We start from the raw sequence: 56,035 nt of genomic DNA on the forward strand, positions 1-56,035 counted from the left end.
GCCCCTGCTCCCTCTTCCCGCGCACTTCCCGCCTGCCCGCCCTTCAGCCTGATCGAGAATCACGAACTTCGGTTTAGCCCGAGGTCGAAGGCGCCCCTGACCAGACGAAGCGCCCTTCTTGCGCCTGGTCATTGAATGGACAAACCAAGGATTGCCGTCGAGCGCCGCGAACCACTCACACAGTCGTCTGTCAATGACTCCTCACGGGGCGCCCTCTGGCACACCCTCTTTTCACCTCAAATGCAAACATCCACCCCGACAGGGAGCGTCACGCCAGACCCAGCTTCATGATTGCGATTGCCGCGCCGGCGCAAATCCTCACAAGCGCGTCGAGCCCGCGATGACCACAGGGTCGAGGTCCATGTCCGCTTCCTCATCCTCGGGTGCGGCCGCCCCCAGCCACTACCCCGTCCCCTGTCAGAGGCTGTAAGCACGCCCCATGAGAAACCACGCCAGCCTCCTGCTCCTCCCGCTCCTCTCGCTGTTCGCCTGCGCTCCGACGGAGGGCCCGCCGGACGGTGAACCCCAGACGGGCGAGGCGCCCCAGGCCGCCGTGACGCCGCTGCGCGCGAAGGCGCTCGGGCGCATGCGCAACGCGGCGAAGTACTTCCACGACAACGTCGCGCGGCACGGCGGCTACGCGTGGCACCACAACGCCAGCAACCTGAGCGAGCGCTGGGGGGACATCCAGCTCGACGAAGAGCAGATCATGATTCAGTCCCCCGGCACGTCCGACGTCGCCATCGCCTTCGTCGAGGCCGCCCTCGCGGACCCCGCCACCCCCGCGCTCAAGACCTACGCGCTGGACACGGCGATGGCGCTGCGTCACGGACAGGTGAAGTCGGGAGGCTGGCGCCTCTACGCGGACTTCAAGCCGACGCCGACGCTGCGGGCATGCTACCTCAACACCACGGCGAGCTGTGGCTGCGGCGGCTGCTCCACCACGGCCTACGACGACCAGGTCACCCAGAACGCCCTCATCGCGATGATGCGCGTGGACCAGCTGCTCGGGTTCGCCAACGCGGACATCTCCAGCGCCTCGGCGTACGCCCGCGCGCGGATGGAGACCTCGCAGTACCCCACCCACGGCGGCTTTCCCCAGGGGTTCTCCGCCCCCGTCGCCGCCCGGCCCGCGCTGGTGGCGAGCTACCCTCCGTCCATCGGGACCTCCTGCGGCCTGGCCCAGTGCCACGCGAATGCGTACACCACCGAGTACTGGGATGACCCGACGCTGAACGACAACCTCGCGACCGCCTTCGTCGAGATGCTGTACTGGGCCCAGGAGGTCTACCCGGCCCGGGCCGCGACGTATCAGTCCATGCGCGCCGCCTTCGGCGACTTCCTGCGCCGGGCGCAGATGCCCCCGCCCCAGCCCGCGTGGGCACAGCAGTACGACGGCCAGATGCAGCCCCGCTGGGCGCGCAGCTGGGAGGCCCCCGCCATCGCCGGCCAGGAGAGCCAGGACGTCATGTGGGCCCTGCTCCGCCTCTACCAGCTCGACCCCAGCGTCCCCGCGAACCGCGATGCCGTCGCCACCGCCCTCGCCTACCTGGAGACGGTCGACTTCGCCAACGACACGCTCATCCACCGCTACATCGAGCTCGATGACACGGCCCCGTCGAACATCGGCTTCTACACCGTGAAGGCCGGTGGCTATCCGGTCCGCTTCTCCTCGGCGGCGCCCACCTACCAGAACTACGCCTGGGAGGTCCCCTCGCAGCTGGCCGCCCTCCGCGCCGAGTACACCCGGCTGGCGACCGACACCACCGTGATGAAGCGCACGTGCCAGCAGCTGCGCTACGACACGGCGCAGGCCGTCGACGCCGCCGTCAACAACGAGAAGTGGCTCACGACCTACAGCCCGGGTGGACCTCGCAGCGGCGCCACCCCCGGCGACTACCTCGACACGAGCACCTTCGTCCGGAACCTGCGCACCCTCGCCGAGTTCGTCACGCGCACCACGACCGACTGCACGGCATGGAATTACTGATGCATCCCTGATACCACTCGGCGGACCCGGACTCCGGGCCCTGCCCGGAATATCTCCGGCCCTGGAATCTTCATGGGACGTCGTCGTTCGGAGGCAGGCACCAGGCCGACGAATGGACCCGCATCGTCGGCGAACCGCGGGACCGGGGCGCTCGGGTCCCCGAGGACAGCCGCTACGTCTTCCCCGTCAAGCTCATCCCTCGCTGACGCGCACCACGAGCTTGCCGACGTTCTTCCCCTGGAGCATCCCGATGAACGCCCCCGGGGCGTTCTCCAACCCGTCCACGGTGTCCTCGAGCAGCTTCACGCGGCCCTCGGCCACCCACGCGTCCATGTCCCGGCGGAAGGCGTCGTAGCGGGCGCCATAGTGGTCGAGGATGATGAAGCCCTGCGCGCGGACGCGCTTCGTCTGGAAGACGGACATCACCTTCGGCAGCAGGTTCGGACCGGGTGGCGGCGCGTCCTCGTTGTAGCTGGCGATGGTCCCGCACAACGGCACGCGCGCGTGGTGGTTGAGCAGCGGCACCACCGCCTCGAACACCTCACCGCCCACGTTCTCGAAGTAGACGTCGATGCCGCGCGGGCAGGCGGCGGCCAGACGCTCGGCCAGCTTCGGCTCGCGCCGGTCCAGGCACACGTCGAAGCCCAGCACCTCCACGGCGTAGCGGCACTTGTCCGCCCCGCCCGCGATGCCCACCACCCGCGCGCCCTTCAGCTTCGCGACCTGCCCCACCACCGCGCCCACCGCCCCCGTCGCCGCGGCCACCACCACCGTCTCCCCCGCCTTCGGCTCCCCGATGTCGAGCAGCCCCACATGCGCGGTGAACCCGGGCATGCCGAGCACCCCGAGCGCCAGCGACGGCTGCTGCATCTCACCGAGCGCCACCAGGTCCTGCCCATCCGACAGCGCGTAGTCCTGCCAGCCCGCGTTGCCGAGCACCAGGTCCCCGACGCGGAAGCTGGGATTGCGCGAGGCGACGACGCGATTGACGGTGCCGCCCACCATGGGCGCCCCCACCGCGACCGAAGCATCGGCATACGCCGGAGGGACTTCATTCATCATCGGGCGCATGTACGGGTCGAGCGACAGGGACAGGGTGCGCAGCAGCACCTGCCCTTCGCCCGGCGTCGGCACGGCTGTCTCCTCGATGCGGAAGTGGGTGGACGTCGGAAGCCCACGCGGACGCGCGGCGAGGACGACTCGACGGTTGCGGACATCGCTCTGACGCATGGCTGCGGACTCCTGGGGTGTAGGGACCTACGAGATGCCCAACCGACGCCGCGTGTCGGCCATCGCCGTGTCCAGCGGGGCGCGGTCGCGGGAAATCTTCGCGAGCAGCCCGGCGCCGAGCCACGTCTGGTACAGCGCGAGCGCCAACGCCCGCGAGTGCTCCGTCGTCGTCAGCGAGCCGTCCTCGCGGCCCGCATCGAGACAGCGCTCCAACCGGTCGATGATGCCCTGCGTGCCGCGCTCCAACGCCGCGCGCATGCTCTCCGACAAATCACAGACCTCCGCGCCGAGCTTCACGACGAGACAGCGGCTCACCGCCGATTCGTCCGTCTGCGACGCGAACCAGTCCTGGAAGTACGCCATCAGCCGCTGTACGGAAGAGCCCGGCGCCGCCAGCAGCGCATCCATCCGCGACTGGTAGTCGGCGAAGTACGCGTCCAGCACCGCCTGGCCGAACGCCTCCTTGGAGCCGAAGTAGTAATAGAACGAGCCCTTGGGCACCTTCGCCGCCGCCAGCACCTCGGCCAGCCCCACCGCCGTGAAGCCCTTGCTCACCAGCAGCGGATGCGCCGCCTCGAGGATGTGTCGCCGGACGTCCTGGGAGGCCCCGCTCGCGCTCATGCGCCCATGGCTAACGACCAGTAGACCGGTCGTCTAGTCGTTCTTTCGTAGAGCAGGCGACCGCCAGGACATGAGCCCAGGACTTGCGCTGACTGAATGACCGGATTGCAAATCCAGTCAATGAGTTCCGACCCACGCACCGCCATCCTCAACGCCGCCGGAGAGGTCTTCGGCCGCTACGGCTTCAAGAAGGCCTCGGTCGAGGACATCGCCAAACGCGCCGGGGTGGGCAAGGGCAGCATCTACCTGCACTTCGAGAACAAGGAAGCCCTCTTCGAGGCCTGCGCCCAGCAGGAGTTCGCGCGGAGCCTGGCCGAGCTGCGGAGCAGGCTGCGCGACGCGAGGACGCCCGTGGAACAGGTCCGCGCCTACATCCACTGTCGCATGGAGCAGAACGGCCGGTCGCCCGCGGGGCAGCGCATCGACATGGCGACCCTGCTCGACCTCGGCGAGGCGGCGACCCACCTGATTCCCAAGATGGTGGACGACGAGACGGGCGTCCTGGCGGCCATCATCGAGAACGACGAACACGGCGGGCCTCACGGGACAGACGACCACGTGGACCGCGGGCCTGGCCCTGTCCTGGAACCTGTTCGACGGCGGGCTGCGCGAGGCCAACCTGCGCGAGTCCTCGGGCAAGATTGCCGAGGCCAACGCCGACCTGCGGGGCGCGGAGGAGCAGATTCGCGACCAGGTGCGCAAGGCGCGCGGCGAGCTGGAGACCGCCGAGGTCAACCTCGCCACGGCCGAGGAGCGGGTGAAGCTGGCCGTGGAGAGCGCGCGCCTGGCGAAGGAGAGCTTCGATGCCGGCGCCTCGACGTACCTCCAGGTGACGGACGTCAACGCGACACTCGCCAGCGCGCAGCTCTCCTCCGTGGCCGAGGCGCTCAACGTGCAGCTGTCACGGCTGGCCCTGGCGCGGGCGATGGGCCTGTTCGACCCCACCGGCCACTCGCTGGCGAAGCCGTAGAGTACCTGGGAGGCGCCGCGAGTGCCCGGGCCTGCCCCGCGTGCGGTGTCCCGTTCGTCGCGCCTCCGGGAGGCGACCTCTGAGTCCGTCACCCTGACCTCACGCCGCGCGCTGCAGGCGGCGCTTGTACCGGTCTCCCCAATCGCGCAGGCCCAGGAGCACCGGCTCCAGCGAGCGGCCGAACGGGGTGAGCTCGTACTCCACGCGGGGCGGCACCTCCGGGTAGACGGTGCGCTTGACGAGCCCGTCCTCCTCCAGCTCGCGAAGCTGGAGCGTGAGCATGCGCTGGCTGCAGTTCGGCAGCCGCTTGCGCAGCTCCCCGAAGCGATGCGTGCCCTTGAGCAACCAGTACAGCACCACGCCCTTCCAGCGCCCACCGATGACGCCGAGGGCGGCCTCCACCGCGCAGTTCGTCTTCGAATCATCGTCGCGCTTGCGAGCCATGGTTCCCTTTTTGTGCGTACTGGCCAAACTTGTGCGTACTTGCGGAGAAATAACCCGAAACGTACGTCTGCACCATGAAGACATGGGAACTGCAGCCGAGGCCGGGGGTCGATGCACTCACGCGGGCCGAGCGCCCGTCGCAGAGCGTGGGCTCGCACGAGGTGAAGGTCCGCGTCAGGGCGGTGTCGCTCAACTACCGCGACCTGCTCATCACCCGGGGGGCGGAGAAGAACCTCTCCTCCCCTCGCGTGCCCGTCTCCGACGGCGCCGGCGAAGTGCTGGAGGTGGGCTCGGCCGTCACCCGCTGGAAGGTGGGCGACCCGGTGATCGCCAACTTCTTCCCCCACTGGGTGGACGGCGAGCTGAGCGACGCGCACCACGCCAGCGCGCTCGGCGGCTCTCTCGCCGACGGCATGCTGCGCGAGGAGGTGGTGCTCCCCGAGCACGCCTGGGTGCGCATCCCGAAGGGGTACTCGTTCGAGGAGGCGGCCACCCTCCCCTGCGCCGGGCTCACCGCGTGGCAGGCGCTGTTCGAGGTCACCTCGCTCCGGCCGGGTGAGACGGTGCTGCTCCAGGGCTCGGGCGGCGTGTCCGTGTTCGCGCTGCAGCTGGCGAAGGCCGCGGGCGCGCGGGTGCTGATGACGTCGAGCAGCGCGGACAAGGCGGTGCGGCTGCGCGAATTGGGCGCGGAGGAGGTCATCGACTACCGCGCCGACGCGAAGTGGGGCGAGCGGGCCAAGGCGCTCACCGGCGGCCGGGGCGTGGACCTGGTGGTCGACGTGGGCGGACAGGCCACCTTCGACCAGTCCTCCGCGGCGCTGCGCTACGGCGGCTCCATGAGCATGCTCGGCGTGCTCACCGGAGCCCGGGGCGAGGTCAACCTGGGCGCGGTGTTCCAGCGGCGGCAGACGGTGCACGGCGTCTACGTGGGCTCGGTCTCCATGTTCGAGCGCTTCGTCGCGGCCCTGGAGCACAACCGCATCAAGCCCGTCATCGACCGCGTGTTCTCCTTCGAGGATGCCCGCGCCGCCTGGGAGCACCTGGCCAGCGCACAGCACCTGGGCAAGGTCGTGGTGAGCCTCCCATGAACGTCCTCATCGTCTACGCACACCCCGAGCCCCGCTCGCTCAACGGCGCGCTGAAGAACCTGGCGGTGAGCCACCTCACCGGGCTCGGGCACACGGTGCGGGTCTCGGACCTGTACGCGATGGACTGGAAGGCCACCGCCGACGCGGGCGACTTCCTGGCGCACCCCGAGGGAGAGCGGCTGGCCTATGCCCGGGCCTCGAAGGCCGCCTTCGCGGGCGGCACGCAGCGCGCGGACGTGGTGGCCGAGCAGCAGAAGCTGCTCTGGGCCCAGGCCATCATCTTCCAGTTCCCGCTGTGGTGGTTCTCGATGCCGGCCATCCTGAAGGGCTGGGTCGACCGGGTCTTCGCCTACGGCTTCGCCTATGGCGTGGGCGTCCACGGCGGCGAGCGCTGGGGAGACCGCTACGGAGAGGGCACCCTCACCGGACGCCGCGCGATGCTCTCCGTCACGATTGGCGGACGGGCCCCGCACTACACGGAGCGCGGCGTGAATGGCGCGCTCGATGACCTGCTCTTCCCCATCCAGCACGGCGTCATCTACTACCCCGGCATGGAGGCGCTCCCGCCGTTCAGCCTCTACATGTCCGACCGCCTCACGCCCGAGGAATGGCCGTCCGTGGAGGAGGCCTACAAGGCTCGGCTGGACGGATTGTTCACGGACGCGCCCATTCCGTTCCGCAGGCAGAACGGCGGGCACTACGACACCCAGCAGGTGTTGAAGCCGGGCCTCGGGCTCGGCGCGGGGGGCACGCGCATCCACCTGCTCCAGCCGGGTGAGCCGGAGCAGCACCGACTCACCTCGACGACGTCCGGATGAACCGCCCGGTCAGTTCACGAGGAAGTCGGCCAGCGACGACACGTCCGATGCGCAGTGGCCACCATAGAGCGGGTGCCACTCGGTCTTGACGCCGCGCTGGCGGGCGAGCTGGGCCAGGCGCTCGGTGCCTTCGTAGTTGCCGTAGGCATCGTAGAGACCGCAGGAGAGATAGAGCTCCGGCGTGCCGGGCCCCGCCTGGGAGATCAACTCCAGGGGCGAGACGCGGCGCCACTCGGCTTCGTCGGCCACGTACCTGCGCGCCAGCAGCCAGACGCCGAAGACGATCTTCGGATTGGCCCCGGTGCGCTCCATCGAGGCCCGGAGGGTTCCGAGGGAGGAGAACGGCGAGTCGAGATAGACGCCCGGGCAGAGCGCCGCGACCTTCGCGAACCGCGTCGGATGCGAGAGGCCCGCGACGAGGACATTGAGGCCGCCCATCGACTCTCCCAGCAGCATCCGCCGCCGGGGGCGCCCCACCTTGGCTTCGAGCGCGGGCAGCCGTGACATGAAGTCCTCGAGCAGCCCGCTGTCCTCCTGCTTTCCCTTCGGCGTCAGCAGCCACGTCGGACCGTAGGAGACGGTGACGACGGTGGGCGGCAGGACTCCCGCGGCGTGCCAGCGCGCCTGCAGCATGCCGGTGAAGTAGGTGTCGTCGTTCCAGAGCGTCTCATCGAGCTTGCGTCCGTGGTGATGGTAGACGACGTCACCATTGGTGCCCGCCGCGGCGGTGTTGATGCAGTAACGAAGTGGACCTTCCGAATCGCACACCTGACTCGCGGGCGGGAACGAGGCCTTCTGGTCGCCGCGGCTGCGCGTGAGTTCCGTCCACGCGAACCAGGACACGATGGAGAGCAAGACGACGGGCAGCAGGTATCGAACCCGCCGTCCAGGGCGAGGCATGGGCATGGTTGAGGTATCCGATGGGAGAGGTGCCGTGACGACCGACGCGTGCGGCCCCGCCGAGCCCGGCTAGGCCAGCGCGACCTTCGAGTGGAGGTCGCGCGGCGTCGGCGGCTCCCCGGGCGAGCCGCTCGTCGAGATGTCCCCCTGCCTCAGGGGCCCGGGCAGGAGCCAGAGGCTCAGGAGGTAACCGAGGATCGCGCTGCCGCCATAGCCCACGACCGGAGTCGGATGGTTGCCGAGCGCGGCGGCGAGCATCACCGCGAGCCAGGCGGCCCCGAAGGTGAGGCAGGCCGGGCGGAGGTGCGGCTCACACGCCCTGAGGCGCAGCGCTGGGACGAGCAACAGGGCCAGGCCAGCCACGACAGCGCCCCCGGCGAGGGCATGGGCCGCGAAGGAGGAATGGAGGACCTGGTCGACGAAGGGGGTGGCGGGGAGCGTATCGGGGCGCAGCAGCGTCACCACGAACGCCAGGAGGCTGGCCGCGAAGGCCAGGCACGTCAGCCGGGACGCGCGCGTCGCCGTGACGGCCACCATCGCCGTGGCCATCATGGCCGCCATCGCGCGGTCCGGCTGGAGCGCCATGGCCAGCGCGGCGACGACGATTCCCATCGTCCCGAGCGGAGTGCGCGTCCGGGAGTAGCCGACGAGCATGAGCGGCAGGAGCACGAGGCTCGGCTGGACGACCACACCGCCGAGCCCGACCCAGCGACAGGCCCCCTCGACCCGGAGGCCGAGGAGCGAGGTCGCGAGCAACAGTGCCGAGAGACAGAGAATCAGCGCTCCGGCCCCGCGCTCGACCGACTCCGGGATGCGGCGGAGGAGGGACAGCAGGACCCACCCGATGACGAGCGCGCCCACGTTGCTGCCGAGGTAGCGGACAGGCGCCCCCGCGAGCGTCATGTAGACGAGCCCCAGGGTGACCGCGCCGACCGCGCAGAGCACGCCCACGGGCCCCGGACCGCGCGCCACGCCGAAGCCGCGGTCCGCGCGCGACGCACGCACCTCCGCGCTCATCAAGGAGAGGAAGGGTTGCAGCAGGAGCAGGCCGAGGGCTCGCGGCGCCAGCCCGCGGAAGCTCTCCAGCGCGAACCTCAGCGCCTGGGTGTCATCGGGAATCTCCGCGAGCTCCGCCTGGATGGCCCACGCCCAGTCGCGCTGGTGCGGCGGCAGCAGGAACCGCAGGGCCCGGCACAGCAGCTCCGCCACGCGTCGCTGGAACCGGATGCTCATGACGTCGCCTCGCGGAGGCCACGGCGAGCCACCTTGCCTTCCGGCGGATTGTCGCGCGCGAGCTGGCCCCCACTCCGGGTCAGCCGATAGGCGTGCCTCGGAGGCCGTCCGCCCTCCGCCGGCTGCTGCCACTCGGCCTCCAGGTACCCCTGGGCCTCGAGGCGAATCAGCAGCGGATAGAGCGTGCCCGACTTCACGTCCGCGAGACGGCACAGCTCATACCCGTGCGACCAGCGCTCGCCGGCCTCCAACAGCGCGGCGAGCACGACGCGGGCGTGATTCGACAGGGCGCGGGTTCGGGGCATGCCCCTTAAATCTACCTATATAGATTTAAAGTCAAGGGCCCGAGATGAACGCCGAGAGCCTGTCGACCACCCGGGCATCCACGTGCCCCGGCGTCTGGTATTCGGCGGGGCCAGGCTTGCCGGTGCCCTGGATGAACAGGTGGTTGCTCCCAGGAATCGTCACCACCTCGGCCTGGGGCAGCCCCTTCTTCCAGACGGCGAGGTCCTCCTCGGTGACCTGGTAGTCGCGCTCGCCGCGAAGGATGAGCGGGGGCCGCGCGAGCTTCCGGGCCATCGCGACACCGTCCCGTGAGGCCCAGTCCCGCCAGTAGGCGGCGGGAGCGCCCAGCAGCTTCTTGTCGCCGAGCGTCCCCGCCTTCAGCAGCTCCACGTCCTTCTCGATGCCGGCGATGAGCTCCGGGGGCTGCTCGAGGTAGCGCAGCTGCGCGAGGAGGATGTCCCACGGCGCGCGCCCCGGCGGCGCCAGCAGGACTGCGCCCGAGACGGGGGCCGCGCGGACCGCTATCTCCGGCGCCAGGAGCGCACCCAGGCTGTGCCCCACCACGAAGATGCGCCTCGGGTCGATGTCCGCGCGGGCCTTGAGGGCCTCCACGGCGGCGACGGCGTCCACGACGACCTCGTCATCCATCGAGATGCCCGCCGCGGACTGCCGCGCGTACACCTTCGTCCGCTTGTCGTAGCGCAGGACCGCGATGCCTCGCGAGGAGAGCCCCTCGGCCAGGTCCTTGAACGGCTTGTTGGGCCCCGCCGTCTCGTCCCGGTCATGGGGACCGGAGCCATGGACCAGGATGATGCCCGGGAAGGGCCCCTTGCCCGAGGGCACCGTCAGCGTCCCCATCAGCTCCCAGGGCGCCTTCCCCACCGACACCTCCTCGCTCCGGAAGGCCGAGGCCTCGACATACGGCGCGGCGGACACGGCGGTCGACGGCGCGGCCCGCACGGGGGCCTGGTCCCGCATGACAGGGGCCGCCGCCTGGGGCGCCTGGGACGACGACGAGCTCGCGCAGCCGCCAAACACCATCCAGGTGGTGAGAATCGAACCTCGAAGAACGCGACGCATGTTCCCTCCCCTCACAGAGGCCGCTGGGTGCCTTCGTCATCCGTCGAGCCGCGCTCGAGGCGGCGGGAGATGACGTACGAGTAGATGACTGGAATCACGACCACCACGCCCACGAGCACCATCACGAAGTCCGGCCCGTACCCCATCAACCCCGTGAGCACGAGCGCGAGGCCCGCGAGCACGAAGAGCTTCCCGCCCAACCGGTGCGTGCGCAGCCAGACCTCGTCGTTCGCGAGCGTCCAGGGCGTGCGGATGCCGAAGAAGAAGTTCTTGGTGACCTTCCCCATGAAGTTGCCCAGCGTCATGAAGAGCAGGCCCGTTCCCGCGTGGAGCGCGCGCGCCATGGGCACGTCCACGCCCAGCCCCGCGAGCAGCACCAGCCCGTTCACCATGAACAGGAACGCGAGCAGCATCGCCATGACGAACTCGTAGACGGACTGGAACCGCTCCATCCGATAGCCCCGGGGTGAGATGCGCGGCAGCGCGAGCATCACCAGGTACACGCCCGCCATCACCAGCGGCTGCATGAAGGGGCCCCAGGGCTTCGCCGTGTAGCCATCCGCCACGCCCTTCGCGTTCCAGTGCGTGGGGATGGAGTCCGGCAGTCGCTCGTAGAACACCACCGCCAGCGCGAACGACACGATGACGAGCCCCAGACCCACTGCGTTCGCGCGGCTGATTCGCATCACGGCTCCCCGTTCTTCTTCTCGACCTTGAAGAGGTCCATCAACAGCGCCGCCACGTCCTCGAACACCGTCGTGTTGAGGGAGTAGACGATCTGCTGTCCCCGTCGCTCGCTGCGCACCAGGTCCGCCGCCTTCAACACGTTGAAGTGATGCGAGAGCGAGCCCTTCGTGATGTCGAACGCCTCCGCGAGCTCGCCCGCGCTCTTCGAGCCCCCCTGCAGGAGCTTGAGCACCTTGCGCCGCGTCGGATCCGAAATCGCCTTGAAGACCTCCTGCGTCCGCATCAGGACCTTTCGATTGTTTGACGACTTTCAAAATAACGATTTCCGGAGGCCTGTCAAGCCACGGAGGCCCTGCGCTCAGGCGGCCGATTCGGCGGTGACGACGGCGACGAGCAGCTCGGACACCTCGCGCATGAACGAGGAATCCAGCGTGTCGGGCGTGTCCGTGGCGCGGTGGTAGTGGGGATTGCGGAAGTTCGCCGTATCGGTCCAGAGCACCGCCGGGCGGTCGGCCAGCCAGAACGGGACGTGGTCGCTGCGGGCCAGGTCGGGCAGCAACCGGTAGAGCGGTCCCCACGCCTTCGCGCCCATCAACCGCAGCCCCGCCGCCGCGTCCGAGCCGAGGGCCCGGTCCACCGCGCCATTGGAGCGCCCCTTCGCGAGCAGCCCGAGGAAGTCCGGGGACCGCAAGCCCTTGGGCACCCACGGCAGCGGCAGTTGCTGCGCCACGCCCGAGCGCTCGCGAAAGCCGACCATCTCCAACACGTGCGTCGTCCCCAGCCCGCACGGCAGCGCGGGGACGCCCTGGGTGACGAAGTCGCCGCTGCCCAGGAACCCGTCCTCCTCCGCGTTGAACGCGAGGAAGCCCACGCCCTCCCCCGCACCGCGGAGCGCCAGCGCCCTGGCGCACTCGAGCATCACCGCCAGCCCGCTCGCGTTGTCGTCCGCGCCGGGACAGTCCGGGACGCTGTCGTAGTGGGCCGCCACGAAGGTCACCGTGCGCCCCTTCGCGCTCCGGGGAAGCGCCACCACGTTCCCGTAGCGCCCCTGGAGGTGCACGTCGAGCCCCAGCCGCTCGAACGCCTCCGCCAGCACGTCCCGGACCCAGGCGTTGTTGCGCGCGTTCACGACGAAGTGACGAGGGATGGCCAGGCGCTCCACCCACCGGAGCAACCGCGCCTCGGCCTCCACGGCCGCCCTGTCGACAGATGCAACCACCGCCTCCGCTGCTCGCTCTCGAATGACCATGATTGACTTACTTAGTAAGCTTATGGTGTAAGTACGTCAAGCCGACATGAAGCAGACGCACAAACGAGAACCCCTTTCGAGGGAGCGGATCCTCAGCGCGGCGCTCGACATCGTCGACCGCGAGGGGCTGGAGGCCATCTCCATGCGTCGGCTGGGTCAGGCGCTGGGCGTGGAGGCGATGTCGCTCTACAACCACGTCCCCAACAAGGCGGCCATCCTCGACGGTCTCTTCGAGACGGTGCTCGCCGAGGTGCCCTCCGCCAAGCGCGGGGGGACCTGGCAGGTGGCGTTGAGGGAGCGGGCCCAGGCGCTGCGCAAGGCCCTGCGCACGCACCCGAACACGCTGCCGCTGTTCGCGACGCGCGCCGCCGTCACGCCCGGGGCCATCGCCCACGTGGAGGCGGTGCTCGACACGCTGCGCACCGCGGGCTTCAGTCCGGACGAGGCGCTCAGCGCGCTCCAGGTGTTGATGGCCTTCGTCGTGGGCCACTCGCTCTCCAGCTACGCGCCCCAGCCCGACGACGCGCAATCACATCCCGCCTATCAGCAGCTGAGCGAGAAGGACTTCCCCCGCGTCCACGAAATCGCGCGCGTGCTGGACAGCCACGACGTGGAGGAGGAGTTCGAGCTGGGCCTGGAGGCGATGATGACCGGGCTGGAGGCGGCCCCGGCGCGCCGCAAGCCCGCCCGGAAGTAGGCCCCGCCCTCAGGCGCCGATGAGCCCCTGGCCGCAGACGCGCACCGTGTTGCCCGTCACGCCGTGGGCGCCCGGGCTCGACAGGAAGGTGACGAGCTCCGCGACGTCGCGCGGCTGTCCGCCCTGGGAGAGGGAGTTGAGCCGGCGGCCCACCTCGCGCGTCATCAGCGGCATCTTCGCCACCATGGCGGTCTCGATGAAGCCCGGGGCCACGGCGTTGGCGCAGATGCCCCGCGCGGCGAGCCGGGGCGCGAGCGCGGCCACGTAGCCGATGAGCGCGGCCTTGCTCGTCGCGTAGTTGGTCTGGCCGAAGTTGCCGGACACCCCGCTGATGGAGGACAGGTACACCAGCCGTCCCTCGTCGCGCAGCGCGCCGGTGCCGAGCAGCGCCTCGTCGATCGCCACGATGGCCGCGAGGTTGACGGTGAGCACCTGCTCCCACTGCTCGGGCGTCATCTTCGCGAGCGTGCGGTCGCGGGTGATGCCCGCGTTGTGCACGACGATGTCCACCCCGCCCGAGCCCGCCCTCAGCGCGGCCACCAGCGTCACGGGCGCATCCGGAGAGGTGACATCCAACAGGAGCGCCTCACCGCCCACGCGCGCGGCGGTCTGCTTCAGCGCGTCCCCGAGCGCGGGCACATCCAGGCACACCACGCGCGCGCCCTCCTGGGCCAGCCGCTCCGCCGTCGCCGCGCCGATGCCACGCGCCGCGCCCGTCACGAGGGCCACCTTGCCGCTCAACGCCGCGTGCAGCGGCACGGCCGACGCCGCGCGCACGTCGCCGGAGAGGTGGAGCGCCTGGCCCGACACATAGGTGCTCCCCACGTCGCAGAAGAAGCGCACCGGGCCGGCCAGCCGCGCCTCGGCGCCGCGCGCCACGTAGGCGACGTTCGCGGTGACACCCTGGCGGCCCACCTCCTTGCCCAGGCTGCGCACAAAGCCCTCCACGCCACGCGCCGCCGCGGAGGCCGCGGGGCTCGGCGCCTCGTCCGGCACCGCCGCCAGCACCAGCACCCGCGCGTTGCGCGCGAGCCGGGGGAGCAGCGGGTGGAAGAAGTCGTAGAGGGCGCGCGTGTCCTGGGGCCCGCCCAGGCCCGTGGCGTCGAAGAGGACCGCGTCCACGCGCTGGGAGGCGTCCGAGGGAGGACCATCCAGCACCCGGGCGCCGCCGCTCGTGAACGCGGCCTGCGCGCCCTGTGCGGCGAAGCCACCCGGAGCCGCGCCCAGCACCACGACGCGGTTCGCGAAGGGCTGCGCCGCCCAGCCCCCTTCGGCCCGCGCCAGCCGCGTGGGCTGGGGCAGGCCCAGGGCCTTCACGAGCCCACGGGTGAACGGGTTGTGGGCCAGGGACATGAGCCGGTCGGTCATGGTGCGGTACTCCGGGGACTCGGGGAGGCGAGGCGCCGGGGACCGTAGCAGGAGTGCCCGGGCCTCGCGCTCAGCGCTTCGGCTTGTAGCGCAGCCAGAGCAAGTCCCCCGCGCGCTTCTCGACGGAGACCCGCTTCAGGTGCCGCGCGCGCCCCCGCTTCCCCTCCACGTCGAACAGCGAGGGCGTGCCCACGCCGCCATCCGCGATGGGCGCCACCAGGATGCTCAGCTCGTCGATGAGGTCCGCGGCCAGGAAGGTGCCGTTGATCTTCCCGCCCCCCTCCAGCAGGAGCTTGCGGATGCCGAACACCTTCCGGAGCTTCGCGAGCAGCTTCTTCAGGTCCAGCGAGTCCTTGCCGCCGAACAGGTACGAGACGCCCTTGGCCTGGAGGAACGCCAGGTAGTCGTCGGAGACCTGCTCGGTGAGGAGGGTGATGACGTGCTCCTCGTCGATGGAGCCCGACCTCCACGTGAGCTTCCCGGACGGGTCCAGCACGATGGCGTAGGACTCCGCGTCGCGCCGCGCGATGAAGTCCTCGCGGGGAATCGGCGCGCCCGCCTTGCGCACGGGCACCTTCGCCTTGCCGGCGTAGGGCTCCATGGAGATGCGGCCAATCATCCACGCGTCCGCGGCGTAGGTCTCCGCCGTGCGCTCGTACTCGGCCATCGCCCGGGGTGGCAGCTTCCACCCCTTCGTGACGATGCGCCCGTCGAGCGATGAGACCATGTGGCAGATGACATACGGCCGCTTCGCGTCCTTCATGGTCCGGCTCCTGTCAGAGCTTGGAGGCCACGAGCTGGGAGAGCTCGATCATCCGGTTCGAGAAGCCCCACTCGTTGTCGTACCAGGCGAAGACCTTGGCGAAGCGCTCGCCCAGCACCTGGGTGAGCGTGGCGTCGAAGATGGAGGAGCGCGCATCCCCCAGGTAGTCGCTGGAGACCAGCTGCTCCTCGGTGTAGCCGAGGATGTTCGCCATCGGCCCCTCGCTCGCCGCCTTCATCGCGGCGTGAATCGAGTCCTTGGTGAGCGGCCGGGTGCTCTCGAAGGTGAGGTCCACGAGCGAGACGTCCATCGTCGGCACGCGCATCGCCTGACCATCGAACTTGCCCTTGAGGGACGGGATGACCTCGCTCAGCGCCTTGGCGGCGCCGGAGGACGCGGGGATGATGTTCTGCGCGGCGGCGCGCGCCCGGCGCAGGTCGCCCTTGCGGTGCGGCACGTCGAGCAGCGCCTGGTCATTGGTGTACGAGTGCGTCGTCGTCATCAGGCCGCGCTCCAGCCCGAAGCCGTCCAGCAGCACCTTCGCCACCGGCGCCAGGCAGTTCGTCGTGCACGAGCCGCACGAGATGACGTGGTGCTTCGCGGCGTCGTAGTCCTGCGTGTTCACGCCCAGGACGATGGTCGCGTCGTGGCCCTTGGCCGGCGCGCCGATGATGACCTTGCGAGCCCCGGCGGACAGGTGCGCGACGGCCTTCTCCTTGTCGGTGAACAGGCCCGTGCACTCCAGCACGATGTCCACGCCCAGCTCCTTCCAGGGGAGCTTGCCCGGGTCCTTCTCCGCGACGACGCGAATCTCACGGCCCTCGATGACGAGCTTGCCGTCCCGCGCCTCGGCCCGGTGCGTGGCCCGACCATGGACGGTGTCGTAGTTGTACAGGTGCGCGAGCGTCGCGGCGTCCGTCAGGTCATTGAGCGCGACGAGCTCCAGGTCCTTGATGCCTCGCTCGAACATCGCGCGGACGATGCAGCGGCCGATGCGGCCGAAGCCGTTGATGGCGAGTTTCCGGGTCATTGCGTCAGGTCTCCATGGGAAGAAGGGATGGCGGGGGCTCCCCACGGATGGGGAGCCCGCCGCCGGGCTCATCAGGCGAACTCCACTACTCCGTGGCGCGGACCCAGTGCTGGGTGCGGCCCAGCAGGGACATGCCGATGTAGCCGCGCACCTTCAGCTTCTTGCCACCGTCCTCGACGGCGACCTTGCACTTGTAGGTCTTGCCGTTGGCCGGGTCGAGGATGGTGCCGCCCGTCCACTCGTCGTCGTCCTTCTTCAGGTTCTGGAGGATGGTCATCCCGATGATGGGCTGGTCCTTGAGCGAACCCTGGCACTTGTCGCAGACGGGGTTCTGGTCCTCGGTCGGCTCGCGGAAGAGCTTCTCAATCTTGCCGAACAGCTTGCCGTCCTGCTCGGTGATGACGATGACGGACTTGGGCTTCTTCGTCTCGTCATCGATGGTCGTCCACCGGCCCGTGGGACCGGTCGCCGGAGCGGCGGCGGGGGCCTTCGCGGCCGGCGCGGCGGCGGGAGCCTCGGCGGCAGGGGCCGCGGCGGGAGCCGCGTCCTGGGCCAGGGCGTTCGAGGCCATCATCAGACACAGGGAAGTGAGTCCGAACCACCGGGTTGCTTTCATGTCTTGAGGTCCTTGCGCGCGGGGCTCACGTCGGAGGGGGCTTGCGCTCGAGCGCCCCACCAGCCCGGTTGTACTCCAACGTCACACCAGGAGGCAGCCCCGCGTGACGCGCACGGATGCCGCTGTGCGGCATCGACACCATTCGCCAGGGGCCACCCGTCAAGCCCGGGGCCTACCCCCCAGGGGTGAGCGACAGCCCTCGGGCGCGCGCCTATTCAAGAAGCCAGGCGCAGCACGAACCCGAGGACGTTCACGGCGATGCACTTCACGTCGAAGGAACTCGAACTGAGGGAGAGAATCATCACCGCCCTCCACAGCTCCCTGTCCCTGCCGCTGGTCCTGGAAGCGACGCGGGCCCCGCTGCTCGAGCTCACCCCCGCGGACCACATGGGCCTGTGCGTGATGACGCCGGGGCCGCCCCTCGACTTCCAGTGGCTGGTCCCCGGCCACCGGCTGACGTTGCTGGACGAGTACCCCCGGTGGGCCGACTCGGACTTCGTGCGTGCGCCCATCTTCGCGCAGCCCAACGTGGTGCTCCGGGACACGCAGATGCTGCCGCGCAGGGCGCTGGAAGCCAGCGCGCTGTACCGGCGCAGCCAGGAGCTGGACCTCAGGCTGGAGCACGTCATGGCCGTGCTGCTGCCCGCCAAGGAGACCCTGCTCGGCGCCTTCACCCTGTACCGGGACCGCCGGGTGGAGTTCTCCGAGCACGAAGCCGCGCTCCTCACGAGCCTCACACCCCACCTCACCAACGCGATCCGCAACTGCCGCGACATGCAGGCGGCCCGGAGCGGCGCGCGGCTCCTGGAGGAGCTCTACAACCGGCCGGACGCGGGCTTCCTGGTGGTGCTCCCGCCGAGCCGCGAGCTCCTGCGCTCGGAGCGCGCCAGGGTGCTCCTGGACACGTGGTTCGCGCCCTCCGACCTCCACGCATCGGGCATCCCGGGCATGTTGCTGGAGCGACTGCAGGCCCTGACGCGCATGTCCCCGGACGAGCGGCTCAAGCACAACCCGCTCGTGTCGCTGCGCGGCGAGACGTACCTGGTCGTGCGCTTCATCGAACTGCCCCAGCCCGAGGGCCCCGCCCAGTGGGCCCTGTCCATGAACGAGGTCCCCATGTCGATTCCCCTCCCGCAGAACATGCGCCTGCAGCTCACGAACCGGCAGGTCGACATCGCCCAGGGCATCCTGCGCAACTGGTCCAACGAGCAGATCGCCGAGCACCTCGGGCTCTCCGAGGACACGGTGAAGACGCACGTGCGTGACATCTTCGGCCGGCTGAAGGTCGACAACCGCGCGGACTTCCTCTACCAGGCCTCCCACCTCAACCGGCCCCTCTGAGCCGCCCGTGCCTAGAAGCGCGGGAGCGCGAGCAGGTTGTCGGTGGAGATGCCGTTCGCCTTCGTGCGCAGGTACGGAGGCGTCGCCTCGACCACCTCCACCTTCACGTCCATGGGGCGGTTGCGCACCCGCGCATCCCCGCCCCTCTGGACCCACAGCACCAGCTCCGCGCGGCTGCACTCTCCCGCGTGGGTCGCCTCGACCCAGCGCAGGCGGGTGATGTGCTCGTGGAGCGTGCCCCCCTCGAGTCGTATCTGGGTGATGTAGCGCATGAAGTCGCCTCCGGTTCGAATGCCACGGTTGAGGGCGGAGGATCGCCGTCCAGGCGCAAGGTGTCTCTACCTCCCCGGAGGTAGAGGCCCGCTTCAGCCCTCCCGGAAGATGCCCGGGTAGATGCTGCGCGTGGCGCGCGCGGAGAGGACCACGGCGGCCTGCTCCTCGGGGTCCGTCAGTTCGCGCAGCACCGTGTTCATCTCCGCCACGTGGCCCTCGTCCAGCGCGCCGTGGCTGCGCAGGAACGTCACCGCCTTGCGGATATGGGGGATGGCGTCCACGGCGATGAGGCGCTCCACCGCGCCGCTCGCGCGCGTCTGGGAGAGGTACTCCAGGACGTACGCCGTCCCCAGCACCGCCGTCGGCACACCCGAGCGGGACGTGAAGAAGTTCCAGCCGGTGTACGCCTCCACCGCGGGCGTCCTCACCGCGCGCTCGACGCGCTCCGCCCCGACGCCCAGGTTCTTCAGGTCCGACAGGAGCCACTTCTCGTGGCCGCGCTCCTCGTCCGCCTTGCGCAGCAGCAGCTCCGCCAGCCAGGGGTGCGTGCCCAGCCGCCGCAGCCTGCGCCCGGCGTCGCCCAGCATCGGCGTGCTCCAGCGCGCGTAGTGGTACGTCTGGACGAGGTAGTGGATGTAGCCCGCCTCGTCGAGCGTGCCGTCGAAGAGCCGCCGCGCGTCCGGGTGCGCGTCCAGCGCCGCCACCAGCGCCCTCGCCTCCTGGTCCAGAAGCTCCACCCACCCCGTCGGGTCCTGCGTCCGCGTCTGCACGTGTGTCTCCTCTCCGGGCCACATCCGGCCGTCCATGTGACTCCCTTCGTCGCCGCGGCCCGGAGTGCGCCGCGGCGACGTTTGCGTGGGGAGACAGCGGGGAGAGGAGGCCCCTGTCCGAGGCCTGGGTGCCGCTACGCCGCGTCGTCCTGGTAGTGCCGCTCGTGCTGCTGACGGAGCACGAACTTCTGGGCCTTGCCGGTGGACGTCTGCGGCATGGCCTCCAGCAGGACGACGGACTTGGGCACCTCGAAGCCGCCGAGGTGCTGCTTGCAGTGGGTGATGAGGTCCGGCGCCGTGGCCGAGGCGCCGGGCTTGAGCACGACGAAGCCGGTGACGGCCTCCGCCCAGCGCGGGTGCGGCAGGCCCACCACCGCCACCTGCAGGACGGCGGGGTGGCGCAGGAGGACCTCCTCGACCTTGATGGACGGGACGTTCTCTCCACCGGTCTTGATCATGTCCTTCTTGCGGTCCACGAAGAGCAGCTGGCCGTCGGCGTCGAACATGCCGAGGTCGCCGGTGTGGTGCCAGCCGAACGCCCGCGCGCGCTCGGTGGCCTCCGGGTCCTTGTAGTAGCCGAGCATCACGTTCGGCCCGCGGTGGACGATTTCGCCCACCTCGCCGCGGCCGAGCAGCCGGCCCTCGTCATCCATGATGGCCGTCTCGTTCGTCACCACCGAGTCCCCCCAGTACGAGCCGAACCGCTTGAGCTGCTGCTCGGGCTTGAACATGGTGGTGGCCGGGTACATCTCCGTCTGCCCCGACGCGAGCGCGAACCCGCCCGGACAGAACTTCTCCAGGAGCTCCACGAGCAGCGTGCGCGCCATGGGCGCCATGACGTACAGACACATGCGCAGGCTGGACAGCTTCGTCGTCGGACGCGCCGGGTGCGCCAGCATGGCGCCGTACATGATGGGCAGGCCCAACAGGAAGGTGACGCCGCGCCGCTCGATGGTGGCGAGCATGGCGCCGGGCTCGAACACCCGCCGCACGATGACGGTGGCGCCCGCCATGAGGAACGACACGGAGACGGCGTGCTGCGCGCAGTGGAACATCGGCAGCACGCACACCGTCACGTCGCTGGGACGCAGCTCCAGCTCGAACAGGTTCCCGCTGAGCGCCGAGTGGATGGACGCGTGCGAGTGCATCACGCCCTTCTGCTGACCGGTGGTGCCGCTGGTGTACATGATCTGCGCCAGCTGCGTGCTCTCGATGTCCACCGCCGGCGGCGTGCCGTGCTGGCCCTTCAGCGTGTCGAGGAAGGCGACGGTGCCGCCTCCGGGCGCGGCCTGTCCCTCGGGGACACAGACGATGAGGCCCAGGCCCCGCGCGTCGAGCATCGCGCGCAGCTCCGGCTTCGCGAGCAGCTCCAGGTCGATGACCACCCGCGACACCTCGGCGTGCTCGAGGATGTAGCCGATGGCCTCCACGGAGAGGCCCGTGTTGATGGGCACCCAGACCAGGCCCGCCTTGTAGATTCCGAAGAAGGCGGTGACCATCTGCGCGGAGTTGCCGCAGAGCATGGCCACCCGCGCGCCCGGGGAGAGTCCTTCGCCGAGCAGGTGGTGGGCGAACGCGTTGGCCCGCCGGTCCAGCTCCGCGTAGGAAAGCTCCAGCTCACCGTCGATGAGCGCCGTGCGCTCCGGCCACCGGAGCGCCGAGCGGCGGAGGATGTCTCCCAGCGAGACGCGGCTGATGTGCTTGTAGACGGCTTCCGGGGTCTGTCCCATCGTGTGCTCCTTCCCGCCCGACTCGGGCGCGCGAGTGGTCCCCCCCGTCATGCACCTCAGCCTCGCGACTTGCGAGGCAGGGTGCCCATGGCCTTGCTGATGATGCCGAGCATCACCTCGTCGGCGCCGCCGCCGATGGACCCCAGGCGCAAGTCACGGTGCGCGCGCGCCAGCGGGTTGTCCCAGGTGAAGCCCATGCCGCCCCAGTATTGGAGGCAGCCGTCGACCAGCTCCCGGGCGAGCCGCCCCGACTTGAGCTTGCACATGGAGGCGAGCTTCACCACCTGCGGGTCGTCCTTGTTCTCGATGTAGAGGGCGACGGTGCGGTAGATGAGCGCGCGGAGCGCCTCCACCTCCGTCTGCAGCTCCGCGAGCCGGAAGTGCACGGACTGGTTGTCGAGAATCGACTGGCCGAAGGCCTTGCGCTCCCGCGCGTACTCGGCCGTCTGCGCGATGAGCCGGTCGAACGTCACCAGGGTGCTCGCCGCCACGAAGAGGCGCTCCTCCTGGAACTGCTGCATCTGCATGGCGAAGCCGCGCCCCTCGTCGCCGATGCGGTTTCGCACCGGGACGCGCACGCCGTCGAAGAAGAGCTGCGCGGTGTCGGACGCCCACATGCCGAGCTTGCGAATCTTCGCGCGGGTGATGCCGGGCCGGTCCATGGGGACGATGATGAGCGACTTGTTCGCGTGCGCCGGGCCGTCCCCCGTGTTGGCGAGCAGGCAGACCCAGTCCGCCTGCATGCCGTTGGTAATCCACATCTTTCCACCGTCGATGACGTAGTCGTCGCCGTCGCGGCGCGCGGTGGTCGTCACGCTCGCCACGTCGGAGCCGGCGCCGGCCTCGCTCACCGCGATGGAGCACACGCGCTCCCCGGCGAGCGTGGGCGCGAGGAACTCCCGTCGCAGCTCGTCACTTCCGAAGCGGGCGAGCGCGGGCGTGGCCATGTCCGTGACGACGCCGATGGCCATGGGCAGCGCGCCGCAGGTGCAGTGCCCCAGCTCCTCCGCGAAGGCGACCGAGAACGAGGCGTCCAGCCCCAGCCCGCCGAACTCCGTGGGCTTGGTGATGCCCAGCAGCCCCAATTCCCCCAGCTTCTTGAACACCTCCCGCGCCGGGAACAGCTCCGCGTCCTCCCACGCGTCCACGTGGGGGTTGAGCTCCTGCTCGACGAACTTGCGGACCGTCTGACGGATGGCGCGGTGTTCCTGGGTCTCTTGCATGCGCTGCCTCGGTGGCTCGAAAGCCAGAGAAAGATCGACGAAGGGAGGGCGCCACCCCGGCGCGGCGCGCGCACCCAACGGGCGTCCAGCACACCCTCCTACCGATGAGCCCCGAGTCTGCATCCCGCCCTTCTAAAAAAGCAAGCACGCTTGCTTTTTTCAAGAACCAGACGAGCGGACATCCCGCCCCCCACAAGGACTCCTCCCTGGAGGGGACACCGTCGTGTCGTTCGCGGCACTTCGGCCCACCGCGTCATCCACCGGGATGTGCAGCGGGTGCGCACAGTGGCCCGACCCACGGTGCGCCCCCCTCCACGTGGCGCGGAATCGGGACGAGGGGCGCGCGCGTGGCCCGTGGAGCCGACCGTCACCGTGACGGTGGGTGCTCGCCGCCCGTGCACCCGATTCGTCGCGACATTCTCCCGGACGAGACGTTGAGGAGGACAACGCCCTTGGGCGCCCCCGCCCTGGAGAGTCAGGCATCATGCGAGCATTCATCCTCCTGCTGACCACGACGATTGTCGTCGGCTTCGGAGCCGTGGGCTGTGGAGGAAAGTCCTCCTCCGAGGCCCCCGGCGACTCCCTCCTGACCGACGCGGGCACCGCCGACGCGGGCAAGCCCGACGAAACCGACGCGGGTGAGGCGGACTCCGGGACTCCGGATGCAGGCACTCCGGATGCGGGAGCTCCGGACGCTGGGACTCCGGACGCGGGCCGCGAGGATGCCGGCACGCCCGACGCGGGCCGGAGTGACGCGGGCACCGAGACACTGACCGCGCCCACCGGGGTGACGGCGACGCCGGGCATCCGCGAGATGACCGTGGCCTGGAGCTACACCCCGTCCACCACGGGCAGCGCGCTGTCCTCGTTCGAGGTCGCCGCCACGCCCTCCAGCCTCAAGGTCAGCGCGGGCGCCGCCGCCCGAACGGCGGTCGTCACCGGCCTGGCCAATGGCACGCAGTACCGCTTCACCGTCACCGCCATCTACGCGGATGGCACCCGGCAGACCTCCACCCAGTCCGCCGCCGTGCGCACCTTCTCCTTGCCGGCCACGCCGACCTGGACCCGCTTGAAGGGCGCGGACCAGAAGGTGGAGCTGGAGTGGAGCCTGCCGTCGGACGGCGGCCAGCCCATCCAGGGCTACACCGTCACCGTCGCGCCGGGTGGGCAGGTCATCCACACGACCGAGCGGTCCGCGCTCGTCACCGGCCTCACCAACGGCCAGAGCTACACCTTCACGCTGGTGGTCACCACCGCGGTGGGGACCTCCACGCCCAACACCAGCTCGTCGGTCCGCGTCGCCGCCCTGCCGAGCGCGCCCCAGAACGTCACGGTGACGCCCTACATCCGCGCGGCGGAGGTGCGGTGGACCGCGCCCACGAACAACGGTGGCGCCGCGATTTCGGGCTACGTCGTCACCACGCACCCCACGGGCGTGTCCCAGCAGGCGTCCTCGACGGCGACCAGCCTCTACCTGACGGGCCTCGCCGACGGCGCCACGTACAGCTTCAGCGTGGCCGCGCAGAACTCGTCGGGCACGGGCGCCACCGCCACCACCCCCTCCGTGACGCTCCCCTCGCCGCCATCGGCTCCCGTCCAGCTCACCGGCGTCTACCACGCGGGGCAGCTCGAGCTGGACTGGCAGCCGCCCGCCAACGACGGTGGCCGACCCGTCACCAGCTACCGGCTCGTCTCCACCCCCGCGGGCGTGGACCAGAGCTTCCCAGCCTCGCCCACCGTGGCCCGCCTCTCCACGCTCACGCCCGGCGCCACCTACACCTTCACGCTGACCGCTTCGAACAGCGTGGGCGCTGGCCCGGCCACCACCTCCGCGCCCATCCAGCTGCGCGCCCAGCCGCGCGCGCCCACCGACGTGCGCGTGCACTCCACCTCCGCGGGCGCCGTCGTGCGCTGGAACCCGGCCTCCGCGCCCGCCACGGACCCCGTCACCGGGTACGTCGTCACAGCCACACCCGGCGGCGGCTCCGTCACCGTCCCGGCGAGCGCCCGCGTGGCCACGGTGCCCGGGCTGGCCACGGGCACCACCTACCTGTTCCAGGTGAAGGCCCGGAACAGCGCGGGTGACGGACGCCCCTCCGCGCCGGCATTCCACCGCCACGTCGTGCCCCTGGCGTGCGCGACGCCGTCCTTCGCGCCCGTGTCCCAGTTCGCCTACCCCACGGGGGGAGACTTCATGGGCGCCGGCGACTTCAACGGGGACTCACGCCAGGACGTCCTGGTGGGCAACCTGTTCGACATCACCGTGCTCGCCAGCGGGCCCGGGCGCGGCTTCACGCGGCTGGCCAACTCCGCCAGCGCCGGCAACGTCCTCAGCTCGGAGCCCCCCGTGGTGGCGGACTTCAATGGTGACGGGAAGCTGGATGTCGCCGCCATCCTGGGCACCGACAGCGATGACAGGACGGGCGGCTTCACCGTCTACCTCGGCCAGGGCACGGGCACCTTCCAGGCGCCCCTGTCGACGCCGCTGGGCACCAACGTCACCACCAGCTTCAACTGCCTCACCGCCCGGGACTTCGACCGCGACGGGAAGCTGGACCTCTTCGCCCATGTCCACCTGGGACGGACGCTGCTCTATCGCGGCAAGGGGGACGGCACCTTCTTCGCCCCCACCACCGTCATCTCCTCCGACACGTACGACTGCCCCGTGGTGGCCGACTTCAACGGGGACGGGAACCTGGACTACGCCCGGCTCGACAGCGCCAACAACCGCATCGTGCAGGTCAACGGCACGGGCACCGGCTCGTTCCGGGTCCCCGTCTACGCTCCGTGCACCAGTTGCTACGGAAACCTGGTGGCGGGTGACTTCGACCACGACGGCGCCGTGGACGACCTGGCCCTGCTCCACCCCGAGAAGGTCCGCGTCTTCAGCCCCTCGGGTGGGACGCTGGCGCTCGCGTCCGAGATGCCCTTCGCCCGTCCGTTCGGCTCGACGGTCCGGTCGCCCCTGCTGGCCGACATGAACGGGGATGGCCGCCAGGACCTGTTCTGGACCAGCGCCCCGGGCGGGCAGCTCAACCTCCTGCCGGGCAGCGCCGGCCCCATGCCCTTCTCCACGCCGCGCAGCCTCGGCTACAACGGCGAGCACTACGCGCCCGCCGCGGGTGACTTCGACGGCGATGGCTTCACGGACGTGGCGCTCACCGGCTACATGTCCGTCCAGATGCTCTGGGGCACGAGCTCCCTGATGGAGAGCCTCCAGCTCGAGGGCGCCCCGGGCGGGCTCGCCAGCGGCGACTTCAACGCGGACGGCTTCGCCGACCTGGCCGCCGGGAGCAACGAGAAGAACGCCATCTTCATGTCGCTGTCGGGCAGCCCGGAGCGGAGCACCGCCGTGCTGTCACCCGTGTTCGTGCCTCCCGCGGGAAAGAAGGTCACCGCCGGGGTGCAGGACCTGGTCTCCGTGGACCTGGACGGTGACGGGCGCGAGGACCTGGCCGCCCTCACCACGTCGCTGACGCCGTCCACGGGCGTGCTGCCCCAGCTCGTCGTCTTCAAGCGCCTGCCGGGCGGAGGCTTCGCGCCCGCGGAGCGCTACGACGAGGACTGGACGCAGGCGGAGCTCATCGCGGTGGACCTCAACGAGGATGGCCGCTTCGACCTGGTGACGACGGAGCGGTTCACCCCCTCGAAAATCCAGCTCGGCGTGTGGCTCAACCAGGGCAGCGGGAAGTTCGCGCCCCGCCTCACCGTGGACGTGACGGCCAACTACGAGGTGCACACCCTGGTCTCCGCCGACCTGGACCGGGATGGCCACATGGACCTGGCGCTCCTGCGTCCGGGCAACCCCAACATCGACAAGGGCGAGGTGTACGTCGTCTGGGGCAATGGCGACGGCACGTTCACCGGACAGACGACCTTCACCGGCGAGTACACGCACCGCGCCATGGGTCGCGCGGACCTGGAAGGCCAGGGCACCGTCGGCCTGCTCATCGACCGGGGCGAGGTGGGACTGCTCACCTATGATTCGGCCCGTCAGCCCACGCTGACGCCCAAGCACAGCCTGGGCATCCGCGCGGGCAATGGCATCCTCACGGCGGACTTCAACGCCGACGGCCTCACGGACACCTTCTCCTTCGAGCCGTTCGGCGCACGCGTGGTGATGCAGACCACGCCCAACACCTTCGCCCTGGGTCCCCTGCCCGGCTGGGGACGCACCGCCCGCGACGGGCTCATCGCGGACTGGAACGCGGACGGCCTGCCCGACCTCGCCTTCAGCAGCGTGGACGCCCAGGCGGCGACGATGGTGCTGAACGTCTGCGTGCCGCCCTGAGGCAGGCGAGGGCCCCGGGTCAGTGCGACTCGGACAGGTGGCGGGTGGCGTCCCAGCGCTTGCCATCATAGCGATAGAACCAGGTGGCGTTGCCCTCGCCCCAGTCCACGAGCGCATCCCGGCTCGTCGCGGGCACGCCATGGCGGCCGGGCTTCTTGTTCGGGAGGTAGAGCCGGAGGCAGCTCACCTCGCGGGGCAGTGACTGGACCTCACGCACGAGCCCCTTGCTCGTGAAGAGGACGCGCACGGGCACCGAGCCATTGCACGAGAAGCCCTTGCCCGGGAACGCGTAGTCCGGCGCGCCGTCCTGGTCGAAGTCGCCCCGGATGCAGGGCACGCCCGTCGTGCGGAGCACCTGCGCATCCAGCCCGAGCTCGCGCAGCGCGGACTCCGCCGAGCCCACGCTGCCCACGCACAGGCACTGCTGCGCCTCCGCCGGGTTGCAGCTCGGGTCCTGATAGGAGAGCTCCACGCGCTTGGGGGCCGCCGACGCGGGGGCCCCCTGGGTGCTCGGGGTCACCACGGCTTGGGACGACGCCTCGGCGTAGCCGAGGGCAACCAACGGAAGAGTCCAGCCCAGCATCCAGCGCACACCCATGATGTATCGGTTCCTTCCAGGCCCAGGAATGAAACGGGCATCCGCCTATACGGCGGGGAGCGAGCGCTATTCAATGCGCCCGCGCACGAAGCGCGCCCCCTCCCCCAGGGCGGACCGTGTCGACCGGTGGCGCGTCCCCATGGACCCGGCCTCGTCCCGGGAGGGGCGGCGAGGCAGAATCGGCCGGCACATGCTCTTCGACGCGAGGACGTGGAGCCGGCACCTGCGCGGCTACGTCATCCATGACTGCGCCATCTCCCATGCGGGGCGACTCCACTTCACCCTCGTCCTGGATGAAGGCGAGGCGGGCTTCAGCCTCGACCCCGACACGCGCTTTCTCTGCTGCGACCTGGACGCGCCCGCCGCGCGGCGGTTCTCCCATGTGGACGCGCTCAATCTCGGTCCGGTGCGCAGCGCGGTGGCCATCTCTCCCTCACTCGAGCTGCTCGCGGTCGACCCCGCCGGGCGGCTCTACCGGTGTCCAGGCCGGGGCACGCCCACCCAGGATGCGCCCCCGCTGCCATGGAAACCTCGCCTGAAGCACCACGAGGGCCACGTCAGGAACCTCAAGCGCGTGGGCCGCCACGTCTACGCGCTCACCGATGCCCGCGAAATCCTCCGCCGCCAGGGCGCGCAACGCTGGGTGCCGCTCGCGGCGAGCGCGAAGGGCGCGCCCTTCCCTCGCGCGACGGACAAGCAGGCGGGATGGAGCACGGGCTTCAACGACCTGGATGGCTTCGCCTCCGACGACCTGTACGCCGTGGGCGGCTTCGGTGATGTCTGGCACTTCGACGGGAAGGACTGGACGAAGTTGCCCTTTGCCAAGGACACGCTGGTGCACACGGTGTGCTGCGCCGGTGATGGGAACGTCTACCTCACCGGCCACCGGGGCGCTCTCTGGGTCGGCCGGGGGAAGCAGTGGAAGCGACTCCAGGAGGGAGGGCTGCCCCTGTCGGAGTTCAGCGACAGCGCGTGGTTCGCGGGTGCGCTCTACTGCGGGACCCATGAGGGCCTTTGGGTGAAGACCCAGCAAGGACGGCTGCGACCCGTGCGCGAGGTGGACCCGAGGATGAAGGCGGACGTGGCGAGGTGCTCCGGTCGCATCGGACTCAGCCCGGATGGCACGAGGATGCTGAGCGCGAGCCACCGAGGCGCCTCCCTCTTCGATGGCGAGCGCTGGACACTGTTGTTCAAGACCTCCCGACCCTCCACGGCCCCACGGCGCAAGATGGACTCTCGGAGGAAGCCATGAAGCCCCCCACCCGCCCCCCGAAGCCCCGAGGACACTCACGCGGCCTGCCGGCCCTCGGGCTCGGACTCACGATGTCGATGACCGCGTGCCGGTCGTCCTCGCAGACTCCGAACGACAACGCCGCGCACCTCGTCTCATCGGAGTCCGCGCCCTTCGTGGAAGCCCCTGCCCAGACGCCCTCATGGCTCGGTATCCCCGCCTCCGACTCGCGGGTGCAGGTCATCGGACGCGCGTACCGCTCCGGGACTCGCGTGGTCTTCTCCCATCCCGGCGTGACGATTCGCGTGCGGTTCTGGGGCGATGCCCTGCGCATGCGCCTCGACGACGCAGGGCCAGGCGGCGACACGAAGACCAACTACTTCGACGTCATCGTCGACGGGGGCGCGCCCCAGAAGCTGGAGGTGAAGAGCGGCGCGGCCACCTATCCGCTCGCCACCGGGCTCCCGCTGGGGCTCCACACGGTGGAGGTCCTCAAGCGCACCGAGACCTCCGTGGGCGTCACCACGCTCGAGGCGCTCGAGGTCCACGGAGAGCTCCGGGAGCCGCCGCCCCGCGCGGCGCTGCGGATGGAGTTCGTCGGAGACTCCATCACCTGCGGCTACGGCTCCGAGGTTGCCATCATCCCGCCCTCCCCTTCCTGGCGGGCGCCGACCTTCACCTCCAAGAACGAGAACCCCACGCGAGCCTACGCATGGCTCACGGCCCGGAAGCTGGGCGCGGAGGCCTCGCTCATCTGCCACTCGGGGCACGGCGTGTACCGCAACCTGGACCTGTCGACGACGGGACTGGTCCCCGCCCTCTACGAGCTCGCGGTCCCCGGCCACAGCGCGCCCTGGGATTCCTCCGGTGAATCACCGCACGTGATTGTCATCAACGCCGGGAGCAACGACACCCTCGCCGGTCACGGCACCGACGTGTTCCTCCCGGATGAAGCGGCCTTCAAGTCCGCCTATCGGACGTTCCTCACGCGCCTGCGCACGCTGCATCCGCGAGCACACCTCGTGTGTACGCTGGGCAGCATGACGGATGGCTACAAGCAGCACGAGCAGGGCGGCCAGGTGACCTCCGTCCACGTGGGCGACTGGCTCACCGAGCTGGTCGCGGAGCGCCATCAACAGGGCGACACGCGCGTCCACCGCCATGTCATGGCCGTGCAGAATCCGTCCGTGGACGGAGTCGCCGAGGACTGGCATCCGTCCGCCGCCACACACGCGAAGATGGCCGATGCGCTGAGCCGCTTCATCCAGGACGTGATTCGCCAATAAGGCATCTGCCAACAAGCCACGCCGTGGACAGGAGAATGCTCTGTCCTCATTGAACGACACACGTGTCCAACGGCTGATGGAGCGACCTGGCAGGCCATTGGGCTCACATGCTCGGTGTGCCATGCTTTGGCCATGGCGGACACGCTCGGGTCAGACGCTCCCGTTTCCGAAGGATTGGACCGCCGTCGCTTCCTGACGTGGGTCGTCGCTTCTCCCACGTTGATGATTGCGGCCCGGCTGGGGCTCGACGTGCCCACGGCCCAGGCCGCGCAGCCCGAGGAGACGGCGGCGGCGACGATGAACCTCTACCTGACGCTCCAGGAGGACGGACGCGTCACCACCACCCTTCCACGCACGGAGATGGGCCAGGGCATCACCACCGCCGTGGCCATGCTCGTCGCGGAGGAGCTCGACGTCGCGCTCGACGCGGTCTCCATCCTCCACGAGGACGCGGACTCGCGCTGGTTCACCCAGCTCACGGGCATGTCCACCACGATGCGCCTCCTGTCCGGGCCGCTTCGCGCCGCGGCGGCGGACGCGCGGGCCCGGCTCGTCACGGCGGCGGCGCTGCGCTGGCGGGTCCTGGCGCCCACGCTCACCACCGCGCGGGGCGTGGTGAGCGCGCCCGATGGTCGACGCGCCGGCTATGGCGAGCTGGCGCAGGATGCCGCTCGCGTGGTGCTGCCGCTGGTCTCCACGCAGCCCAAGCCGGTGAGCCAGTACACGCTGGTGGGCCAGCCCACCGGGCGCATCGACGCGCGGGACATCGTCACGGGGGCGACCCGGCACGCCCTGGACCTCGACCTCCCCGAGGCGCTCCCCACGGTGGTGGCGAGACCTCCCACGCTGCGCGGCACCGTCCGCACCGTCGACGACGCGGCGGCGCGGGCCATGGGCGGCGTGGTGGACGTGGTCTCGCTGGGCACCGGCGTGGCGGTGGTGGCCCGGACCTTCGGACAGGCGCTCGCGGCCCGCGCGGCGCTGCGCATCACCTGGACGCCCGGCCCCGCCAGCGCGCTGTCCGACGCGGACATCCGCACGCGCTTGCGCGACGGCATCGGCGCGCGGCCCCTGCCGCCGTTGTTCACGACGCGCACGCTGGAGGGGAGATTCGACTTCCCCTACCTGGCGCACGCCCCCATGGAGACGCAGAGCTGCGTGGCGCGCGTGCAGGGCGGACTGGCGGAGGTCTGGGTGGGGACGCAGGACCCGAAGCATGCCCAGCGCGAGGTGGCGCGGGCGCTCGGCTGGGCTTTGACGCCGTGGAAGGTGACGGTGCACACCGTGCGCGCGGGCGGTGGCTTCGGCCGCAGGTTCTTCAACGAGGCGGCGGTGGAGGCCGCGCTCGTGTCGAAGGCCATCGGCAAGCCTGTGAAGCTGATGTGGAGCCGGGACGATGACATGCGCCACGGGCGCTTCCGTCCCGCGAGCCACCACCGCATCCTCGCCCACCTGGGTCTGGGCGGGCGCATCCTGGGCTGGCACCACCGCGCCGCCATCCCCACCCTGGAGGTGCCGCACGGCTTCGGCGACGTCGTCACCGCGCTGGTCGGAGAAGTGCTCCCGGAGGTCACCGGCGCGGTGTTCTTCGCGCTGTCGCAGAAGCTCCCCTATTCGTTCGGACAGGTGAGCCACGAGCTGCGCGACATCTCCATCCCGATTCCCACCGCGTCCTTCCGCTCGGTGTTCACCAGCCAGGTCGGCGTGTCGAACGAGGTCTTCGTCGACCAGCTGGCGCGAGAGCTCCAGGTGGACCCGGTGACGCTGCGTCGCGAGCGGCTCGACTCGAACCGGCTCAAGGCGGTGCTGAACAAGGTGGTGGCGGAGGGGCAGTGGGGGCGCGCGCTGCCGCCCGGGGTGGCGCAGGGGGTCGCCGTGCTGGAGGAGTGGGGGAGCGCCATCGCGCACCTCATCGAGGTGGACGTCACCGGAGGGACGCCGCGGGTGCTGCGCATCGTCATCGCCGCGGACGTGGGCCTGCCCATCAACCCCAAGGGAATCGAGGCCCAGCTCCAGGGCGCGGCGGTGGACGCGATGTCCACCACGCTGAGCGCGGGCATCCACATCGACGCGGGCGCGGTGCGCGAGAGCAGCTATGCGGACTACCGCTGGATGCGCATGAAGCACGTCCCGGCCGACATCCAGGTGCACCTGGTGCGCTCGGATGACCGCGTGGGCGGCGTGGGTGAGCTGGGCTACCCCAGCGCCGCGGCCGCGCTGACGAACGCGATTGCGCGGGCCCGGGGCACCATGCCCACCCGCTTCCCCATCCTCGACGAGGGAGTCTGAGCATGCCGGCCCATCAGTTCATCCTCAATGGTCAGACGGTGTCGGTGGAGGCGCCCGAGGACCTGTCGCTCCTGTGGGTCCTGCGCGACGTGCTGGGCGTGACGGGGCCGAAGTATGGCTGCGGCGTGGGCGTGTGCGGCGCGTGCACCAGCCACCTGGACGGCGAGGCGTTCCGGCCGTGCATCCATCCGGTGGGCACGCTGCAGGGCCGCGAGGTGATGACCATCGAGGGGCTGGGCGCACAGGGGTTGCATCCGGTGCAGCAGGCCTGGATGACGGAGGACGTGGCCCAGTGCGGCTTCTGTCAGCCGGGGCAGATCATGGCCGCCGTCGCGCTGCTGAAGAAGAACGCCCACCCGTCCGACGCGGACATCGACGCGGCGATGAGCGACAACGTCTGCCGGTGCGGCACCTATGTCCGCATCCGCGCCGCCATCAAGCGCGCCGCCCTGCTCCTGCGAAGCGGCGCGGGGGGCGGTTGAGGGGCGCCTGGCATGCGAGCGCCCCGAGCCTTGCCCGGACTCAGCCGAGCTTCTTGCGCAGCCAGGTGTCCAGGGCGAAGCGACCGGGACCCACGGTCATCAGCACCACCGCGATGACCAGGTAGAGCAGGGGCAGCTCATAGCTGCCGGCGTGGCCGACGAACGGGTCACCCTTCACCACGGCGTGCACGTGAGTCGCGACGGCCATGGTGAAGAAGAGGCCCAGGGACGCCAGGGGGACGAGCAGGCCCAGCACCCAGGCGAGCCCGCCGCCGAACTCGGAGAGCGCGGCGAGCGCCTGGAGGATGCCCGGCACGGGGGCCTCGGCGCCCATCCAGCCGAACGGGTTCTGGATCTTCGACCAGCCGTGGAACATGAACGCGATGCCAGCGACGAGGCGAAGCAGCAGCAGCCCGATGCTGGGCGCCGTCGGCAGGGGAGCAGGGAACAAGGAGGCGAGCTTCATGGCGAATCCTTCGAGGAGTCCGGGCTCTTCAGCTCGGGCGGGAGCGACGGGTGCGCTCCGGGTTTGACCTGACGCGAGACATAATCCAGGTCTTCCTCTGGTGGGAGGTCTCGCCAAGCGATTGGAATCATGTCCAGGCGATATCTCGTGGTGAAACCCGCGGGGCTGTCTTCACCACGGCTTGCGAGGTCCTCGCCCCATGCCCCATAAGGAACACATGCGGCCAGTGGACGGCGAGCGGACGTACCAGGAATGGGCCCTGTCCGCCGACTCGCGGCATCCTGGATGGACCGCCGTCGAGCGGTTCTTGACGAGCACCCTGCCCTCGTTGCGGCCCGCGGCGCTCGCCATCTTCGACTTCGACCCGCGCACGGGCACCTATCAACAGACCCGGGCTCCCGTCGTCGCGACAAGCGATGACCTCCAGCCTTCCGACATCCTGGCCGGCCTCCGGCGCGACGCGTACGTGGTGCTCCTCCTCCACGCCCCAGTGGAGATGAAGGACGTGTTCCCTGAATACGTGCTGAGCGCCGAGGGTGTCCTCGCGCCCCCCCGGAGCGAGCGCGTCTTCTACGCGCCTGTCACGGGGCTCGAAGAGACGCTGAAGCTGGGACGGCATGCCCTGGTGATGTCACACGATGGTGACCCGCTGTACTGGATTGCATCGCCTCCACCTCTCGGTGAGAGGCATCCCGACTCCGCCCTCACGCCTTCCGAGGATTGGGCTCCCGCGAAGGGCGCCACGGTCGGCCGCTATCTGCTGGTCGAGGTGTTGTCCGCCAGCGCCGTGAGCGTCGTGTACGACGCCTACGACCCGGAGCTGGAGCGCCGCGTCGCGCTGGAGCTCTTGCGCACCAGCAGCGCACCAGGCACCGACGCCGAGCACGAGGAGCGCGCCCTCCTGCTGCGTGAGGCCCAGGCGCGGGCCCGCGTCTCCCATCCCAATGTCGTGGCCATCTACGACGTGGGCACGTTCGGGCCCCATGTCTTCCTCGCCATGGAGCGGGTGGAGCCCCAGACCCTCGCCGGCTGGCTGTCGGCTTCGCCGCGCACGTCGCGACAGGTGCTCGACGTGTTCATCGACGCGGGGCGAGGGCTCGCGGCGGCGCACGCGGTGGGCATCGCGCACGGAGGCTTCGGACCCGACCAACTGCGCGTCAGCGCGGAGGGACGCGTCCACGTGACCGGCTTCGGCCTGTCGAAGCGCAAGGCGCCGCTCCGGTGCTCGTACGCCGCGCCGGAGGTGCTCCAGGACGCCTCACTCACGAGTCCGGCGGCCGACCAGTTCTCCTTCTGCGTCGCGCTCCACGAGGCCCTCTACGGCGTCCAGCCCTTCACGGGCGGAGCGCCGCCCGGCGCCAGACAGCTCGCGCCCCTCCCTTCGGGCTCGCGCGTCCCCACATGGCCGCGCCGCGTGCTGTCGCGCGGGCTCGCCGACACGCCCTCGGAGCGCTTCCCCACCCTCACCGCGCTGCTGGACGCCCTGGGGCAGGACCCCACCGCGCGTCGACGACGCGGACTGTGGGTCGCGGGGGGCGGGGCGCTGCTGGCCCTGGCCGTGGGCCTCACCCATGTCCTCCACTCCCGCCGGGCCTGCGACGGCGCGAAGGAGGAGCTCACCCACGTCTGGGGCCCGGCGCAGCAGGCCAGCATCCAGGCCGCCTTCACGGCCACCGGCAGGCCCTACGCCCAGGTGGCCTGGGAGCGCGTCCGCCGCGAGCTGGACGCCTATACCTCCGCCTGGGAGCGGATGCGCACCGACACCTGTCGGGCCTCCCAGGTCCGCGAGGCGCCGACCGAGGCGGTGCTGGGGTGGCGCATGCGCTGCCTCGACAACCGGCTCGCGGAGGTCTCCGCGCTCACCACGCTCCTGTCCCAGGCGAACGCGAGGACGGTGGACGAGGCCCACCGCGCGGCGACGGGACTGGCGCCTGTCACGGCCTGCGCCGGACAACACGCCCCAGGCGCACCCCACGAGACGGCGGACGAGGGAGCCCCGGCGCACCGGTCGGCCCTGGCCCGGGGCCGAGCGCTCCTCGCCACCGGTCGCTACGAGGAGGGCCTCACGCTCGTGGAGCCGGCGGCGCGCGTCGCGAAGGAGGCCGGGCATCGACCCGCGCTCGCGGAGCTCTCGCTGCTCCTCGGCGAGCTGCGCGAGGGCGCCGGCCACTGGCGAGGCGCCGAGCGCGCGCTCTTCGAGGCCCTGGACGCCGCGGAGGCCACGCGCCAGGACGCCGTGGCGACCCGCGCATGGATACTCCTGGTCCGTGTGTCCTGCATCGGCCTGGACGAGTACGAGCTGGCCGCGCGATGGAAGGACCGCGCCGCCGCGGCGCTGGAGCGCCTGGGGGACGGACACCTCCTGGCGCGCATCCAGCTCCTCACCTACTCGGGGACCCTGCTGCGCATGCAGCGGCACTACCCCGAGGCCGCGGCCCAACAGGAGCAGGCCCTGCTGCTGGCGGAGCAGGCCTTCGGCGCCAACGGCCTCGAGGTGGCGGACGTCCTCCTGGAGCTCGGCGTCAGCCAGTGGCGCGACGCCCGGCTGGCCCAGGCCCGGGTGACACTGGAGCGCGCGGTGGACATCACCCGACGGACCCTCGGCGACGAGCACCCCGAGGTGGCTCGCGTGCGGCTGGCGCTCGTCCCCGTGCTGCGGGACGGCGCCTTCGTGCCCCAGCGCGCGAACGCGGAGCAGGACGCGCGCGACTTGGACCTGGCGGAGCAGACGGTCCGCGAGGCCCTGGCCATCCTGGAGCGCACGCTGGGCCCGGAGCACCCCCGCGTCTACGACGCGCTCAACGACCTGGGCTCGACGCTCGTGGTGCGGGAGCGCTTCCGGGACGCGCTCCCCATCTACGCGCGCGCCCTGGCCATCGCCGAGAAGACGGACGGCCCCAAGAGCCACGGCGCGGCCGTCATCCACGGCAACCTCGGGGTGCTCCGCCTCCAGCAAGGCGACTACCGGCTGTCCGAGGAGCACTTCCGCCAGCTGCTCGCCATCCGCGAGGAGCTCTTCGGGCCCCAGCGCCCCATCCTCATCTCCACCCTGCGGCTGCTCGGGCGCGCGCTCATGCGACAGCAGCGCCATGAGGAGGTGCTGCCCTTCTTCCAACGGGCCGTCGACCTCCAGCTGGCGTTGCCGGACGACGCCGACGAGCGGTGGACCGCGTCCCTCCTGGACCTGGGGAGCGTCTACCTGTTGCTCCATCGCCCCGCGGAGGCCATCGCGCCCCTGGAGCGCGCCGTCGCGGGCTGGGAGCATGCGCGCCCTCTGCCGGGTCAGCGCACGGATGCGCGCTTCATGCTCGCGCGGGCCCTCTGGGAGTCGGGCAGGGACCGCGCTCGCGCGGCGCGGCTCGCCACCGAGGCGAAGCAGCTGGCCATCTTGGATGGCGCCCCACAGCCCTTGCGTGAACGCATCGACACGTGGCTCGCACAGCCGGCGAAGCGATGATTCACGCGCGCCTGGAGCCGTGATGTCCCGCGCCCGACGTCACGCGGCGCCCAGGCCGGACGTCGTTGGTTTCGCGCGGGTCGCGGGCTAGCGTCCGCGCGCATGAAACAGGTCTCCCAGTCCATCGAGGCGTTGAAGCAGTCGAAGCTGCTGGAGCTGACCCTCTCCGAGCCCATCTCGGCCGACGCGCTGGTGAAGGTCGTGAAGCCGCACTTCGGGACCCTGCGCTGGACGCCGCCCCCCAGCTATCGCGAGGCGCTCGCACTGGGACTGTGCATCGCGGAGCGCAACCTCCAGGCGGACGGCCTGGACGTGGGCTTCTGGCTCTACGACGCGGAGGACATCGCCAGCGCGAACGAGGACCTGGTCCACCTGCCGGAGGGCGTCTCCATCGAGGAGGGCGTGGACCTCTCCACCAACCACCTGGTCGGCTTCGCGGAGGCGGGCGGCGAGGCCGTGTGGTGCTTCGACGTGAGCAAGCCGGGCCCGAATGGTGAGTACCCCATCTACTACCACCACCAGGACCAGCCGCGCGCCCGCGTGCTCGCGACCGGTGCGTGGCACAACCCCGAGGATGCCATGCCGGACTTCGAGTCCTTCCCGCAGTGGCTCGAGACGATGACCGCGGCCCTCACCGCCCCCAAGCCGCCGAGCTGGCTCAAGGACGTGGGCGCTCCCGGGATGACCTTCGCCGACAAGCGCCTGTCGCTGTAGTCCGGCGCCACGGCCCCCGAGTCGCGGGGGCCTTCGTGCCTCAGCGCGTGCTCGTCATGATGCCGCCCTGCTCGAGCAGCGCGAAGAGGTCCACGAGCGCCTCCACCGGGAAGACGTACCCGTACTCCGCATAGGCCGCGTCGCGGATGTCCGCCACGGAGCGACGGCCGTCCGCGTAGCTCGCGATGGCATCCGGCAGTTGGTAGAAGCGCAGCTCGCCCTCCCCCTGCTCCCGCAGCGCCGACGCGGCGTCCCGGAACGCGGCCCGCACCGCGTCCACCCGGGGCTGGTCCGCTGGAGCCACCTTGCCCGCCAGCTCATCGAAGGAGGCCAGCTCCTTGCCCTTCACCCGTCGCGGGACGAAGGCACGGGCGCGGCGCTCCGCCTCCGTCACGGCGGGCTCCTTGAGCGAGACACCTCGCGCCTTGCCATCCGCCTCCACGCGCTCCAGCGCCTGCTCCTCGGCGCGGTCCAACAGCTTCGTCAGCGTCTTCACCGACGCGGCCGGCGCGCCCAACGGCTGGCACGAGCGCAAGGCCTCGCGCTCCCGCGCGTAGGCGGCGCGCACCACCGCGCGCGCGAGCCGGTAGGTGCCCGCGACCTGCTCGGCGGGCGCCGCGGCCAGGTCCTTGCGCGCCCGGAACTCGTCCTCCGCCACGCGCCGGGCGCCGTGCACCGACACCAGCCGCGCCAGCTCCAGGGCCCCCGGGCCCTCCGCCCAGGCGGCCACGGTGATGGAGGCCAGCCCCGCGAACGCCGCGCGGTGCAGCTGCGTGGGGTCCACGTTCTCCGGCCGGTCCCCGCTCGTGTGATACGCGTCGTCCGGCCAGGTGGAGAACGCCACGCCGGGGATGCCGTGGTCATTGAAGAGCTGGTGGTCCGAGCCCCGGCCATAGCGCTCCAGGTGCATGTCCATCGGCTCGCGCGAGCCGGTGACGGAGCCGATGCGGAAGTCCTTGCGGGACGGATACGTCACCGCGTTGAAGCGGTTCATGAACGCCACCGTGGACTCCGTCACCGCGTTCACGAAGCTGCCCAGCCAGTCCGGCGTGTACGACGCGGAGAAGCGCGAGTGCACCTTCGTCAGGCTCGCGCCGAGCATGTCGAAGTTGTAGTGCGCCACCCGCCGCACCGGCTCGGCGCCGTGGCGCTCGAACCACTCGCGCGTCCCCTCGAACTCCGGCAGCCACAGCACCCGCACGGTGCGCACCGGAGGCGGCAGCACGCCGTCCCGGATGAGCGTGGTGTACGTGCGCACCATCTCCAGCACCGTGGCCGCGCCCGAGGCGTTGTCATTGGCCCCCGGCTTGTAATGGTCCAGGTGCGCGGTGAGGACAATCTCCTCGTCCGAGCGCTGGCCGGGGATGACGCCGCTGACGACGGAGTAGTGCCCCGGCTTCGTCTCGGTGGCGATGCTCACGTCCACCTTCATCGGGCCCGTCAGGAGCTGCGCTCGCAGCTCGCGCGCCTGGCGGTCGGTGAGCATGAACAGGAAGGGCGCCGGCTGCCCTTCCGGCCGAATCCCCGGCGGCACCACCGCCCAGCCAATCTGGTCGGGGAAGTCCCCATCCATGCGATGCGGCTGGTTCCAGGGCGGCGTCGAGTACGAGGAGAGCACGCCCACCGCGCCGAGCTTCCCGACCGCCCGGCGCAGGACCGCGACGGGGTGCCCCCGCGTGAGCACCACCTTGCCCTGGAAGTCCTTGCCCGCGTAGTCCGAGTCCTGGTTGCCCTGCCCCACGTCGACCAGCTCCAGCGCCTTGCCCTCGAAGCTGCCGCTGCGCAGCGCCAGCGCCATGGGCTGGTCCGCGTGCGACGTCACCTTGTAGCGGTGCGGCCCGGACACCCACAGCTCGCCCCGGGTGGCGCGCCACTGGAGCTCCTCCTTCATCGGCTCCACGCGCACGTCCCGCAGCCCCGCGGCCTTCGCGCTCGCGGCGACCCACTCCGCCGCCTGCCCGTAGCCCTCCGCGTTGTCCCGGGCCAGCAGCGACAGTCGCTGCACACCGTCATGGATGCGGTCCCCGGAGCTCTCCGAGATGAGGGCGCGCACCACGTCGTCCCTCAGCACCAGGCCCGTCGTGGGCGACACCGGCCCCACCGGGGACACCGGAGGCTGGGCGAAGGCGGGGAGCGACACGAGCACGGCGACGGACAGGAGCAGGCGAAGGCGCATGGAGGTCTCGGTGCAGGCAACTCAGCATCCCCCTTCGCTCGAGTCCAACCTCCATTGCCTGCGGACCGACAGGTGACAGTTCGGGATGAACCCGGTGTTCCAGGGAGTCCACACCCTGGAGACTCCATGATTCCCACGCGCATCTTCCTGCGCATCGCCGGCGTGCTCGCGCTGGGCGGACTGACGCATTGCACCCCCGCCGAGCCGGAGCGGGACGTCCCCGAGGCCACCGCGGCGGAGCCCACCGCGACCGCCGAGGCGGCGCTGAGCAGCTCCGCTCCCGGCAAGCGACTGTTCACCCACGCGTTCCCGAACACGAACGGCCGCTCGTGCGCGACCTGTCACGTGCTCGACGACAGCACCGCGCTCAAGCCCGCGCACGTCCAGGCGCTGCATGCCTCCAACCCGCGGGACGTGCTCTTCCATCCCATCGACGCGGACGACCCGAACGCGGCGGTGCCCACGTACGAGCACCTGAAGAAGGGACTGGTCCGCGTCGTCCTGCCCCTTCCCGACAACATGGATGTCATCGACGCCCAGGGGCAGGTCATCACCCCCGCGGACAGGAAGGTCTTCGTCTGGCGAGGCGTGCCGAGCATCCAGGACGTGGCCCTCACCGGCCCCTTCTTCCAGCTCGACGGGCGTGAATCCAACCTGGAGGACCAGGCCCAGGCCGCCATCACCAGCCACAGCCAGGGTGGCGCCGTCCCCCGCTCACAGCTGCGCCAGCTGGCGAGCTTCCAGCGTGATGCGTTCACCTCGTCCCGCCCGCGCTTCGTCGCGAGCCTGCTCGACGCGGGCGTCCCGCTCTCGCGCATCCCGTCGCCCGAGGACTTCCTCTGGCTCACGCCCGCCGAGACGCGCGGACGCGAGGTCTTCAAGGTCGGCTGCGAGCCGTGCCACGGCAGCCCCACGCTGAGCCACATCTCCCAGCCGGCGATGCTGGAGCTCGCCTCCGGCTTCCCGGTGACGAAGCCCGACGGCAACGTCGTCTTCACGAACGTCCCGGGCACGGGCCCCGTCCCCGTGCAGGGCCAACGCCAGACACCCGACATCCTGAACATCGCCGTCGGAGGCTTCACGTACCTGGGACAGATTGGCCAGTTCCCCACGCTGTACAACGCCTCGCTGGAGCTGCCGCGCTACCGGTTCCGCTTCTACACGGACGGCACCCGGACGCGGCAGGTGACGGACCTGCCACCCATCCCCGTCACCGCGAGCGGAGACCCGTACGACCCGAACCCCGCCGTGGACGAGAACGGAGCGCCCATCGTCGGCCCCAACCTCTTTCCCCAGGCCTTCACCACGGACCCCGGTCGCGCGCTCGTCACCGGCAACCCGCTGGACTTCGAGGCCTTCGACATCCCCACGCTCCGAGGGGCCGCGCGGACGGCGCCGTACTTCCACGACAACAGCATCGAGACGCTGAAGGGCGTGGTCGACCTCTACAGCCAGTTCGTCATCCCCTTCACGTCCGCGCTCGAGCTGCCTCCCGTGCATCCCCCGGAGCTCCCCGGCGCACCGCCCGAGTCGCTCAGCCCCGCCCAGAAGCAGGACCTGCTGCGCTTCCTCGAGCGGCTCTGAAGACAGACGTGAAGGAGACCAACCCGCCAGCGTAGTCCGGCGGGCCTCGTCGACCAACCTGTCGTTGCCCCGTGGAGGATGCTCCTCGGGGCATGGTCGTTCTTCGCTTCGCGTGGCTTGTAATCCCGCCCGCGCCCGCTTCCCCACGGGCGCGGGCGTCCACCCCGGACGTCGCCTCTCGACAGGAGCCTCACCCTCATGGCCCTCGAGTCACCCGCCGTCCGCACCATCTTCGTTGGACTCATGCTGCTGGGCTTCGCCTGCTCGGACGACAAACCCAGACAGCCCGAGCCACCTCCTCCGCCTCCGCCGGTGGACCCGTGGGACGGCACCTATACGCCGCTGGTGGACCCCACGGACTGGGAGGACCCGGGCGAGTACGCGCCCTGCACCGCCACCGTCGCCCGCGGCACGACGTTCGACTGTGATTCGCCCGCGCTGTTCGACGTGTCGAAGTGCGACACGGCCTCGCTCGCCACCCTGGACCCGCAGGGCATCTACCTGGTGGACCTGCGCAACCAGGACGCGTACCCGGACTTCGTCAGCGTGAGGGTGCCCCGGGGCGGTGGGGCGGGGACGATGGACGAGCGGCCCCTCACCCGACAGGAGCTGACGGGCCGCTTCCACTTCACCAGCCGCTTCGAGCTCGCGAACGCCCAGCGGCAGGTGGCGCTCCTGGGCTGTCAGGTCTCCCGCCCCGGCTATGTGACGGGCTGCTATGCCCGCTGCACCAACGGCAAGGTGGGCGGCACCGGGACCTTCGAGGCCGCGCGGATGACGTGGGGGCGGGGTGAGGCCGAGTCCTCGGGCGGGCTGCGGCTGCTCTCCGAGACCTTCGTGACGCCCGGACAGCCGGTGGATGTCTACGTCGACGGGCACCACGCCTATGTCGTGTCCGTCCCCTGGGGCTCCCGGACGCCGGGGGGCCTCACCGTCTTCGACATCCGCGACCGCGCCCGCCCCGTGCTGACGAAGAAGATATCCCTCCCCGGAGACTCCTACTGGAACGCGGCCTGGACGCGCGGTGACGCGCTCTACGTCGCGAGCAAGGACACGGGCGTCCTCGTCTTCGACATCACCGAGCGCGCCAACCCCACCTTCGTGCGCAACGTGCCCGGCGGCCCGCCCCTCAACGTCCACACGCTCTTCGTCGAGGGAGACCGGCTGTACGCGGTGTCACCCGGTCCCTCGGCCCACGGGGAGACGCTGCTGTTCGACATCTCCCGGCCGCTCGAGCCGACCCTGCTCAACCGCATCGTCGTGTCCGACACGACGTCCTACCTGCCCTCGGCGCACGACAGCTTCGCCTATCAGGACCGGCTCTACGTCAACCACTTCAGCTCGGGCTATGTCGTCTTCGACGTGAAGGACGCGATGAACCCGAAGGAGCTGGGCGCGTACACCTTCGCGTCGGACAACAGCACGTCGATGAGCCACGCGGGCGCGGTGGGGACGTTCGGCGGGAGGACCATCGCGTTCGAGGGCGGCGAATACCAGGGCACCCACCTGCGCGTGCTGGACGTCACCGACCCCACGAACATCCCGCTCATCGGCCGGTACAAGCTGCGCAACCAGACGTCCATCCACAACATGGTCCTCAAGGACAAGCGTCTGTACATCGCCTACTACCACGAGGGCCTGCGCGTGCTGGACGTCTCCATTCCTCCCCAGCCGAAGCAGATCGCCCACTTCAACACCTTCCGCGAGGACGACCCGGAGCGCACCGACAACCTGCTCGAGGGCGCCATCGGCATCCGCGTGCCGGGCGACGGCCACGTCTACGTGGTGGACACCGCGCGCGGCCTGCTCATCTTCAACGAGCCCTGAGCTAGCGCCGGAAGAACGACGCCTGCTGGAAGCGCAGGCCGGCGAGGACCTGCTCCACCCTCGCCTCGGACAGCGCGCCGATGCGCGCTCCGAGGCGGGACTTCTCCACCGACTCGATCTGCGACACCACGACGACGCTCTGGCGGGGGAGGCCGCCCTCGCCGGGCTCCAGCAGGACGTTGCCGGGCTCGGCGGCGCGGTGCAGGTTGGAGGTGAGCGCGCAGACCACCACCGTGGTGATTCGCGAGTGGTTGAAGACGTCCTCCTGCACCACCACGTACGGATGCGAGTAGGCCGGCGCGGGGCCTCGCGAGGCATCGGGCGCGAGCCAGTACAGGTCGCCCCGGTCGATTCGCGACGTGTCGGGGATGGTCGTCATGGCGCAAGTATCTCCCGCGAAGCCCGGAGGCATGACCAGACAGGAGGGCCGCCTTCGTAGTCCCCCTGCCGGCCCGAGCGGGCGCGGCGGAACCCATCAGAAGATCCCCCTCATGTCAGGAGAAAAATCCGTGCGTGTCACATCCTCCCTCGCCTGCATCACCCGCTGGCTCGTGTTGAGCCTGAGCCTCTTCGGAGCGAAGGCCTTCGCCGGCTACGTAGCCGCTCCGGATGGCACCGTCCTGCTCGGAATCGAGACCTCGAACCGCTACTACGTGGCGGGCGGGGCGCGCTTCTTCATCCCGCCGGCGCAGCACAGCCTCTACTCGGGCCGCTCGTTGGTGCCCCTGCCCCAGGCCACCATCGACTCGTATACACAGGTGCCCATGGACGGCACCCTCTTCCGTCAGATTGGCACCACGCCCATCTACGTCGTCGTGGGTCAGCAGCACTGGTGGATTCCCAACCCCACGGAGCTGGACGTCTGGGATGACTGGAAGGAAGTCCACAACATCCCGAACAGCAACTGGACCGACCCCTTCATCGACTTCACCTACGTCAAGAGCCTGCTGGTCCAGGAGCGCACGACGAGCCAGGTCTACCTGTTCGTCGCCGGTTCCAAGTATCTGCTCACCGACCCCTCCGACATCGCCTACTTCGGTGGCTACGGCAGCGTGAAGACGGTTCCGCTCGGCACGCTGGCGAGCGTCTCGAACGAGCCGTTCTGCGGCGCCGTGCTGCGCGAGCGCTCCAGCAGCACCCTCTACGCGGTGGGCTACATCAACAGCAGCACCCCCGGCCTGCGCAAGCACGCCACCTCCCATCCGACGCACGGCGTGGTCCCGGATGGGGCCCTCTCCGCGTTCCCCACCATGTCCTCCGGGCTCTCCTGCATCTGGTAGGTGAAAACTCTCGCGGGAGGGCCTGTTGCACGGGCCCTCTCGCGGTCTGAGGTGTTCACCCTGGACCCGAAGCGGCGGGCCCGTCGAGCGTGTACGGGTCCGGGAACGCGGCGCGGATCGCCGCGACGAGCTTGGGCTCGAGGTCTGACCGCGTCGTTTCCTCCATCCACCGGAAGGAGCTGTTCAGCCGCTGGAAGAGCCGCATGAAGTAGAACGGGGACTGACCGTTCGTCGGCACGGCGCCGCTGCTCCAGCGACGAATCACGTGTGCCAGCTCCCGCATGGGTTCGAAGAACGACAGCGCGGTCGCCAGCTCGAGGCACTTCTCTTTTTCGCGTTGGGGGTGCAGCGCGACGAGCAGGTGCAGCATCGCCACCGGGTCGTCGCTTTCCAGCCAGGCGGCCACGACCGTCTCCGGCGCGACGCCAAGCTCCTGCACCGAGCCCCAGTCACGGGCGCGGCTGGACACCTCGGCCATCAGGTCGGTGAGGGTTCGCCCCGGGGTCATCCGACGACGATACGGGATGGCGCGGGCGGGATGCATCCTGGAGCGCCGGCCGAGCAGGCTCCCACACGATTCGTCAGGGGCACCGCGGGCGCTTCAGTGCTAGTCCATGGGGCCATGTCCGGCGAATCACCCGTTCCGCCCCCTGGCGGCCAGCCCACCCTGCGCTTCCCCCCCGAGCTCCCCATCTCGAGCCGGGTGGAGGACATCACCAAGGCCATCTCCGCCCATCAGGTGGTCATCGTCGCGGGGGCCACCGGCTCGGGGAAGACGACGCAGCTGCCGAAGATACTGCTCGCCATGGGGCGTGGCCGCCCTCGGCAGATCGCCGTCACCCAGCCCCGGCGCATCGCCGCGACCAGCGTGGCGGCGCGCGTGGCGCGCGAGCTCGGCACGGAGCTGGGCACGGACGTCGGCTACCAGATCCGCTTCGAGGACCGCTCGTCCCGGAGCACGGCCGTGAAGTTCATGACCGACGGCGTCCTGCTCGCGCAGATCCACAGCGACCCGCTCCTGCGCCGCTACGACACCATCGTGCTCGACGAGGCCCACGAGCGCAGCCTCACCATCGACTTCCTGCTCGGGTGGCTCAAGCGCCTCCTGCCCCGGCGCCCCGACCTCAAGGTGGTGGTGAGCTCGGCCACCATCGAGACCGAGCGCTTCTCGCAGTTCTTCGGCGGCGCTCCGGTCATCCAGGTGGAGGGCCGCACCTTCCCGGTGGACGTGCTCTACGAGCCGCCCCCCGAGGACGACGAGCTGGCGGACGCCGTCGCCGACTCGGTGGCGAACGTCCTCTCGCTCGACCCGGACGGGGACGTGCTCGTGTTCCTCCCGGGTGAGCGGGAGATTCGCGAGGCCGAGAGCGCGCTGAACGCGCGCAACCTCCGCGGCACGGTGGTGCAGCCCCTGTACTCGCGCCTGTCCGCCTCCGAGCAGTCGCGGGTCTTCGCCTCCATCCCCGAGCGCCGCGTCATCCTCGCCACCAACGTCGCGGAGACGTCCATCACCATCCCGGGAATCGTGTACGTCGTGGACACGGGGGTGGCGCGCCTGTCCCGCTACGACTCGCGCTCGGGCGTCACGCGGCTGCACATCGAGCCGGTCTCCCAGGCCAGCGCCGACCAGCGCAAGGGGCGCTGTGGCCGCGTGCGCGAGGGCATCTGCGTGCGCCTGTACGACGAGGCGAGCTTCACGTCGCGGCCCGCCTTCACCGACCCCGAAATCAAGCGCACGGGGCTGGCGGGCGTCATCCTGCGGATGAAGTCCCTGGGCCTGGGTGACGTCGAGGACTACCCCTTCCTCGACCCGCCCCAGCCGAAGGCCATCGCCGAGGGCTGGCGGGTGCTGGAGGAGCTCGGGGCCATCGAGGGCAAGGAGCGCACGCTGACGCCCCTGGGGCACCAGCTCGCGCGCTTCCCGGTGGACCCGCGCATCGCGCGGATGATTCTCGCCGGCGCCGAGTACGGATGTCAGGACGAGGTGCTCATCGTCGCCGCGGCGCTCAACCTGCAGGACCCGCGCGAGCGGCCTCGGGAGCTGGCGCAGAAGGCTGACGCGCTGCACGCGCGCTTCCGTGACGAGCACTCGGACTTCACGGGGCTGCTCAAGCTGTGGGCCTTCATCCGCGAGGCGGACAGCCGCGGGACGTCCCATCTGCGGCGCGTGTGCCGGGACAACTTCCTGTCCTTCCTGCGGGTCCGCGAGTGGCGGGACGTCCAGCGTCAGCTGGAGGAGACGGTCCGCGACCTGCGCCTGCCGAAGAAGGGCAAGGGCGCGCCGGTGCGCGGGGACGTGCTGCACCAGGCGCTCCTCACCGGGCTCCTGTCGCGCATCGGCCAGTGGAATCCGGAGCAGCGACACTACACGGGCGCGAAGCAGACGCGCTTCATGGTGCACCCCTCGTCGGCGCTCGCGAAGAAGCCCCCTGCCTGGGTAATGGCGTTCGAGCTGGTGGAGACGTCCCAGCTGTTCGCGCGCACGGCGGCGAAGCTGGACCCGGAGTGGCTCTCGGAGGCGGCGCCCCACCTGCTCAAGCGCAGCTACTCCGAGCCGCACTGGTCGGAGAAGTCCGCGCGCGCCGTCGTGAAGGAGAGCGCGACGCTGTTCGGGCTCCCGGTCTTCAAGGAGCGGCCCGTGGCCCTGGCGGGTATGGACCCCGAGCGGGCGCGCCTGATGTTCATCGAGCACGCCCTGGTGCGGGGCGAGTACCGCTCGCGAGGGGCGTTCCAGGAGAGGAACCGCCGGGTGCTCGAGCGCGTGGCGAGCCTGCGGGACAAGGCACGCAAGAGCGAGCTGCTCGACAACGAGGCGCTGCTGACGTTCTTCGACAAGCGCCTGCCGGAGGATGTGACGGACGGCGCCGCCTTCGAGGTCTGGCGTCGCAAGGCAGAGGCGGCCGACCCCGACGTGCTCGTGCTCACGATGGAGGATGCACTCGCGTACGACCCGGGGCTGTCTCCGGCGAACTACCCGGATGCCATCAGCCTGCACGGCGCGTCCGTGCCGGTGACGTACACCTTCGACCCCTCGGCCGAGGACGATGGCATCACATTGAGTGTGCCGTTGCTGCTGCTCGCCCAGATGGTCCCGGGTGAACTGGACTGGACCATCCCTGGGTGGCATCGGGAGAAGCTCACGGCCCTGCTCGAGCAGCTCCCCCGCGCCCAGCGCAAGCAGTTGGGGTCGTTGCCGGACCTGGTGGAACTGCTCGCGAAGGAGCTGGTGCCCTTCCGCGGGCCGTTGATTCCAGCGCTCTCGCGCACGGTGTCCCGGCTGAGCGGCATGGACGTGCCCGAGGAGTCCTTCCGGGCGGAGGCCGTGTTGCCGTATCTGCGCCTGACGCTCCGGGTGATTGACGAGAAGGGGAAGGAACTCGCGCGGGGACGCGATGTCGACGCGCTGCTCAAGCAGTACGGAGGTCATGCCCGGGCGGTGCTGCGCAGCACGGCGCCGACCTCGGATTGGGAGAAGAAGGGGCTGACGGCGTGGACGTTCGGGGAGCTGCCCTCCGTGGTCACCCGGCGGGTCGGTGGGCTCGAGGTCCGCAGCTATCCCGCGCTCGTCGACCGGGGGGCCACGGTGGACCTGGTGCTGCTGGAGACGTCCGCGGCCGCTGACGCGGCTTCGCGCACGGGGGTCCGGCGGCTCTTGATGCTCGCCGCGCGTGGGCACGTGGCCGTCAGCGCCTCGCGCATGCCGCAGCCCTTCCCATCGCTGGACGGAGCACCGCCCGCGCGGGGCCAGGCAGAGGCGTTCAAGGCGCTCGTCCTCGCACGCGCCGTCGATGATGCGTTCAAGCTCGCGCCGGGCGCGCCGCTGCCTCGCACGAAGGCGGCGTTCGACACGCTGCTCCGGGAGGGCTCACCGCACATCGAGCAGGAGGCACGGGACTGGGCGAACGCGGTCATCGTCACGTCGGGGGAGCTCGCGCAGACGCTCGCGGCGCTCAAGACGGCGTCCAAGGGGCCGAGCGGCGCGGCGGCCGTGCGGGACATCCGCTCGCAGCTCGCGCAGCTGTTCCCCGCGAAGCTCATCGAGTGGATCCCCTTCTCACGCTTGATGCACTACCCGCGCTATCTGCGCGCGGTGCAGGCGCGGCTGTCGCGTGCGGTGGCGAACCCGGGCAAGGACGCGGGGAAAGCCGCGCCGTTCACGCCCCTGTGGGAGACCTTCCTCACCAAGAGCGCCACCGTGCGCGACCAGGAGGCGGCGCAGGAGCTGCGGTGGGCTTTCGAGGAGCTCCGCGTGGCCATTTTCGCGCCGGAGGTGACGACGCCCGTGTCAGTGACAGTGGCGAAGGTCAGCGCGGCGCTCGCGGCGCTGCGATAGAGCTGTTATAGGCCGCTCCGCTCGGCTGTATTCACCCGAGGGGGAAAACACCAAGATGTCGGAGCGGCATATTGAGATGTTCTGGCGTTGTTCGAGTTGCAACCACCGCAACCTCGGCCGCCACATGGTGTGCCAGCGCTGCAAGAACGCCAAGGACGGCAGCGAGCAGTACGAGATGCCGGAGGACACCGCATCCGCCGTCACCGTGACAGACGAAGCGCTGCTCAGGATGGCCACCTCCGGCCCCAACTGGCGCTGCGCCTACTGCGAGAGCGACCAGCGCGCCCTCGACGGTGGCTGCAAGAACTGCGGCGCCTCCGCCGTCGATGGCACGAGCACCGCCGACTCCGTGCCACCTCCTCCCGAGCTGCCCACCGGGAAGAGCAAGCCCCGCCGCATCGGCTGCTACATCCTCCTGGGCCTCGCGCTCTTCTGCTGCTGCCCCGCGATGATCGCCGGACAGAGCGGCTCGTCGTCCACGACGAAGGAAGCCGCCGCAGCCACCACCGCCGCCAAGGGCCCCGAGTGGACGCGCGCGCTCCAGGTCCAGGACGTCGCCTGGGAACACACCGTGAGCGTGGAGCGCTACCGCCTGATGGACGAGGAGGGCTTCGAGGAGGACCGACCGGAGGACGCCCTCCAGGTGAAGGCCCAGGGCAAGCGCCATCACCACGACGACCAGGTGCTCGACGGCTACCAGACCGTCTCCTACACGGAGCGCGTCCAGAAGGGCTTCACCACCGAGACCTACCGCGACAAGGAGGCCTGCGGCGAGGACTGCACCACCACGCCCGAGAAGTGCAAGGAGACCTGCACCAGCAACAAGAACGGCTTCGCCACCTGCAAGACGACCTGCACCGGCGGCGAGAAGCGCTGCAAGACGCGCTACTGCTCCGTGACCAAGACGCGCAAGGAGCCGCGCTACGTCGACGAGCGCCGCACGCGAAAGGAGCCGCGCTACCGCAGCGTGCCGCGCGATGCCACCTGGTACACCTGGAAGGCGTGGCGCTGGACGCACGAGCGGGACGTGAAGGCCCAGGGCACCACCGTGCAGACGCACTGGCCCACCGCCGACGAGCTCAAGCCCGCCAAGGCCCTGCGCACTGGCGAGAAGGAGCGCGACACCCGCGAGGCGAAGTACACCGTGCGCTTCCACGGCGACGCCGGGCCCGCCATCACCTACGTCCCGGCCACGCTGGAGGAGTTCCAGCGCTACACACCGGGCAGCACGCACACCCTCCAGCAGGATGAGGGCAAGGTCTCCGTCGTCGCCCCTCCGGCCCCCGCACCCGACGCCTCAACGAAGTAGCGATGCGGGGCTGCCCGGCACACTCCGGGCAGTCCTCGCCGCGAGGCCCTCGTCGGGGTCATCGCCACCTCATGGCCCAATGCCTGTCACCACGCGCCTTGCCACGGCGCGCCATGAATTCGTGCGCTCATGCCGCACGACTTCACTGCGAGAGAAGCTAGTCTTCGGGACTCATCCTCGTGCAAGGAATCCCGAATGGCGACAGTCCGCTTCGACGTGCAAGGCCATGTGGCGCTCATCACCCTGGACAGGCCGGAGGCGCGCAACGCCATCGACGCGCAGATGGCCTATGAGCTGGCCGAGGCCTGGGAGCGGCTGCGTCGGGATGAGCACCTGCGCGTGGGCATCGTCACCGGCGCGGGCGAGAAGGCCTTCTGCGCCGGCGCGGACCTGGTGAAGACCATTCCGCTGCTCTCCGGCGCGCGCAAGCCGCAGGACCGCTTCGAGGAGGCGCTCGTCGCAGACCGCAGCTTCGGGTGGAAGGCCATCCTGCGCGACTTCGACTGCGAGAAGCCCGTCATCGCAGCCATCAACGGCCACGCCGTGGCCGGCGGCATGGAGCTGGCCCAGGCCACCGACCTGCGCGTGGCCTGTCACGAGGCCTCGTTCGGCCTCCAGGAGGTGAAGTGGGGCCTGTTCCCCGCGGGCGGCTCCACGGTGCGGCTGCCCCGGCAGCTCCCCCAGGCCCACGCGATGGAGATGCTCCTCACCGGCGCGCTCATCCCCGCCTCCCGCGCCTTCGAGCTCGGCTTCCTCAACCGCGTCGTGTCGCGCGCGGAGCTGCTCCCCACCGCCTTCCAGCTCGCCGAGCAGATCGCCGCCAACGGCCCCGTCGCCGTGCGCCTCATCCGCCGCTCCGTGCGCGAGTGCCTGGGCCTGCCGCTGGAGGACGCGCTGCGCCGGGAGCTCGAAATCGCCGAGCCCATCTACCAGACGGAGGACGCCGTCGAGGGTCCCCGCGCCTTCCTGGAGAAGCGCCCCGCGCGCTTCGTCGGTCGCTGAGAGCCCCTGGAGCCCACACCCATGACGACGAACACTCCCTACCGTCCCCTTGCCATGCGCGGCCCCAGCGTGCGCGTCCAGTCCCGCCCGGATGGCTCGCTGCTGCTCGAGAGCGGCTACTCGTACGAGGACGTCGAGCGCAGCATCGTCCACGTCCTCGCCCGGCAGGCCCGCGCCATCCCCGACCGCGTCTTCCTGGCGCAGCGCGCGCCGGATGGCTCGTGGCGACAGCACACGTACGCGGACATCCACCGGCAGGCGCGCGCCTTCGCGCAGGGCCTGCTCTCGCGCGCGCTGCCCGAGGGCCGCTCGGTGATGATCCTCTCCGGCAGCTCCATCGAGTTCGCCGTGGTGATGCTCGGGGCCATGATGGCCCGCGTCCCCGTGGCCCCCATCAGCGTGCCCTTCTCCCTGTGGAGCGCAGACCACGGAAAGCTGCGCCACGCCTTCGCCGTGTGCCGGCCCGCCATCGTCTATACCGATGACGCGGACCGCTTCGCCAAGGCCCTCCAGGCCCTGGACCTCTCCGACGTGGAGGTCGTCACCGCCACCGGCACCCCGGCGGCGCCCCGTCACTCGCGGCTGTCCTCCTGGCTGGACACACAGCCCACGTCCGCCGTGGACGACTCCATCGAGCGCATCCACCACGACACCGTGGCCAAGTGGATGTTCACCTCCGGCTCCACCGCGCAGCCCCGCTGTGTGGCGCAGACGCAGGGGATGATGTGTCACCAGCTCGCGAGCTGGGCGGCGCTGGAGATGCCCGCCTCGGACCGCCCCGCGCCGGTCATCCTCGACTGGATGCCCTGGAGCCACGTGGGCGGCGGCAACATCGGCTTCAACCACAACCTCCTGCGCGGAGCCACCGTCTACCTGGACGAGGGCCGGCCCATGCCCGGCCTCTTCGAGAAGACCATCGCCAACATCAAGAGCGTGTCCCCCACGGAGTTCTCCTCCGTCCCCGTGGCCTTCCGCATGCTCGTGGACGCGCTGCGCACCGACGCCGAGCTGTGCCAGGCCTTCTTCCGCCGGCTGGAGACGATGGCCTACGGCGGCGCCGCCCTGCCCACCCCCGTCGCCAACGAGCTGCAGGCGCTCGCGGTGAGGACGGTGGGCCACCGCATCCCCTTCACCACCATCTACGGCGCCACCGAGACCCAGTGCATCACCCAGGTGCACTGGACCACCGACGAGACGGGCCTCGTCGGCCTGCCCCTGCCCGGCGTGCAGCTCAAGCTGGTGCCCACCGATGACCGCCACGCCCTGCGCGTGAAGGGCCCCACGGTGACGCCGGGACACGACGCCGAGCCCACGGGACGACAGGGCTTCGACGAGGAGGGCTTCTACGAGCTGGGCGACGCGGTGCGCTTCCTGGACCCGGCGCGGCCCGAGGCGGGGCTCGTCTTCGCGGGGCGACTGGCCGAGGACTTCAAGCTCAACACCGGCACCCGCGTGGCCGCGAGCGCCCTGAGACAACAAGTCCTGACCACCGCCGCGCCGCTGCTCTCCGACTGCGTCATCTGCGGGCTCGGGGAGGAGGCCGTCGGCGTCATGGCTTGGCTCAACCCCAACGCCATCACCGCCCTGCTCGGCCCCGCGCCAGCTGACACGCCGCCGCACGCGCGCCAGGACGTGCTGGCCCGGCTGCGCGAGTCGCTCGAGGGCCACAACCGCGCCTTCCCGGGCTCGTCCCACGCCATCCGCCGGCTGCTGCTGGTGGCCGAGCCCCCGTCCTTCGACACGCACGAGCTGACGGACAAGGGCTCCATCAACCAGCGCGTCGTCCGGGAGAACCGCGCGGGACTGGTGCGGGAGCTGTTCTCCCCCGAGCCCGGCGCTCGCGTGCTCATCCTGGCGTGAGACACCGAGGCCGGGTGCATGTACGCCCCCGGCCTCGGCCTCCCGCGGGACTCAGGTGCCCACGGCCCTCGCGCCCAGGGGCAGGCCCTGGAGGAAGGTGTCGAGCGGGGCGATGAGCGCCTTCATCCCCTCGGGCGACGTGGGCCAGTGGCCCTGCCCCGCCAGCTCCACGTACGCCTTGGGGATGTCCCCGAGCTGCTCGTACGTCTTGCGGCTGTACTTCATGGGGAACATCCGGTCCTGACGGTCATGCATGACCAGGAACGGGAAGCGCGCGGCGCCGAAGGGAACGCTCTTCCGGTAGTCGGACATCACGCTGACCATCGCCCTCAGCGTGCAGCTTCCCCCCACCAGTGGGTCCTTGCCGTACGCGTCGTTGAAGTCGGCCGAGTCCGACAGCCGCGAGTACTGGAGGAACGCCTTCACCGGCACGCGCACCTTCGGCATCAGCTTCGCGAGCCCCCGGAAGAGGCTCACCACCAGCGGCATGGCCTTGCCGGGGCTGAACTCCGTCTGGATGAACTCGCGGTCGCTCGGGTCCACGCAGGCGTACCAGGCCATGACGTCCACCGGCGTGCGCTCGGCGGCGAGGTACGACGTCATGCCGCCGAAGCTCAGGCCGAAGGTGACGACGGGCCCCTTGAACTCCTGGCGCGCGCGCTGGATGACGTCCACCAGGTTCTTCACGTGCGCCTCGAGCGTGTAGTCGCCCAGGCCCTGACGGTCCAGGCCACAGCCCTCGAAGTCGAAGGTGATGACGTTGTAGCCCAGCTCGCGCAGCAGCAGCGCCGGGTAGGCGAAGAGCCGCCCGTAGGACACCGAGCCCGGCACCAGGATGATGACGGGCCGCTCGGGACTGGCTCCCGGGTAGATGTCCAGCGCGTGCGTGCGGTGCTGTCCGCGGTACGTGCTCTCGCGCACGTGCCGCGTCCACTGCCGCAGCGTCTCCTCGCCGCCGTACCAGCGCAGCAGGTAGTTCTTCCAGTACTCGGACCCCGAGTAGGGCAGCGGGCCGCTCACGCCCGGGGCCTCGCGATGACCTCGAAGGGCTTCCAGATGTAGTCGATGATCTCCGTCACCTTGTAGCAAGCGCGCGGCTCGGCGGACTTGAAGAAGTTGGTCGCGAAGTCCTTGCAGGCCACCTGCTTGAGCGGCCAGCGGTAGCGCTCGATGACCACGCGGCGCACCACGCCGTCCGCGTTGACGGTGTAGGCGCGGTCCAACGTGTTGGCGATGTCCTCGATTTCGGGGTCCGCCGTCACCGGGGCGTGGTCATCCAGCTCGTAGCGCACGAAGCGGTCGCCGGTGCGCAGGTCCACGCGGTTGCCGGTGCGCGTGGTGACACAGGACTCGATGACGATGTCGGTGAAGAGCTTCAGGCCCGTGCGCGCCATGAAGCTGGGCGAGCGCACCGCGGTGAAGTACAGGCCCTTGTCCTTCTTCTCCTCGTTGTACTCGGCGTCCTCCAGCAGCGTGCGGAAGAGGAACGCCTGATACGTGGGGCGCATGACGGGAGGCAGGAACTGGGGGCCCATGCGGTGCGGCGTCACGTTCACCAGGGACACGACGGACTTGCCGCCCACCGAGCGCACCTTCAACTGCGAGGGGATGTGCTGCTTCATCTCCTCCAGGTCCACGGTGAAGTGGACGATTTCGATGTCGTGCAGCTTGCCGGCGAGGGTGATGGGGAGGTCTTTGAGGCTCATGGTTTTTCCTTGGAGAGAGTGGAAGCGGGATGACGACTAGGACTTGAGCAGGGCCTGGAGCCGGGCATTGACCTCGTCCTCGGACATGGCGTCCACGTCCAGGGTGGGCTCGGCCGCGGTGGGCGAAGACTCGGCGGCGGGCGCGGCGCGCTTCACGCTCGCGAGCATCCGGTCCACGTGCGCGTCCAGGCTGAGGTCCTCGAAGAGCTGGGACATGGGCAGCGACACGCCCAGCTCCTTCTCCAGCACGTTCTTGAGCTGCAGGCCCGTGAAGGAGTCGAAGCCCAGCGAGATGAACGTCGAGTCGAACGCCACGGTGTCCTCCTTCGCGAGCTGGAGGACCTTGCGGATGCGCTCCTCGAGGAACGACTTGAGCTGCCCCCGGGCCTGCGCCGGGTCCGCGGACAGCGACAGGCCGCCCGTGGACTGCGTGGAGCGCACGGCGGCGGCGGTGCTGGCCGAGCGCGGCGCCTCGAGCGGGAAGCGGCCTTCCGCGTCCGCGTGGGCCACGATGTCCGCGTAGGCCTGCGGCGCGTCCAGGTAGCGCTGGTTCATGGAGAGCAGGACGTCGCGGCTGAGGAAGGGCTCCTTCTGGAGCGTGAGCACCAGGTACTGCGCGAGCCCCGTGCCCAGCAGCTTGCCCAGCATGTGCGGGCCCACGATGAAGGCGCTCTCGGCGGCGGTGATGTTCTGCTTGAGCCGCGCCATGGACGCGTCGTACTCGCGGTCATCGAAGAAGTTGCTGATTTCGCGGCTCAGGTCCACGCAGCCGATGATGCGCAGCCCCGCCTCGGCGAAGAGCTGCGCCCACTCCTTGCGCGGCAGCAGGTGCGCCTCGGACTCCTCGTGGCGCAGCGTCTCGTCCACCGTGGAGACGATGTCCGACGCGACCAACAGGCCTCCGTTGGCCAGGTGCCGCTGGATGTTGGCCAGCACGCCGCGCTTGTCCTCGATGTGATGGATGACCTGGAACGCCTGGATGAGCTCGTACTGGTCCGGGAACTCGTCCTTCGAGCTGTCGCGGTTGAACAGGCGCACGCGGTCCTGGAGGCCGCGCTCCTTCACCTTTTTGCCGCCCGCCTCCACCTGCGCGAGCGTGATGTTGTAGCCGTCCAGCTTGAGGTGGGCGTGGTTCTTCGCCAGGTCGATGAGGTCCGACGCGTAGCCGCAGCCGATGTCGAGCACCCGCCGGATGGAGGAGAAGTCCACCGCGCGGTACGTGACGGAGCGCAGCTCGCGCAGCGCCTCGCCGTAGACGTGCTCGAAGTGGACGTGGTCGTCCTCGGGGAAGAGGTCGGGGTAGAAGACCTTGAGCCACGAGAAGCCCTTGGGCACCTCACGCAGCGGAGCCCAGTGCAGGTACAGCTCCTGGCCTCGCGTGTTGAAGCGCTCGAAGGAGCGGCCGAAGTCGGAGTACACGTCCGCCACGCCCACGCTGCCCAGCTCGCTCGAGGCCTGGAGCTGCGAGGCCACGCGGACCACGGACGACGAGGTGGACGGCGACGACACGCGCGGCTGGGGCACGGGCTCGGCGTGCCAGTGGCGACGCCGCTGGAACGGGTAGGTGGGCAGGGACACGGTGCGGCGCGCGTACGGCTTCTCGTACTCGCTCCACGCCACCTCCACCCCCTTCACGTACAGCGCCCCCAGCGCCTCCAGCGCCGTCTCCCACTCCCCCTTCCCCTTCCTCAAACTCGCCACCCACTCCAGCCCCTCCTCCTCCAGCGTCTGCCTCCCC

The 56,035-nt window shown here is 70.3% G+C and carries 46 protein-coding genes and 1 pseudogene; 21 read left to right on the forward strand and 26 right to left on the reverse strand.

The window, feature by feature from the left end:
* Positions 1 to 439 precede the first annotated feature (439 nt).
* Positions 440 to 1,990, forward strand: coding sequence for a pectate lyase (locus tag K8640_RS40905; protein WP_223752030.1), 1,551 nt, complete (start codon positions 440 to 442; stop codon positions 1,988 to 1,990).
* 192 nt (positions 1,991 to 2,182) lie between these two features.
* On the opposite strand, the gene K8640_RS40910 is transcribed toward K8640_RS40905, so the two are convergent.
* Both K8640_RS40910 and K8640_RS40915 read right to left on the reverse strand, forming a co-directional pair.
* Entirely contained in the window at positions 2,183 to 3,220 is a 1,038-nt protein-coding gene (locus K8640_RS40910; protein ID WP_223752031.1) for an NADP-dependent oxidoreductase, read from the reverse strand.
* Positions 3,221 to 3,247: 27 nt separating this feature from the next.
* The gene (locus tag K8640_RS40915; RefSeq protein WP_223752032.1) at positions 3,248 to 3,841 is read right to left on the reverse strand and encodes a TetR/AcrR family transcriptional regulator; all 594 of its coding nucleotides are present in this window, start codon (positions 3,839 to 3,841) and stop codon (positions 3,248 to 3,250) included.
* Between the two features lie 120 nt (positions 3,842 to 3,961).
* Between K8640_RS40915 and K8640_RS42785 the strand changes: the two are divergent.
* A pseudogene (locus K8640_RS42785) lies at positions 3,962 to 4,066 on the forward strand (TetR family transcriptional regulator); the annotation flags it as partial.
* 352 nt (positions 4,067 to 4,418) lie between these two features.
* The gene (locus tag K8640_RS40925) at positions 4,419 to 4,811 is read left to right on the forward strand and encodes a TolC family protein (protein WP_223752068.1); all 393 of its coding nucleotides are present in this window, start codon (positions 4,419 to 4,421) and stop codon (positions 4,809 to 4,811) included.
* A gap of 99 nt (positions 4,812 to 4,910) precedes the next feature.
* On the opposite strand, the gene K8640_RS40930 is transcribed toward K8640_RS40925, so the two are convergent.
* Positions 4,911 to 5,255, reverse strand: a complete 345-nt coding sequence (locus tag K8640_RS40930) for a helix-turn-helix domain-containing protein (RefSeq protein ID WP_046711907.1) — start codon at positions 5,253 to 5,255, stop codon at positions 4,911 to 4,913.
* Between the two features lie 74 nt (positions 5,256 to 5,329).
* Between K8640_RS40930 and K8640_RS40935 the strand changes: the two genes are divergently transcribed.
* Together K8640_RS40935 and K8640_RS40940 are read left to right on the forward strand one after the other, a co-directional pair.
* The gene (locus K8640_RS40935) at positions 5,330 to 6,343 is read left to right on the forward strand and encodes an NAD(P)-dependent alcohol dehydrogenase (protein ID WP_223752033.1); all 1,014 of its coding nucleotides are present in this window, start codon (positions 5,330 to 5,332) and stop codon (positions 6,341 to 6,343) included.
* Positions 6,340 to 7,161: an NAD(P)H-dependent oxidoreductase gene (locus K8640_RS40940; RefSeq protein ID WP_223752034.1), complete on the forward strand. Its 822-nt coding sequence runs from the start codon at positions 6,340 to 6,342 to the stop codon at positions 7,159 to 7,161. Before K8640_RS40935 ends, K8640_RS40940 begins: the two co-directional genes overlap by 4 nt.
* 9 nt (positions 7,162 to 7,170) lie before the next feature.
* Here the strand turns inward: K8640_RS40940 and K8640_RS40945 are convergent, their stop codons facing one another.
* From K8640_RS40945 to K8640_RS40975, 7 genes are all read right to left on the reverse strand, one after another.
* Positions 7,171 to 8,067 (reverse strand): alpha/beta hydrolase-fold protein, encoded by an 897-nt coding sequence (locus K8640_RS40945; RefSeq protein ID WP_223752035.1) that lies wholly within the window; start codon positions 8,065 to 8,067, stop codon positions 7,171 to 7,173.
* A gap of 63 nt (positions 8,068 to 8,130) precedes the next feature.
* Positions 8,131 to 9,294, reverse strand: a complete 1,164-nt coding sequence (locus K8640_RS40950) for a hypothetical protein (RefSeq protein WP_223752036.1) — start codon at positions 9,292 to 9,294, stop codon at positions 8,131 to 8,133.
* A complete protein-coding gene (locus K8640_RS40955; protein WP_223752037.1) occupies positions 9,291 to 9,599 on the reverse strand; it encodes a PadR family transcriptional regulator in 309 nt (102 codons plus the stop codon). Before K8640_RS40955 ends, K8640_RS40950 begins: the two co-directional genes overlap by 4 nt.
* Positions 9,600 to 9,630: 31 nt before the next feature.
* Positions 9,631 to 10,659, reverse strand: a complete 1,029-nt coding sequence (locus K8640_RS40960; protein ID WP_223752038.1) for a S9 family peptidase — start codon at positions 10,657 to 10,659, stop codon at positions 9,631 to 9,633.
* 11 nt (positions 10,660 to 10,670) lie between these two features.
* Positions 10,671 to 11,345 carry an SdpI family protein gene (locus K8640_RS40965; RefSeq protein ID WP_223752039.1) on the reverse strand — a complete coding sequence of 225 codons (675 nt, stop codon included), beginning with the start codon at positions 11,343 to 11,345 and terminating at the stop codon, positions 10,671 to 10,673.
* Entirely contained in the window at positions 11,345 to 11,629 is a 285-nt protein-coding gene (locus tag K8640_RS40970; protein ID WP_046711902.1) for an autorepressor SdpR family transcription factor, read from the reverse strand. The genes K8640_RS40965 and K8640_RS40970 overlap by 1 nt, the downstream gene beginning before the upstream one ends.
* 75 nt (positions 11,630 to 11,704) lie before the next feature.
* Entirely contained in the window at positions 11,705 to 12,595 is an 891-nt protein-coding gene (locus K8640_RS40975; RefSeq protein WP_223752040.1) for a M28 family peptidase, read from the reverse strand.
* 46 nt (positions 12,596 to 12,641) lie between these two features.
* Between K8640_RS40975 and K8640_RS40980 the strand changes: the two genes are divergently transcribed.
* Positions 12,642 to 13,292, forward strand: a complete 651-nt coding sequence (locus K8640_RS40980) for a TetR/AcrR family transcriptional regulator C-terminal domain-containing protein (protein WP_223752041.1) — start codon at positions 12,642 to 12,644, stop codon at positions 13,290 to 13,292.
* A gap of 9 nt (positions 13,293 to 13,301) precedes the next feature.
* Here K8640_RS40980 and K8640_RS40985 read toward each other — a convergent pair whose 3' ends face one another.
* The 4 genes from K8640_RS40985 to K8640_RS41000 all read right to left on the reverse strand — a co-directional run bounded on the left by K8640_RS40985 (position 13,302) and on the right by K8640_RS41000 (position 17,069).
* Positions 13,302 to 14,660 carry a 3-oxoacyl-ACP reductase gene (locus K8640_RS40985; protein WP_223752042.1) on the reverse strand — a complete coding sequence of 453 codons (1,359 nt, stop codon included), beginning with the start codon at positions 14,658 to 14,660 and terminating at the stop codon, positions 13,302 to 13,304.
* Positions 14,661 to 14,730: 70 nt separating this feature from the next.
* On the reverse strand, positions 14,731 to 15,423 hold the full coding sequence (locus tag K8640_RS40990; RefSeq protein ID WP_223752043.1) for a dihydrofolate reductase family protein: 693 nt from the start codon (positions 15,421 to 15,423) through the stop codon (positions 14,731 to 14,733).
* A gap of 13 nt (positions 15,424 to 15,436) precedes the next feature.
* The gene (gap, locus tag K8640_RS40995; protein ID WP_223752044.1) at positions 15,437 to 16,453 is read right to left on the reverse strand and encodes a type I glyceraldehyde-3-phosphate dehydrogenase; all 1,017 of its coding nucleotides are present in this window, start codon (positions 16,451 to 16,453) and stop codon (positions 15,437 to 15,439) included.
* Positions 16,454 to 16,538: 85 nt separating this feature from the next.
* Positions 16,539 to 17,069: a DUF2147 domain-containing protein gene (locus tag K8640_RS41000; protein WP_141332257.1), complete on the reverse strand. Its 531-nt coding sequence runs from the start codon at positions 17,067 to 17,069 to the stop codon at positions 16,539 to 16,541.
* Between the two features lie 258 nt (positions 17,070 to 17,327).
* Between K8640_RS41000 and K8640_RS41005 the strand changes: the two genes are divergently transcribed.
* Entirely contained in the window at positions 17,328 to 18,410 is a 1,083-nt protein-coding gene (locus tag K8640_RS41005) for a LuxR C-terminal-related transcriptional regulator (RefSeq protein WP_223752045.1), read from the forward strand.
* A gap of 11 nt (positions 18,411 to 18,421) precedes the next feature.
* Here the strand turns inward: K8640_RS41005 and K8640_RS41010 are convergent, their stop codons facing one another.
* The 4 genes from K8640_RS41010 to K8640_RS41025 form a co-directional block, all read right to left on the reverse strand.
* Complete coding sequence (locus K8640_RS41010; RefSeq protein ID WP_141332259.1) at positions 18,422 to 18,682, reverse strand: DUF3892 domain-containing protein; 261 nt, start codon at positions 18,680 to 18,682, stop codon at positions 18,422 to 18,424.
* Positions 18,683 to 18,775: 93 nt separating this feature from the next.
* Entirely contained in the window at positions 18,776 to 19,477 is a 702-nt protein-coding gene (locus K8640_RS41015; protein WP_255653884.1) for an iron-containing redox enzyme family protein, read from the reverse strand.
* A gap of 110 nt (positions 19,478 to 19,587) precedes the next feature.
* The gene (locus tag K8640_RS41020; protein WP_223752047.1) at positions 19,588 to 21,183 is read right to left on the reverse strand and encodes an AMP-binding protein; all 1,596 of its coding nucleotides are present in this window, start codon (positions 21,181 to 21,183) and stop codon (positions 19,588 to 19,590) included.
* Positions 21,184 to 21,239: 56 nt separating this feature from the next.
* Positions 21,240 to 22,406 carry an acyl-CoA dehydrogenase family protein gene (locus tag K8640_RS41025; RefSeq protein WP_223752048.1) on the reverse strand — a complete coding sequence of 389 codons (1,167 nt, stop codon included), beginning with the start codon at positions 22,404 to 22,406 and terminating at the stop codon, positions 21,240 to 21,242.
* Between the two features lie 484 nt (positions 22,407 to 22,890).
* Here K8640_RS41025 and K8640_RS41030 point away from each other — a divergent pair, with 484 nt between their 5' ends.
* Positions 22,891 to 26,697, forward strand: coding sequence for an FG-GAP-like repeat-containing protein (locus K8640_RS41030; protein WP_305070721.1), 3,807 nt, complete (start codon positions 22,891 to 22,893; stop codon positions 26,695 to 26,697).
* A 19-nt stretch (positions 26,698 to 26,716) separates the two neighbouring features.
* Here the strand turns inward: K8640_RS41030 and K8640_RS41035 are convergent, their stop codons facing one another.
* On the reverse strand, positions 26,717 to 27,295 hold the full coding sequence (locus K8640_RS41035; RefSeq protein WP_223752049.1) for a hypothetical protein: 579 nt from the start codon (positions 27,293 to 27,295) through the stop codon (positions 26,717 to 26,719).
* A gap of 190 nt (positions 27,296 to 27,485) precedes the next feature.
* Here K8640_RS41035 and K8640_RS41040 point away from each other — a divergent pair, with 190 nt between their 5' ends.
* The 4 genes from K8640_RS41040 (at position 27,486) to K8640_RS41055 (ending at position 32,583) form a co-directional block, all read left to right on the forward strand.
* Entirely contained in the window at positions 27,486 to 28,547 is a 1,062-nt protein-coding gene (locus K8640_RS41040) for a hypothetical protein (RefSeq protein ID WP_223752050.1), read from the forward strand.
* A gap of 155 nt (positions 28,548 to 28,702) precedes the next feature.
* Positions 28,703 to 29,812 carry an SGNH/GDSL hydrolase family protein gene (locus K8640_RS41045; protein ID WP_223752051.1) on the forward strand — a complete coding sequence of 370 codons (1,110 nt, stop codon included), beginning with the start codon at positions 28,703 to 28,705 and terminating at the stop codon, positions 29,810 to 29,812.
* A 132-nt stretch (positions 29,813 to 29,944) separates the two neighbouring features.
* Positions 29,945 to 32,101 carry a xanthine dehydrogenase family protein molybdopterin-binding subunit gene (locus K8640_RS41050; protein WP_370640447.1) on the forward strand — a complete coding sequence of 719 codons (2,157 nt, stop codon included), beginning with the start codon at positions 29,945 to 29,947 and terminating at the stop codon, positions 32,099 to 32,101.
* A 2-nt stretch (positions 32,102 to 32,103) separates the two neighbouring features.
* Positions 32,104 to 32,583: a (2Fe-2S)-binding protein gene (locus tag K8640_RS41055; protein ID WP_223752053.1), complete on the forward strand. Its 480-nt coding sequence runs from the start codon at positions 32,104 to 32,106 to the stop codon at positions 32,581 to 32,583.
* Positions 32,584 to 32,623: 40 nt separating this feature from the next.
* Here the strand turns inward: K8640_RS41055 and K8640_RS41060 are convergent, their stop codons facing one another.
* Positions 32,624 to 33,049, reverse strand: a complete 426-nt coding sequence (locus tag K8640_RS41060) for a DoxX family protein (RefSeq protein ID WP_223752054.1) — start codon at positions 33,047 to 33,049, stop codon at positions 32,624 to 32,626.
* 217 nt (positions 33,050 to 33,266) lie between these two features.
* On the opposite strand from K8640_RS41060, the gene K8640_RS41065 reads away from it, so the two are divergent.
* Both K8640_RS41065 and K8640_RS41070 read left to right on the forward strand, forming a co-directional pair.
* The gene (locus K8640_RS41065; protein ID WP_223752055.1) at positions 33,267 to 36,506 is read left to right on the forward strand and encodes a serine/threonine-protein kinase; all 3,240 of its coding nucleotides are present in this window, start codon (positions 33,267 to 33,269) and stop codon (positions 36,504 to 36,506) included.
* Between the two features lie 102 nt (positions 36,507 to 36,608).
* Positions 36,609 to 37,220 carry an SMI1/KNR4 family protein gene (locus K8640_RS41070; protein ID WP_223752056.1) on the forward strand — a complete coding sequence of 204 codons (612 nt, stop codon included), beginning with the start codon at positions 36,609 to 36,611 and terminating at the stop codon, positions 37,218 to 37,220.
* Positions 37,221 to 37,260: 40 nt separating this feature from the next.
* On the opposite strand, the gene K8640_RS43005 is transcribed toward K8640_RS41070, so the two are convergent.
* Positions 37,261 to 39,396: a M28 family peptidase gene (locus K8640_RS43005; RefSeq protein ID WP_305070722.1), complete on the reverse strand. Its 2,136-nt coding sequence runs from the start codon at positions 39,394 to 39,396 to the stop codon at positions 37,261 to 37,263.
* Positions 39,397 to 39,522: 126 nt separating this feature from the next.
* Here K8640_RS43005 and K8640_RS41080 point away from each other — a divergent pair, with 126 nt between their 5' ends.
* Entirely contained in the window at positions 39,523 to 40,980 is a 1,458-nt protein-coding gene (locus K8640_RS41080) for a cytochrome-c peroxidase (RefSeq protein WP_223752057.1), read from the forward strand.
* 198 nt (positions 40,981 to 41,178) lie between these two features.
* Positions 41,179 to 42,807: an LVIVD repeat-containing protein gene (locus K8640_RS41085; RefSeq protein WP_223752058.1), complete on the forward strand. Its 1,629-nt coding sequence runs from the start codon at positions 41,179 to 41,181 to the stop codon at positions 42,805 to 42,807.
* A 1-nt stretch (position 42,808) separates the two neighbouring features.
* Here the strand turns inward: K8640_RS41085 and K8640_RS41090 are convergent, their stop codons facing one another.
* Positions 42,809 to 43,186, reverse strand: coding sequence for a type II toxin-antitoxin system PemK/MazF family toxin (locus tag K8640_RS41090; RefSeq protein ID WP_223752059.1), 378 nt, complete (start codon positions 43,184 to 43,186; stop codon positions 42,809 to 42,811).
* Positions 43,187 to 43,316: 130 nt separating this feature from the next.
* On the opposite strand from K8640_RS41090, the gene K8640_RS41095 reads away from it, so the two are divergent.
* Positions 43,317 to 44,087 carry a hypothetical protein gene (locus K8640_RS41095; protein ID WP_223752060.1) on the forward strand — a complete coding sequence of 257 codons (771 nt, stop codon included), beginning with the start codon at positions 43,317 to 43,319 and terminating at the stop codon, positions 44,085 to 44,087.
* A 55-nt stretch (positions 44,088 to 44,142) separates the two neighbouring features.
* Here K8640_RS41095 and K8640_RS41100 read toward each other — a convergent pair whose 3' ends face one another.
* Positions 44,143 to 44,631 carry a hypothetical protein gene (locus K8640_RS41100; RefSeq protein ID WP_223752061.1) on the reverse strand — a complete coding sequence of 163 codons (489 nt, stop codon included), beginning with the start codon at positions 44,629 to 44,631 and terminating at the stop codon, positions 44,143 to 44,145.
* Between the two features lie 78 nt (positions 44,632 to 44,709).
* On the opposite strand from K8640_RS41100, the gene hrpA reads away from it, so the two are divergent.
* The 4 genes from hrpA to K8640_RS41120 all read left to right on the forward strand — a co-directional run bounded on the left by hrpA (position 44,710) and on the right by K8640_RS41120 (position 52,591).
* Positions 44,710 to 48,420, forward strand: a complete 3,711-nt coding sequence (hrpA, locus tag K8640_RS41105; RefSeq protein ID WP_223752062.1) for an ATP-dependent RNA helicase HrpA — start codon at positions 44,710 to 44,712, stop codon at positions 48,418 to 48,420.
* 55 nt (positions 48,421 to 48,475) lie between these two features.
* Complete coding sequence (locus K8640_RS41110; RefSeq protein ID WP_223752063.1) at positions 48,476 to 49,729, forward strand: hypothetical protein; 1,254 nt, start codon at positions 48,476 to 48,478, stop codon at positions 49,727 to 49,729.
* Positions 49,730 to 49,924: 195 nt separating this feature from the next.
* Complete coding sequence (locus tag K8640_RS41115; RefSeq protein ID WP_141332192.1) at positions 49,925 to 50,731, forward strand: enoyl-CoA hydratase-related protein; 807 nt, start codon at positions 49,925 to 49,927, stop codon at positions 50,729 to 50,731.
* Between the two features lie 21 nt (positions 50,732 to 50,752).
* Complete coding sequence (locus K8640_RS41120) at positions 50,753 to 52,591, forward strand: AMP-binding protein (protein ID WP_223752064.1); 1,839 nt, start codon at positions 50,753 to 50,755, stop codon at positions 52,589 to 52,591.
* A 51-nt stretch (positions 52,592 to 52,642) separates the two neighbouring features.
* On the opposite strand, the gene K8640_RS41125 is transcribed toward K8640_RS41120, so the two are convergent.
* The 3 genes from K8640_RS41125 to K8640_RS41135 all read right to left on the reverse strand — a co-directional run.
* The gene (locus K8640_RS41125) at positions 52,643 to 53,611 is read right to left on the reverse strand and encodes an alpha/beta fold hydrolase (RefSeq protein ID WP_223752065.1); all 969 of its coding nucleotides are present in this window, start codon (positions 53,609 to 53,611) and stop codon (positions 52,643 to 52,645) included.
* Complete coding sequence (locus tag K8640_RS41130; protein WP_223752066.1) at positions 53,608 to 54,297, reverse strand: DUF2071 domain-containing protein; 690 nt, start codon at positions 54,295 to 54,297, stop codon at positions 53,608 to 53,610. Before K8640_RS41130 ends, K8640_RS41125 begins: the two co-directional genes overlap by 4 nt.
* Positions 54,298 to 54,333: 36 nt before the next feature.
* Positions 54,334 to 56,035, reverse strand: a 1,702-nt coding sequence (locus tag K8640_RS41135) for a methyltransferase (RefSeq protein ID WP_223752067.1), incomplete at its 5' end; no start/stop codon positions are given.

This window comes from Myxococcus sp. XM-1-1-1, from assembly GCF_020037095.1.
GTDB lineage: Bacteria > Myxococcota > Myxococcia > Myxococcales > Myxococcaceae > Myxococcus > Myxococcus fulvus.

Coding starts and splice junctions, on each gene's coding strand:
- K8640_RS40945 (WP_223752035.1), bottom strand. CDS start 8,067: ATGCCCATGCCTCGCCCTGGACGGCGGGTTCGATACCTGCTGCCCGTC.
- K8640_RS41005 (WP_223752045.1), top strand. CDS start 17,328: ATGCACTTCACGTCGAAGGAACTCGAACTGAGGGAGAGAATCATCACC.
- K8640_RS41090 (WP_223752059.1), bottom strand. CDS start 43,186: ATGACGACCATCCCCGACACGTCGCGAATCGACCGGGGCGACCTGTAC.
- K8640_RS41110 (WP_223752063.1), top strand. CDS start 48,476: ATGTCGGAGCGGCATATTGAGATGTTCTGGCGTTGTTCGAGTTGCAAC.
- K8640_RS41015 (WP_255653884.1), bottom strand. CDS start 19,477: ATGTGGCCCGGAGAGGAGACACACGTGCAGACGCGGACGCAGGACCCG.
- K8640_RS40950 (WP_223752036.1), bottom strand. CDS start 9,294: ATGAGCATCCGGTTCCAGCGACGCGTGGCGGAGCTGCTGTGCCGGGCC.
- K8640_RS41080 (WP_223752057.1), top strand. CDS start 39,523: ATGATTCCCACGCGCATCTTCCTGCGCATCGCCGGCGTGCTCGCGCTG.
- K8640_RS40980 (WP_223752041.1), top strand. CDS start 12,642: ATGAAGCAGACGCACAAACGAGAACCCCTTTCGAGGGAGCGGATCCTC.
- K8640_RS41100 (WP_223752061.1), bottom strand. CDS start 44,631: ATGCATCCCGCCCGCGCCATCCCGTATCGTCGTCGGATGACCCCGGGG.
- K8640_RS40955 (WP_223752037.1), bottom strand. CDS start 9,599: ATGCCCCGAACCCGCGCCCTGTCGAATCACGCCCGCGTCGTGCTCGCC.
- K8640_RS41130 (WP_223752066.1), bottom strand. CDS start 54,297: ATGAGCCTCAAAGACCTCCCCATCACCCTCGCCGGCAAGCTGCACGAC.
- K8640_RS41060 (WP_223752054.1), bottom strand. CDS start 33,049: ATGAAGCTCGCCTCCTTGTTCCCTGCTCCCCTGCCGACGGCGCCCAGC.
- K8640_RS40910 (WP_223752031.1), bottom strand. CDS start 3,220: ATGCGTCAGAGCGATGTCCGCAACCGTCGAGTCGTCCTCGCCGCGCGT.
- K8640_RS40970 (WP_046711902.1), bottom strand. CDS start 11,629: ATGCGGACGCAGGAGGTCTTCAAGGCGATTTCGGATCCGACGCGGCGC.
- K8640_RS41050 (WP_370640447.1), top strand. CDS start 29,945: ATGGCGGACACGCTCGGGTCAGACGCTCCCGTTTCCGAAGGATTGGAC.
- K8640_RS41025 (WP_223752048.1), bottom strand. CDS start 22,406: ATGCAAGAGACCCAGGAACACCGCGCCATCCGTCAGACGGTCCGCAAG.
- K8640_RS41055 (WP_223752053.1), top strand. CDS start 32,104: ATGCCGGCCCATCAGTTCATCCTCAATGGTCAGACGGTGTCGGTGGAG.
- K8640_RS40930 (WP_046711907.1), bottom strand. CDS start 5,255: ATGGCTCGCAAGCGCGACGATGATTCGAAGACGAACTGCGCGGTGGAG.
- K8640_RS41085 (WP_223752058.1), top strand. CDS start 41,179: ATGGCCCTCGAGTCACCCGCCGTCCGCACCATCTTCGTTGGACTCATG.
- K8640_RS41000 (WP_141332257.1), bottom strand. CDS start 17,069: ATGAAAGCAACCCGGTGGTTCGGACTCACTTCCCTGTGTCTGATGATG.
- K8640_RS41040 (WP_223752050.1), top strand. CDS start 27,486: ATGCTCTTCGACGCGAGGACGTGGAGCCGGCACCTGCGCGGCTACGTC.
- K8640_RS40975 (WP_223752040.1), bottom strand. CDS start 12,595: ATGGTCATTCGAGAGCGAGCAGCGGAGGCGGTGGTTGCATCTGTCGAC.
- gap (WP_223752044.1), bottom strand. CDS start 16,453: ATGACCCGGAAACTCGCCATCAACGGCTTCGGCCGCATCGGCCGCTGC.
- K8640_RS41115 (WP_141332192.1), top strand. CDS start 49,925: ATGGCGACAGTCCGCTTCGACGTGCAAGGCCATGTGGCGCTCATCACC.
- K8640_RS40935 (WP_223752033.1), top strand. CDS start 5,330: ATGAAGACATGGGAACTGCAGCCGAGGCCGGGGGTCGATGCACTCACG.
- hrpA (WP_223752062.1), top strand. CDS start 44,710: ATGTCCGGCGAATCACCCGTTCCGCCCCCTGGCGGCCAGCCCACCCTG.
- K8640_RS41120 (WP_223752064.1), top strand. CDS start 50,753: ATGACGACGAACACTCCCTACCGTCCCCTTGCCATGCGCGGCCCCAGC.
- K8640_RS41010 (WP_141332259.1), bottom strand. CDS start 18,682: ATGCGCTACATCACCCAGATACGACTCGAGGGGGGCACGCTCCACGAG.
- K8640_RS40915 (WP_223752032.1), bottom strand. CDS start 3,841: ATGAGCGCGAGCGGGGCCTCCCAGGACGTCCGGCGACACATCCTCGAG.
- K8640_RS43005 (WP_305070722.1), bottom strand. CDS start 39,396: ATGCGCCTTCGCCTGCTCCTGTCCGTCGCCGTGCTCGTGTCGCTCCCC.
- K8640_RS40965 (WP_223752039.1), bottom strand. CDS start 11,345: ATGCGAATCAGCCGCGCGAACGCAGTGGGTCTGGGGCTCGTCATCGTG.
- K8640_RS40905 (WP_223752030.1), top strand. CDS start 440: ATGAGAAACCACGCCAGCCTCCTGCTCCTCCCGCTCCTCTCGCTGTTC.
- K8640_RS41035 (WP_223752049.1), bottom strand. CDS start 27,295: ATGGGTGTGCGCTGGATGCTGGGCTGGACTCTTCCGTTGGTTGCCCTC.
- K8640_RS40960 (WP_223752038.1), bottom strand. CDS start 10,659: ATGCGTCGCGTTCTTCGAGGTTCGATTCTCACCACCTGGATGGTGTTT.
- K8640_RS40990 (WP_223752043.1), bottom strand. CDS start 15,423: ATGAAGGACGCGAAGCGGCCGTATGTCATCTGCCACATGGTCTCATCG.
- K8640_RS41020 (WP_223752047.1), bottom strand. CDS start 21,183: ATGGGACAGACCCCGGAAGCCGTCTACAAGCACATCAGCCGCGTCTCG.
- K8640_RS41065 (WP_223752055.1), top strand. CDS start 33,267: ATGCGGCCAGTGGACGGCGAGCGGACGTACCAGGAATGGGCCCTGTCC.
- K8640_RS41070 (WP_223752056.1), top strand. CDS start 36,609: ATGAAACAGGTCTCCCAGTCCATCGAGGCGTTGAAGCAGTCGAAGCTG.
- K8640_RS40940 (WP_223752034.1), top strand. CDS start 6,340: ATGAACGTCCTCATCGTCTACGCACACCCCGAGCCCCGCTCGCTCAAC.
- K8640_RS41030 (WP_305070721.1), top strand. CDS start 22,891: ATGCGAGCATTCATCCTCCTGCTGACCACGACGATTGTCGTCGGCTTC.
- K8640_RS40985 (WP_223752042.1), bottom strand. CDS start 14,660: ATGACCGACCGGCTCATGTCCCTGGCCCACAACCCGTTCACCCGTGGG.